This window comes from Paenibacillus sp. P22, assembly GCF_000469945.2.
In the GTDB taxonomy this organism is placed as follows: domain Bacteria; phylum Bacillota; class Bacilli; order Paenibacillales; family Paenibacillaceae; genus Paenibacillus_O; species Paenibacillus_O humicus.
On the sequence record NZ_CBRA020000155.1, the window covers coordinates 1 to 41,892 of the forward strand.

The following is a 41,892-nucleotide window of genomic DNA, read 5'->3' on the forward strand; positions in this document are numbered from 1 at the left end:
GTCTCGATTGCAGCATCATCCATGCTCTTGTCGAGGCATTTTGGCATACCAGTCTTTCATTCCATCGGGCTTGYYKTMATACACATCCGGGAGTTTCCTATTGCTGGCGCGATTTTTTCTGAAATGCCTGCCATACATGTTCCCCAAGCCTAGCCGGCATTTCTGCCGGGCAGCAGACAAACAAAATGAAAGACATGCCTTTCGGCATGTCTTTCAGGCAAATCTTTTATCTACCCGGCTGAATTCCCAACCGTCCCACACTTCTTGCCGGAGATCAAATCCGCTCGAACAACAGATACTCCGGCATACTGGCGCCTCTCCGCGATGGGATCCACCGCCGCCACCCGCGCGCCGCGCTGGACAGCGAGGCCGATGGCCGCCAGCCCGATCGGGCCGCAGCCGGTGACGGCCGCCCAGTCGCCCGGTCCCATCGATGTTCTCGCCAGAGCCGAATAAGGCGTTCCCCAGTTGTCGAAGAGGAGCGCTCCTTGCTCGTAGCTGAGCGACGGGTCCAGCAGCAGGCAGTTGCGCTCCGGCACGGCGATGCGCTCGGAGAAGCCGAAACCCATATGCTCCACTGTATTCGGACAGCGGATGAAGGCTCCCTCCAGGCATGCCGGGCATTCCCCGCAGCCTTTCACATTGTTGACCGCGACGCGGTCTCCCGGCTGCAGCGAGCGGACGCCAGGGCCGACTGCCGTCACGAGACCGGCAACCTCATGGCCGGCGACGTATTCGGAATGCCTCTCGACATTCCAGAACCATTTATCCGAGCCGCAGATGCCGCATGCCCGCACCTCGACGATGACCTCGCCGGCTCCAGCGGCCGGTTCAGGCACATCCACGACCCGCAGATCCTGCGGGCCGAATGCTTGTACTTGTTTCATCGTGCCGAATCCTCCGATCCCTGCTCTGGCTGCAAAACCTCTCCTTCTACCCTACCACAACTAGGCGGCTTGGGGAAAATGGCGCCGGCGAAAGTCCGTCCGGACCGGCTTCGATTACTCAGAAACCGTTAGTCCCCTATTCTCTCCTCTTCCGAGATGATAAAATGAATCCAACTTTTTCCATATATAGGGAGGCGATTCGATTGAATGTGTTTATTTTCGCTGCTCTCATCGTGCTCATCCTCGGTGTCATAAGCATCGATTCCCAGTTAAGACTGCTGAACAGCAAGTGGGATCGCTGGCAGAAGGAGCAAAGGCGCAGCAAGGAGGATACGTAGAGAGCCCGAATTGAAAATAGACCGCCTGGGGGCGGTCTGGACATGGATAAAGCGCGTTGCAGGAAGGTCAAAACCGAATCATCGTGCCCGCTGCTGACACCCGGCCCCATCCGGACGGAAGCAGAACCGGCCGGAAGGCCTCCATGCCTTCCGCGTTTCCGGCTTCCGCTATTCGGCGTTCGGCCTCTCCAGCCTGCTGGAGGGATCGGATCCGTCGATTCAAATCGGCATGGGGAGGCAGCTTCAGCAGCTCCGGATCCCGGGTGAATTCCGCGGTAACCTCCAACGTAAACGAGCTGGTGAAGGAGCCGCAGGTTCCGTTCTTGTACTCCATTTCCATGAGCATGACCGGGTGGGTCCCCGTCCGATGCGGCATGATTTCCAGCTCTACCAAAATGCTTTTATATTCTTTGTGGTAAATATCTCCGGCATGGATAATTTTTTCGCCGAAAATATCCTCCGCGGCAAAGCCTGTAATGCCGTCAAACCGGATGTAATCCGAGGGCTGGAGCGTCAGCTTCACTTTGCGTGCGGCAATCGCAAGCCGGCTTTGGAGCTCCTCCCGGAACAGGTCGGAAGCCTGCATGTCATGGGCGACGGGATCTTTCACCTTCTCCGAGGCCGGCTGACCGCTTGCGGCTCCTTGAGCTTCTAGGATCAGTTGAACTTTCTCTGCTCCGTCCGCCGACAAGTATGGACGGCTCCATGCGTATGTAAAGGTTACGGTTGGAATCATAAAAAATGATGTCCTCCTCGAGTATGTACGAATCCCTGCAAGATAAAAACGCTGCTTATAGAGAGTTGGTATGCGAACATATGTTCGAAAGGAGAAAAAAAAGTCCCGAAATGGGGACTTTTAGTCTAGGACATCGCCGTTTCAATGATAAAAGGGCCGTATTACCCGGGAATACCCCTCTATAGCCGCATGACAGAAACCTAAAAGAATCGTTGCTCTGAAGAGGCCCTAAAAGGAGTTCAAGCGGTTGAAGCCCTTATAAATTCAAATGCTGCGGGCTGGCGTCATCCAGGGCCTCGCTCGCCCTCTGCCGTTCGACTGTCCCATCCTCCAGCCGCAGCCAGGACTCGAACTCCCGGCTTCCCTCCGTCAGCCGAATGACGCGGGCTCCGCGCTGGAAGCCCTCCCGGCCATAGGTGGCATAACCCGACGCCCGTCCGTAGGAGAGGCGGATGCCGAGCCATTCGCCCGAGTAGTCATTGATGTGGTCATGGCCGCAAAAGGTTCCGATCACGTCGCCGGCCTCCGCCATCGCGGCGAAAAAGCCGCCGTTCACCTCGGCGCAGCATACCCGCTCATGCTTGTTGCCCGAGCAGGAGCCGGACTCCCAGGCCGCGTTGTACTCCGGCAGAGGAATGTGGAAGAAGGCCAGCGACGGCAAAGGCTCGCCCCCGGCGAGCTTCCTATGCTCCGCCGAGCGGGACAGGTACCATTCCGTCTGGTCCCGGCCGATCCAGCCGTAGCCGGGAATCCGATCGACGCGGGAGTAATCGCCGCTGTCCAGGAAGTACAGCGACGCGGCTGGCTTGCCGTCAACGCCTAATACGGCATGGTCGTAATTGCCCCAGCCGCCGATGCCCGGCTCATGACCCGTGACGCTGCCGCCGGCAGCCATCAGCTCCCGCAGCACCGCCTCGCGGCTGACGCCGCAGCCTTCCTCGGCGTCATGGTTGCCGAGCACCGCAGCCCAGGGAATGCCGCTCTCCGCCGCAGCGGAGACGACTTCGCGCACCGAGCTCAGCGGGTCTCGGCAATGCAGGCTGAAGATCAGATCGCCCGTGAAGACGATGAGATCCGGCCGCTCCGCCTTGAGCACCCTTTCCATCAAGGAACGGGTCAGCTGATCCTCAGCCTCTCCATTTTGCCAATGAGTATCCGTGAATTGAACGATCTTGAACGTGCCGTCCTTGCGGAACCGCAAGCTGCTCCCCATCTCCGCCAACCTCCTTCATCTCCTCATTCCCACAAGCTTCAATGCGCTCCGAGCGCATGATTCCTACCGTATGGCTTTCGGCGGCCATGGCGCCTTTTCCTCCCGCCGTCTTGACCGGCAGTACGATGAACGAGATGGCATGCCTTGCTTGCCTTGCACGATCGGCCCTGCTTGTCCGGCCTAGATCTGCAGTACGGGAAGATCCTGGAGCTCGACCTCCGCGGCGGCGGCGCCATGCAGCTCGAAAAGCACCAGCTCGTTGCGGCCGGACTTCAGCAGCGGAGCCGGGATATACAGCGTCCCCTGCGGACCGATCTCCCAGTAGCGGCCCAGATTGAAGCCGTTGATGCAGGCAACGCCTTTAGTCCAGCCTTTCACGTTCAGGAACGTATCCGCCGGCTCTCCCTCCACCTCGAACTCACCGCGGTAGAAGGCCGGCTCGTTCGCAGAGGCTTCAACGGCGGCATCCGCGCCGGACGGCCCGTAACTGATTCCGGACAGATCCTCCAGCGGCAGCGAACGGATCGTCCATCCGTACAGAAACTGCTGGCCGAAGCGGATGCCCTCGGTGACGCCTTTCGGATCCTTGAGCAGCGGACCGTAGTTGATGCGGCCCATATTTTCCACGAGCAGGCTTACGGTCACGCCTCCCTCGGGCACGGAGAAGCTCACCTCCCGCTCCGGATTCCAGCGCTCCAGCGTCCCCTTGTACTCGCCGTCCACGAACACCATCGCGCGGTCCCGCACCTCCTGCGCCGTCAGGCGGCTCTCTCCCCGCGGTCCGGACAGATGCGTCGTGTACAAAATGAAGCCGTAATTCTGCCCAAGCTGCTCCATCGTCTCGGGGCAGGCGCGTGTCACCGGGGCGGAAAGGCTGTCCAGGACGGAGAACAGCGGCGCCCGCTCCGTCAGGCTCACCTTGCCGTAGCCCTTGCTCGGGATAGGCTCCGGCAGCTCCAGCGGACCAAGCTCCGCGTACTTGCCGATCACCTCGCGCACCGCATGGAACTTATCCGTGATCTCCCCCGATTCGCTCACGAGGACATCGTAGTCGTAGCTCGTGATCGTCGGCTCGAACTTCTCGCCGTGGTTGGCCCCGCTGTAGAAGCCGAAGTTCGTGCCGCCGTGGAACATGTAGAAGTTGACCGAAGCGCCGGCGGCCAGCATTTCATCCAGCACCTGTGCCGTGTCGGCGGCGTCGCGGGTATGATGCTCCTCGCCCCAGTGGTCGAACCAGCCGTTCCAATACTCCATGCACATGAGCGGCTGATCCGGCTGCGCCTTCAGCAGATCTCCGAACGCCTCGTCCGGGCGCGAGCCGAAGTTGACCGTCTCCCATACCCCGTCGACCATGCCGCCCTGCAGCATGAAGTCGCAGGGACCGTCGGAGGTGAACAGCAGCACGTCCACCCCGCGGTTGATCAAGCCATCCCGCAGATGAGCCAAGTATTCCTTGTCGTTGCCGTAGCTTCCGTATTCATTTTCAATCTGCATCGCGATGACCGGCCCGCCGTTCGTCGTCAGCAGAGGCACCAGCCTGGGGATCAGCTCGTCGTAATAGGCGTCTACCTTGTCCAGAAAAGGCTTGTAGGCGCAGCGCAGCCGCATGTTCCCGTCCTTCAGCAGCCAGGCGGGCATGCCCCCGAACTCCCATTCCGCGCAAATATAAGGACTCGGCCTGACAATGACATGCAGTCCGAGCTCTCCCGCCGTCCGGATATAGCGCTCGATGTCCGCCAGACCGTCGAAGTTGAACCGGCCCTCTACGGCCTCATGCAGATTCCACGGCACATACGTTTCCACCGTGTTGAAGCCTGCCGCCTTCAGCTTCAGCAGCCGGTCCCTCCAATACTCCGGCACCACGCGGAAGTAATGGATCGCGCCGGAAAGGATGCGGATCTCCTGATTTCCCAGCATCAGCTTGGGACCTTGAATGGTCAGACGGGTCATACGGACAGCTCCTCCTTGGGATGGACTTCTGGCGATGCTTCGGCAGCCCGCGCCATGTCCGGTTCTTTTCCTTATCGTATCGGGCTGGGAGCGACTTCAACAATGCACAAAGTCCGCAATTTCTTAACCATTTGTCGCAAGAGACCCTTATACTGGTTGTAGATGCACGACCGTAGATCCATCCCCCGAGAGGAGCCTATGCAGCATGGAGCGCTTGTTCGCCTTCCAAAACCGATCCGACACCTTGCAGCTGTATGGCTGCCATTTCGGCCTCAAGCCGGCCGGCTGGTCCTATGACAAGCATCATCATCATCTCTATGAGCTGTTCTGCTGCATGGACGGCTCGGCGGTGCAGGAAATGCAGGGCGGCTCCGTTCCGCTCGCTCCGGGCGACTGGTTCCTGCTGCGTCCCGGCGTCAGCCATACTCTGGCCAATGCCGGCACGGGTCCGCTCGCCTTCTTCAACTTCCACTTCGACCTCGACGATCTGGAAGTGCGCGGCCGGCTGGGAGCCGCACCGTTCCGGCTCATTCCCGGAAGCCATGCCTCCGACAGCGGACTGCCCGGCTGCGTGGCCGGACTGGAGAGCCTGCTCGGGCAGCAGCTCATCGGCGATCGAGATTCGGCCCTCCCGGACAGCGGCCCCCGCAGCCAAGCCATCCCGCTCGGGCTGCATCAGCAGCTTGCCTTCCAGTCCGCGATCCTGGCGATACTGGGCGAGATCATCCGCCTGCTGGMAKMGRYKMSGSAGCCKGAAGCTCTACCGCGCCATCGTCGGCGAGGGAGCGGTCATCGAGCCTGGCGTCGTCATGGGATCCCCCGACAGTCCGGACATCGCCGTCGTCGGCAGCGACGAGAAGATCAGCAGAAGTCCAAAACTTCAGGAGGTGGAGCAGCCATGATCAACAAAGCGATGGGCGTCGTGAACCTTATCCACGAGACGGATGAGCTGGAAGGCCTCACGTCATACCGCTGCCCGGCTACCGTCCCGTTCGGGGCCAGATACAGGCTGATCGACTTCACGCTCTCCAGCATGGTCAACTCCGGCATCCACAAGGTAGCCGTGTTCGCCCATACGAAGTACCGCTCCCTCATGGACCATCTGGGATCCGGCCGTCCTTGGGATCTGCATACGAGGCAGAGCGGCCTCTTCATTCTTCCGCCGGCTTCGGACAGCATCCAGGAGCTCAGCCGGGGAGACCTGTTCCACTTCTACCAGCATCGCGACTATTTCCAGCGCTGCAAGCTGGAGTACGTCGTCGTGACCCGCAGCCAGATGGTGTGCAACATCGATCTCGACGCGGTGCTCGATTACCATGAGCAGATGAACGCCGACGTTACCGTCGTCTGCAAGCAGCAGGCCGACATGCTCGGCGGCAAGACGCGCAAGGTCGAGCTTGCCTCCGACGGCCGCGTCGTTCAGATGCAGGACCATTTCGGCAATATGGACAGCTCGCTTCATTCCATGGAGATCTATGTCATGAAGAAGGATCTTCTCATGGATCTCGTGCAGACCTCGCTGGCGCAGGGGCAGGACCATCTGGTCCGCCACGCGATCCTCTCGCGCCTGGACAGCCTGCGAATATACGGCTATCTCTATGAGGGCTTCCTCGGCGTCGTCAATACGGTGGAATCCTACTACCGCACGAGCATGGAGCTGCTTCGCCCCGAGGTGTGGAGGGAGCTGTTCTTCCAGCCGGGGTCGGTCTACACCAAGACCAAGGATGAGCCTCCTACCCGTTATCTCGAAGGAGCGATGACGGGCAATTCCCTGATCGCCAATGGCTGCAGGATCGAAGGGACCGTCATCAACAGCGTGCTGTTCCGCGGCGTCCACGTCGGCAAAGGCGCCGTCATCCGCAACAGCATCGTCATGCAGAACGGAACGATCGGAGCGGGCACCCGGCTTGACCGGGTCATATTGGATAAGGAAAGCAGCGTTGAAGCCGACCGCGACATCCGCGGCGCGGAAAGCATGCCTTTCGTATCCGGCAAGAGAAAGACCATTTAATGGTCTTTTCTCTTATCGGGACCTTTTTCTCTCTAGAGGGAGGTCGCCTCCTTCCAGCCGAGGTCCATCTTATCTAGCAATTGCAGCTTTTTTCTCTAAAAGCGAATAGAATGACTCTTCCAAACCGATACTAGATGATAGAAAGACAGGCGGGCGGCCGGCAGGCAGGAACAGCTGCCGCCGCTTGCGCTGTCCAGGAGGGAACCTGCCGTGAATGTATTGTTCGTGACATCGGAGGCTGTGCCCCTGGCTAAGACGGGCGGCCTTGCCGACGTGGTCGGCGCATTGCCCAAAGCTTTGCTGGAAAACGGGGTGGGAGCCAGCGTAATCCTGCCCAAATATGAAAGCATCCCTTGGAAGCATCTGCAGCATTTCGAGACGATCGACACGTTCTCGGTCCAGATGGGATGGCGGATGCAATACTGCGGACTTCTCCGGGGAGAGGTCGGCGGAGTCGTCTATTATCTCATCGACAACGAGCATTACTTCCGCCGGGGCGGACTGTACGGCTACGGCGACGATCCGGAGCGCTTCGTGTTCTTCAGCATCGCCGTGCTCGAAGCGGTCCGCAGGATGGACACCCGCTTCGATGTGCTGCACTGCCACGATTGGCAGGCGGGGCTCGTGCCTTTCCTGCTCAAGCGCCGTTACTTCCAGGATGAGGTTCTGGGCGGCATCCGTACCGTATTCACGATCCATAACCTGCGGTATCAGGGCATATTCGGCCAGCAGGAAATGATGGATATGATCGGGATGGGGCCGGAGATTTTCAGCGAAGGCGGCCTGGAATTCCACGGTGCGGCGAGCTGCATGAAGGGCGGACTTCTCTACGCGGACAAGCTTACGACCGTAAGCCCGAGTTATGCCGAGGAGATCAAGACCGCTTATTACGGGGAAGGGCTGGACGGCCTTCTGCGCTGGAGAGCGGCCGATCTGGCGGGCATCGTCAACGGCATCGACACGGCCGACTTCGATCCGGCTGCGGATGAGGCGCTCCACGCCAAGCTGGGCGGCTCCGCTCCGTACAAGCTGGCCAACAAGCTCGCCCTGCAGCGGGAGATGGGCCTGCCCGAGAGGGCGGACGTTCCGGTCATCGGCATCGTGTCCCGGCTGGTGGAGCAAAAGGGCTTCGACCTGATCGACGCCGTCTTCGGCGAGCTGCTCGAAGAAGACGTGCAGTTCGCGATCCTCGGTTCCGGGGAATGGAAATACGAGGAGATGTTCCGTCAGGCCTCGCATTCCCGGTATGACAAATGCAGCATCCGCACCGGCTTCGATGACGGGCTCGCGCGCCGCATCTACGCCGGCTCCGACCTGTATCTCATGCCGTCCCAGTTCGAGCCTTGCGGCCTCAGCCAGCTGCTGGCGCTGCGCTACGGAACGGTGCCGATCGTGAGAGAGACGGGAGGGCTGAAGGACACCGTCCAGCCTTTCAACGAATACACTGGGGAAGGCAACGGTTTCAGCTTCGCGCATTACAACGCCCATGACATGCTGTATACCATCCGCAGGGCGTTGCATTATTACCGCAACGAACAAGCTTGGAAGGTGATCGTCAGCAACGGCGAGAAGGACGATTACAGCTGGAGCCGTTCCGCCAAGTCCTACATCGGCCTCTACGAACAACTAGCACCTGAGCGGAAGGAGAAGGAATCATGGCCCGTCACCTTGTAATCGGCAACGGAAAAATGCTTCTCAACCTTGACCATAACAGCTACATCCGGGACATCTATTATCCGTACGTCGGACAGCTCAACCATGTCGGCGGCCAATACTGCCGCCTCGGCATCTGGACCGAGGGTCAATTCAGCTGGCTGGAGGATTCGGCCTGGGAGTCCAAGCTGGACTATATCGAGGATTCTCTCGTCACCAACGTCAACGCCCGCCATGGCGGGCTCCAGACGGAGTTGCAGATGAACGACGGCATCCATCAGCGCGAATGCATCTACCTCAAGCGAGTCGTCATCCGCAACCTGTCGGACAGAGAGAGGGAATACCGGCTGTTCTTCCACCAGGATCTCATGATCGACGGATCCGAGGTTGGAGATACGGCCGCCTACTATCCCGACAACCATACGCTGTTCCACTACAAGCGCTCGTCGTATTTCATGTTCAACGGATTTTCCGACGAAGGCGGCATGACCCAGTATTCGACCGGAATCAAGCGGTTCCATTCGGCGGAAGGAACATGGAGGGACGCCGAGGACGGCACCCTCATGGGCAATGCGATCGCACAGGGCTCCGTCGACAGCACGATCAGCTTCCGCACTGTCGTTCCGGCGGGCGGCGAGAAGACGGTCTATTACTGGATGTCGATCGGCAAGAGCCTGGAAGAGGTCAAGGAGCTGAACCAGTACGTCCAGGAGAACCATCCCGAGAAGCTGCTCAGCCGCATCGTCATCTACTGGAACCACTGGCTGGGCAGGGCGGAGAGGGATCTGGGCGACCTGCCTCCGGAAGTGGCGCGGATGTTCCGCCTCAGCCTGCTCATGGTGAGGACGCAGACCGACGAGCGGGGCGCCATCATCGCGGCCAACGATACCGATATCCTTCAGTACAACCGGGACCATTACAGCTACATGTGGCCGCGGGATGGAGCGCTGGTCGCCGATGCGATGTCGCTGGCAGGCTATCAGAGCGTGATCGCGCCGTTTTTCCACTTCTGCTCGCAGGCGCTTACTCCGGAAGGATATCTGTACCATAAATTCAATCCGGACGGAACCGTAGGCTCCAGCTGGCATCCTTACATGGTTCAGGGAACCAAGCGGCTCCCGATCCAGGAAGACGAGACGGCGCTTGTCCTGTTCGCGCTCTGGAGAGACTACAAGCGCCATCAGGTCATCGAGCTGCCCCAGTCGCTGTACAGCAGCCTCATCCGCAAGTCGGCCGCCTTCCTGAGCAGCTACATGGAGCATTCGATGTCGCTGCCGAAGCCGAGCTACGACCTGTGGGAGGAACGCTACGGCATCTGGACGTATACGACCGCTTCCGTATATGGAGGCCTCATGGCGGCAAGCTTCTTCACGGAGCTGTTCGGCGATTACGAGCGCAGCGACCATTACCGCCGCACCGCCGAGGAGATCAAGCAGGGCATGCTGACCCATCTATGGGATGAGGACAGCGGCCGGTTCGCCCGCGGACTCGTGCAGAAGGACGGGCGCTGGGTGAAGGACATGACGCTGGAGAGCAGCTTGTTCGCCGTTCTGGAGTTCGGCGTGCTGCCGGCGACCGATCACCGTGTCATCGGCACGATGCAGGCGATCCGGGAAGGGCTGGCGGTGCGTACCGAAGTCGGCGGCATCGCCCGTTATACGAACGACTATTACTTCCAGCAATCCGGGGAGATCGACCGGGTTCCTGGGAACCCATGGATTATCTGCACGCTGTGGGTGGCCAACTTCGAGATCGAGTCGGCGACGAGCCTGGCCGAACTGGAAGCTCCCAGGCGCACGCTGGAGTGGGTCGTCCGCCAGTCGCTGGAGAGCGGCGTCCTGCCGGAGCAGCTCAATCCCTATGACGGCTCGCCGCTGTCCGTCGCTCCGCTCACCTGGTCGCATGCGACCTTCGTGCAGAGCGTGAGCAAGTACGCGGCCAAGTACAAGGAGCTTGCGGGAAGCGCGGGCCCTGTATAAACTGGATAGGATGGTTTCAGTCCCGGTTCCTTTTTGGAGCCGGGACTTGTTTTCGCCCTGAACAGAGGAAGGATGATGAACATGAAAAGCATGGAGACGGATCGATTGATTTTGCGGACGGCGGAGCCGGGGGATGCGGCTGCCGTAGCTTCGTATGCGCGCCGCAACCGCGAGTTTCTGGAGCCGTGGGAGCCGCTGCGCGACGAATCCTTCTATTCGTTGACCGCACAGCGGAAAATGCTGGAGGCGGACCGGGCCGAAATGGAAGCGGGCCGAATGTGCAAGCTGTGGATTTTTTTGAAGGAAGATCCCGACACCGTCATCGGCTCGGTCGCTCTCAGCAATATCATCCGCGGCGTGTTTCAGAGCAGCACATTGGGCTACCGGCTGGACAGCGGACTGCTTGGCAGAGGGTATATGCCGGAAGCCGTCAAGGCGATTGTCGACTACGGCTTCGGCGTCCTGAAGCTGCATCGGATCGAGGCCAATATCATTCCGCGCAACGAAGCCTCTCTCTCGGTCGTGCGCAAGCTGGGGTTCCAGGAGGAAGGGCTGGCCCGCAAATATTTGAAGATCAACGGAAAATGGGAGGACCATTATCATATGGTGCTGCTCAACGAAGCTCTCGAAGCGGAAGAGGAGCAGGCGGCCGGCCGCTCGGGCCGATAGGAAGCAGCCGCGGGGAAGAGCGGTTGCGGAATTGGACCGCGGTTGTTGCGGGCCTCTATGCGGCAACCCCCCGGTTCACGGGCGGCTTCCGATTCCGTCCGCCTCGTCCGGTGAGCGGATGAAGCGTCGGAGTCCGGCACCGATGCTCACCTCGGGGTAAGTATGTGAACGGAAAGTGCGTACTTATGCGACGGCGCAACGCCGGCTATACTCAAAAGCGTACAAAACCGAACGCTCGAGGAGGGCCGATCCTATGAAAACACTTGTCGTCGTCACGCATCCCGGCATCGATACATCCGTCGTCAATCGGCGCTGGCTGGAAGAGCTCCGCAAATACCCCGACCGCTACACGGTCCATGAACTGCATAAAGCCTATCCGGATGGAAATATCCAGGCAGAGAAGGAGCAGGAGCTGATTGAAGCGCATGGCCATCTTGTCCTGCAGTTCCCGATCTACTGGTTCAGTTCTCCTCCGCTCCTTAAAAAGTGGCTGGACGATGTGTTCACTTACGGATGGGCGTACGGGTCGAAGGGAGACAAGCTAAGAAATCGAAAAACAGCCTTGGCTGTAACCGCAGGAGGAACGAGGCTGGATTTCAGCGAAGAAGGAAAGCTCCGCTGCGGGCTTGACCGGATTCTGTCCCCATTCGAAACGACGTTCCGTTACTGCGGTTCCGATTATCAGGACTTCTATGCCTTCTACGGCGCCGAATACGAGACGGTGGAGAATGCGGACTACCTGAAGCGGCTGGACCGGAGCGCGCAGGGCTATATTGAATTTCTCAGCCGGCTTTAACCGGCAGCAACCAAAAAAGCAGTCCTCCTGCCCATGGAGGGACTGCTTTTTTGGCCTGGATGCCGCTATGTCGGAAGATGGGCCGTCTCCGCCTGCTCGGCCGGCTTGACGTTCTTCTCTCCCCAGTCGCACATCATATCCATCACGGGAATGAGCGACTGCCCTTTCTCGGTCAAGGAATACTCCACCTTGGGAGGAATCTGCGGAAATTCCTCGCGACGGACGAGACCGTCCGTCTCCAGCTCCTTCAGCATGACGGATAAGGTTTTAAAGGATATGGTGCCGATTCCCCGCTGCAGCTCGTTGAAGCGCATGACCTTATATTGGGAGAGCCAGTACAACAGAGTCATTTTATATTTGCCGCAGATGACGGACAAGGTGTAGTCGAAGCCGGTATCCTTCATCTGGATGCCGGACGGAGCGCAGCTTGTTTTATCCATGCACGATTACCTCCTTATGGAACATCGCTCAAGGCCGCCTCTCCGGTCAGGGCCTCGTTTTTCTTTGGACAGGCTGCTGCCGGGAAGGATGGCGTCATGGACTCATCCTATCATTTCAAAACGGACAGCTCAATGCCTTGCCGGTTCCTTCCTCCGGGAGCGCATTCCTCCTGAACGTCCTGCGCCTCCACTTGCATGGAGATGCGCTCTTGACCTTGACGCCGCGTCAAGGCGCATGATGGTTGCGGAGGCGATGACATGACCAGAGATGCACAGTACTACAGCAGGGGAGAAGCAGCCAATTACGACGCGCTGATCGGCGCTCAGCGAAGCCTGCTTCCGGTTTTGCGGAAGCTGGCCGATCCGAGCGGCAAGCGGATCGCGGATTTAGGCGCAGGAACCGGCCGGCTGACGCTGCAGGTTCTGCCTGTGGCGGCTTCCGTCGCGGCGGTGGACACATCGGAGCAAATGCTGGACAGGCTCCGGGAAAAGCGGGCTTGCAGCCTGAGGGCAAGCTGAAGCTGGCCGTGGCCGATCATGCCGGCACGGGGCTGGACAGCTGTGCTTACGATCTCATTCTGGGCGGCTGGTCGATCTGCTACGGCGTAGCCCCGTCACAGCAGGGGTGGGAGCAGAGGCTGGCGGCGATAGAGTCGGAGATGAACCGGATCGGGATTCCCGGAGGCGACGTCGTGCTGTTCGAAAATTATGGAACGGCTGCCGAAGAGCCTGCTCCGCCGGAGCATTTGCTGCCGTATTTCCGAAGCCTTGAAGAGCGGTATGGATTCAAGAGGACCGTCGTCAGAGTCGATTACCGCTTTGCGGACGTTCGGGAGGCAGCGGCGAGGACAGGCGCCTTTTTCGGGCCGGAGACGGCGGAGAAGGTCAGGCGGAACGGCTGGAGCATCGTGCCGGAATTCGCCGGCGTGTGGCATCGCAAGCTGGAGTGAAGATTGGATCGGCTTATGGTGAGCGCAGCATGTTCCAAGGAGAACGGTGCCGATGCCCGCCGGCGCCTTGCGCCGGGCTTGTCCGCAAGCGCATGAAGCTTGCTCCGAGCGTATTTCCACAGCCGTCCTGAAAACGCCCCGCCGCTCTGAAAAGGCACCCGGAAAAGCCACGCAGCGCCAAGCCGAACCCGCAAGCGTTCCGCCAAGCTTATCCATGTAACGAGGCTGTACGGAAAGCGCAGCAAGCAGCTCCCGGAACCTTCCGGGAGCTGCTTTTTCGGCTCCATCTCTATGCTAAATGAAGAAAGCTCGGGAGATGATGACGAGCAGGATGAATAGAACGAGAATGACCCCTATGCTCGATCCCCAATAAGGTCCGCAGCCGGCGGCTGCTCCTGCAACAGGATAACCCATCAAGCATACCTCCTGTAACATGGATTCATTTGAAGCTGACAGCCCTGCGCCTAGCGCAGCAGCTTAAGCTTCACAATGACAATGTATGCGGGAAGCGGGCTTATGGACATAGTCAATTGTCCCGGGTCGTCGTAACGGCCTCGCCGCTCGAAGAAGGATTTTCGCTGCCGGACGGGCCTGCGGAGGCTCCATCGTTTTCGTTGTGGGCCGTCTCGATCGCCTGCGACAGAGCCGGATTGGGAACGGAGGTGGAGCCGAGACTGTAGGCATACTGGCGGAAGTGCTTGAGCCTGGATTCCATCAGCGTATCCATGGCGTTGCCAGTAAGGACGACGGAAGCGCTGCTGCAGGTAATGATGTTGACCGTGCCTACCATGATGCTTGGATTCGGGTTGACGGTCCGCGTTCGGATGTCGGCAGCGTCGGCGCTTTCCTCTTGCGGAAGGCTGAATGGCGTGCTGAACAAGTCGTAGCTGGCGAAATCCACCTCTCCTCCGGCTCGGTTGTCCAGCTGGCGCTGGACGGCAAGGCCGGAAGATTTGGCGCTGATCGACGCCGAATCTCCGAACTGGATGACGGAGGAAAGCCCGGTATTGATCAGTTGAAACGACCCGACGTACGAAGTTCGAATCGATGCGTCGTTTTCGATCATGGGCTTATCGTGATGGAGCCGTTCGGGCTGACGAAGCTGGAGCCGTTCCCAAATGGAATCGTTGAACCCGAGGCGGATTCGGCCTGCCCCGAACCTCCGGTTCCTGTCAGAGGAACGACGGTCTGGCCTCCCTCGTTCTGGATGGCGCCGGCTTGCGTCGAGCCTTCGGCTGGAGCCGGAAGCGGGGCGAAGGGGCCGATGATGACGGATTCCGGAGGGGTGTCGAAAATGGAATAGAGCGTGATGCTGTCGGTATCGCCGATTTGAAGCAATGAAGCTGCGGCGACCCCGACAAGCTCCAAGCTTCCCACGCAAAGCATATGATTCGTAATGTTCACATTCATGGACATTGCCATCATCCTTTCGGGTGCTTAGCCAAGTTTTGCACGTAAGCGGTCAAGGCCAGCTCCGCATCCCTTATCGTCCGCTCGGAAGCCTTGCGGAGAAGCTGGCGGACTTCCAATCTTTCGGCTGGAGGGAGCGATTGCTGCTTGGATTGCTCGTCGGCCATGTAGTGGCGGATTCTATCCGGGATTTGCCGGCGCACATCTTCGATGACCATTTTTTGGTGATAAGGATCCATTTGCAGCTTCAAGGCCTTGGCTTCCCGGCTCATCGCATCCTGCGCCAGCGTATTCAAGTAAGCATCCACCGATGCCCTCACATCGCCGAAGCCGGGCAGGCTGCCGGTTGCGGCTGAAGGGACCGCAACCGGAGAAGGCGCGGTTTGTCCCGGAGGGACAGGCGGAATCCCGTCGGCTGCAGGCGGGACTGCGGAGAAGCCGGGAACTTGGGAGCCGGGGAACGGATTGGCGCCGCCAAATGAACCGAAACCCGGCGGCATGGCGGCTGCAGGGCCATTGAAGCCCGGACCCGAAAAACCGGGAGGAAATCCCGCTCCCGAAGGCGCTCCAAGCATAGACGCACTTGGGAATCCCGGCGGAGAGACAGGAACCGGGCCATGTCCGGGAACGGCGCCGACCTCCGGAAGGACGGTGGAGCCTTGCATCGTAACCGTATTATTGCCATTGGCTCCAACAGAAGGCTGGACGACAGTGGCTGCGAAGGACTGCGAGGGCGTGGGGGCAGAGGGCGGGACGATCGCAGCAGCACCGGGACTTGGAGGTCCCGGCGCATTCGTACCTTTGAGGGATGACTCCGGAATGGGAAGCGGGTAGACGGAGGCGCCGCCATTGACGACCTTTTGCGGAACCGACAGCTGCCCGAACTCCTGCATTTGCGACTCTGAAGGCGTCGTCATGCCGATATTCAGCGTTCCGTCCAGCTGTTCGACCTTCAGCTGATCGAAGTTGTATTCCAGCTTCTCGATCGTGTAGGCCGGCTTGCTCTCCGCCTGCTGAAGTCGTTCATCCATGCTTTTCATATATAGGAACATTTGCGAAATCTGCTGCTGCTGGATTCTTGAGCGAAGCAGTATCGATGCCAGGCAGGCCTGCAGGCAGACTGGATTTTGCAGATCGCCTGCGCATGAGACGAAAGGGTCCGCAGCCATCCCTGCCGTCCATCCTTCTCCAGGACCGCCAGCTCCGGCTGCGGAGTCCGCTACGATGGGAAAGGGAGGCGACGTAAAAGGCCACCCCTCATAGTTTTGCCATTTGCTTACCCAGTTGGGATCAATCGATTGGAGGTACCCGACCAGGGAGGCTTCATTGAATCCGGGGGGCAATCCGGCGAGGGCCTCAGGCGATAAGGGACTATTCCCGCCCGGTCCTGCAGCAGCTGCGGCACCGGCTGCATTCGGAGAAGCTCCTCCTCCATCTGCTGCACCTGCTGCAGCCGGCATTCCGCCGGAAGCGGACATTGGCCATGGGGCCGCCTGAGGGCCGGGCCAGCCTCCGGATTGCGGCGGAGGCTGGAGCTGTCCGACCGGATACGGCGAGGTGAAGCCGCCGGACGGATATCCGGCAGGCGGAAAGCTGCCGGGAGCAGGCATGCCCGCCTGAAAGGCTCCCCCAGGCTGTCCTCCTAGCGGAAAGCTTGCACCGGAGGAGGCTTCATAAGGGAAATTTCCGCTCGACATCGCCTTCAGGGCAGGTACGGATCCGAGCGAAGGAATCGGCCCGCCGAGCCCGGGCATCAGGCCGGTCATGCCCGGTATGCCTCCTGCAAGGCCCGGCAGCGATCCGCCCATGCCTTGGGCGGCGAGGCCGGCGAAGCCCGGCATGGCGCCCGGAAGCTTGAGTCCGGGCCAGCTGCCGCCAGCGCCTGGCCATCCTAATCCTTTGCCGATCTGAGGGAGCAAGCCCATGCCGCCGTAGGAGGAGCCGAATGGAAAGGGCCGGTTCTCCGGATGCTGCTGCAGGCTGGCTGGCGATTGGGAAGAACGATCGCCGTTTTCCATCGTCTGAATCCTCCTCTCGCGTCAGCTAGGTTTGGGCAGAGGAACGAAATTCAGCGCGTCAGCCCCTTCGTTGGATGTCAATTGCTCGGCAGGCTGGCTGAATCCTCCTGAATTGTACAGCTGGGATATAGGACGAATGGAGCCGGCGCTGCCGATCTGAAGAACGGAGCTGTTGGCGACGCTGTCTACGCGAAGCTGATGGATCGTAATGGACTGATGGACGGTCAGATTCATATAATGTTCGTTCCGGATCCGATTTCGTTATTGGAGTTATCCTGAAGATCGGGGTCCAGGGTATTGGTGGCGCTGAGTCCGTTGTTGGCGTTCGTCAAGCCCCCGGTCAGGAACGATCCTGAACCTGCATAGGTTTTGGAGGAGCTGGACGGCGATATTTGGACGGTATCTCCGAACTGGACAACGGCGCTGGAACCGACGCTGACGATGTTGACGAAACCGACGGCAGCAGGCATTCTCAATCACCTCATTCTCGCTTGAATCGCGGCAGGGCCGGAGAACCGGGCTGCCGTCCATACCCCACTATATGCGGCATTCGCCCAAATGTTCCGGGATGCGCGGGCCTCGGCTCGAAAGCTGTCACTTGATCGAGCCGGCCTGCATAGGCTGGAGCATAGCGGAGGGAGGTTCTGCCCGTGGGCAGCAAATGGGATCAGATGCAGGAATGGCTCGCTCGCCAGCAGCTGCCCAAAGGCTTCGAAGCGATGAAGGAGCCGGAGTGGGTGGCGCGCATCGTCAAGCAGATGATGGAAGGCGCGCTCAGCGGCAATCCGACTGCCGGCTTGTCGGGCATGCAGGATACCGCGGACAAAGCCAAGAAGGGCGAGAATTTCAAAGCGGGCATTTCTTCGCTCGGGGCGGAGTGGTCGGAAAACAAGGATTACTTGCTGCTCAAGCTTCCTCTGCAGGGGGATGCCGACGCCGAGACGCTCCGGGTCAGAGTGAAGGAGGAGCGGCTGCGCATCGAGGGCTTGCCGGGACGACGTCCGCAAAGCCTGCAGCTGCCTGCTCCCGTCCAGCCCCGTTCCACGCGGGCAATCGTCAAGGGAGGCGTTCTCCGGGTTCGTCTGAAGAAGAAGTCTCCGTCGAAATACATCGATGTCTTCATCGAGGAAGGTCCGGATTAAGGATCCGGACCTTGGGCTTGTTGCGTTTGGCAAACGCTTCCCTTATGATTCTAGTGGACGGATTTTACATAAGGGAGTGTCGCCGGTGACCGCCGTTGATGTCAGCAATGTTTCTCCGGGCTTGTTCGTGCTCGGAGCCGTATTCATCCTGCTTATCTTTTCGCTTCTCAGCCTTGGCGTATTGAGGATGTTCCAGCAGCGCTTCCGTGCCGGCTGGTTCTATTTCGCAGGAGGCGCTGTCAGCGCAGTCGTCATGTACATCCTGTTGGATCTATGGTATATCTAGCTGGAAGCAGTCGGGCCTTGAAGGCCCTTTTTTTTGTTTCCGTCCGGCTTCAGTTCCTTAGCGGCCCGAGGCCTGTCCCGGCAGGCGGCAGCGCCCGACAGCCGGCTGGTTGACAGGGAATGGAAGGCGCAGGTATAGTGGAATGAGTGAGAAGAAACCGGAGGTACCTTATACCGATGAAGTAAGCCCGCGTGATCCCATGAAGCCAACAGAGCGAATGCTGCCAGTTGACGGGATACGTGCGCCGGTTTAAGGGTCTTTCTTTCAGGATATGCCGTCTTCCGATCATCGGGATTCGAGGCATGGTCCTGTATCCTTATCCCCATATGCACCACTATCCGGACCGCTGCGCAGCTGCGGTTTTTTTATTATTTCCGGGGATGGGGATGAGAGCATGACCTTATGGATCCAAGCAAAAGGAATAAGCAAGGAATGGAACGGCAAGACGTTATTCCAGGGCGTCGATCTGGAGCTGCGCGCGGGGGAGCGCGCCGCCTTGTTCGGCAGGAACGGCTCTGGCAAGACAACTTTGCTGACGGGCCTGCGCGGCGGGATCGAATTCGATTCCGGATCGGTATACCGAGGCTGTCCGGTCGCCGACTGGGGCTTGATGGAGCAGCATGATGAGCAGGATGTCGGCGAGCTTTCCTTGATCGACTTCGTCCGGATGGGCGACCCTTCCCGGTATGAGATCTGGAGGAGAATGACGGAGGGAGCGGCCGTCATGGCGGCTACGGACGGAGCGGCAGGCCTGGATGATTACGCCGAGGCTGCCGAGGCGTATGCAGCTAGGGACGGTTACGGCTGGGAGCTCGAGGTGGATCAGGCGTTGAGCCGGCTCGGGCTAGGCGGTCTGGAGGGCGGGCAAACATACGGCAGCCTGAGCGGCGGGCAGAAAACCCGGGCCAAGCTGGCGAGGCTGATGGCGGGCCGCCCGCAGCTGCTCATGCTTGACGAGCCGACGAATCATCTGGACGAGGAATCGCTCGTCTTTCTGGAGCAGTGGCTGGCTGCGTTTCCCGGCGCGGTATTGTTCGTCTCTCACGACCGTGCTTTCATCGATCATGTGGCGACGCAGGTGCTGGAGCTGCGCGAGGACGGTCTGGGCGTATACCCGGGCGGTTATACCGCTTATCGGGAAGCCAAGGAAACGGAGCGCAGGACGATGGAGGCCAAAGTCCGCAAAGAGAAGCAGGAGCGGCAAAAGCTGATGGAATCCATCCGCAGGTATCAGCAGTGGTTCGATGCCGCCCATAAGGCTGCGGGGCAAAATGATTTTTTGAGATCCAAATCCAAGAAAAACGTCTCCCGGCTCCATGCCAAGGAATCTGCGCTCGAACGGCTGGAGCAAGGAGCTGCGCATGCTCCCGTCGACAAGCCGCGCCTCAAGATGATGCTCGAGGACGATGGATTCGAGGCGGCACGGTTCATGAGGCTGGAGGAGGTCGGGTTCGCCTATGGATCCGCCAAGCCTCTATTGAGCCGGTTCAGCCTCACGATCAGCCGCGGCGACCGTATCGCGATTCTGGGACCGAGCGGCAGCGGGAAGTCGACGCTGCTGAAGCTGCTATCGGGAGAGCTGAAGCCATGCGAAGGCCGAAGATCATCCCATCCGAAGATGAAAATCGGTTATTTCTCCCAGGAGCTCGACCGTCTTCCGAACGAGGCTGCTTTGCTGGACATGATGCTCGGCTTGCCGGACATGACCCAGTCGGAAGCCAGGACGCTGCTTGGCGCGTTTCTATTTTCCCGCGAGGACGTGCACAAGAGGATCGGGGACCTCAGCATGGGAGAGCGATGCCGCGCCGCCTTTCTCCGGCTGATGCTGGGCGGCTCGAATCTGCTGCTGCTGGATGAGCCGACGAATTACCTCGACATCGAGTCCAGGGAAGTCGTGGAGGCTTCGCTGCGCAGCTACGACGGGGCGATGGTGCTGGCGACGCATGACCGGGCGCTGCTGAAGTCTTCCGTGAACCGGCTCCTGGTTTTCGAGGAAGGGGGAAAGGGCAACCCCCTTCAGTATCCGGGAAGCTACGAGGACTATCTGGAGAGCAAGGCGGAGCGGCAGCGGGACAACGGCGGCAGGAGCGACGGGCAAAGGCTTGCCGGCCTAGAGCTGGCCGTCCTGATGAGCGCGCCGGAGCCTGAGGAAGAGGAGGAGCGCCAGGCTTTCCGCAGGCGGCTGATGGAGCTGCGCCGGCGAGCCGGGCTGTGACGGCTGTGACCGGGCAATTGCAAGCGGATGTTCTCATGGGCATGGATCGTCGTCCAGCCGGGCGATGAGGAATATCCATCGACGACATGAATGAGCGAGACGCATGCGGGAAACCGGAAGCAGCCTGGCAAGTCTTGCTAACGGCGGCCGGTTGAGGTAAAGTCGAAGCTAGTTTGTTCCAAGTGGATGGAGCCGAAAAGGGGTAATGGTCGTGTGGCAGAAAATATGGTTTGTCTCCAACATGGGGTTCGTGGCGATGCTGGTCTGGTATATGTTTCTTCAGAGGGCTTACGCGGATGCCTTGCATCGCGGGGCTGATACGGCGCAGGCGGCCAAATACCGGCGCCGCAGGCTGATGGCGGGAATAGCGGCGCTTGTGCTGTTCGTCGTCATGGCCGGAGCCTTCATTACGAACATGAGAGTCAACGGAACGCGCTGAGGCATGTGTCCAATTCATGGCAATTCCGGCCTTGAGCGCAACTTTCTCCCGAAATGGCCGTCAAATGTCTACTGTACAGGGGCTTTGCCCCGTGAGCGGAAGCAGTTGGACAGACAGCAGTTGGACAGTTAAAGGAGACTAGCAATGAAATCGCTCAAATGGCTTTTGGTTTTGACCCTCTTCACCATGCCTCTGCTGGGAGGAATGGGGCGCGCGACGGCTCAAGGAGCATCGCAGACGCTCGTGATGACAAAAAACAGCAAAACGATGTTTTTGAACGGAACCGCCTTTACTGCGGCTCAGCCGTTCGTCATGAAAAACGGAGTATCCTACGCGCCGTTCAGCTCGCTGGCGGCGCGTTACGGCTTCCAGGTATCCTATGATGCCGCGGCCAAGCAATCGATCGCCCGCAGCGCCGCGGGAGAGATCCGCTTCAAGATGAATACCAAGGAAGTAACCGCCTACGGAACCAAAATGACAGGCCAGGCGAATACGTACTCCGAGAACGGGTCGCTCATGATTCCGATCCGCACCTGGGGTCTGGCGACGGGAAGCCGCGTGAGCGCTTCCGGCGCTCAGGTCACCCTGCAATGGGACACGAAGCCGAGCGCGGCGTTCGCCGTATCTCCGGCCAAAATCTATGCGGGCGACTATGTCACCTATTTGGACCGCTACAGCTCTCCTTCTGGCCAGCCGATCATCAACGAGGAATGGACGGGACGCGAGGAAGTGTTCGCCGAGCCAGGCACGTACACCATTTCCCGCATCGTTCAGGATGCCGCCGGGCAATGGAGCGATCCCTACACGGTGACGATCAAGGTGCTTGCCCCGAACCAGCCTCCCGTCGCGGACTTCACCACGGACAAGACGGTATACCGGATCGGCGAGAACGTCCGCTATAACGATCTCAGCACGGACGACAACAACGCGATCGCCAAACGCAACTGGATCGGCCAAGCGGATGTCTTCTTCGAGGCGGGAGACAAGACGATCACCTTGGAAGTCATCGATGACCAGGGCTTGTCCTCCACGATCAGCAAGACGATCACGGTATCGACGGAGGTCCTGTATACGAAGGACCAGTACGACAAGCTGTTCAAGCCGGTAGGCGGCGTATTCGGGGTCGATGCCAAGTCGGTGCTCGATATTCCGACCGTATCGTATGACTTCCACTCGGAGCCTTCCCGCTTGATCCGCAGCAACAGCCCGGAGCGCTGGACGAGCGAAGGCATCGCTTACGACGATCAGTTCTCCGGCGACATCCGCCTGCTGTTCCACAACGTGAACAATATCGGATATCCCGTCAAGATGTATCTGATCGCGACGAATGAAGGCAACTACACCGCGAAGTTCGGCTTGAAGAATTTCGGAGCCGGCGGGCCGGACCAGTACGAGGTCAATACCGGCAAAATGTCTACGGTCCGGTATTTGAACTCCGTCATCTCGCCGAGCCCGATTACGTATACGAGCATCAAGCCGGGACAGTCCGTGCAGGTGCTGAAGGAAATCTCGGCTTCCGCCATCAAGTCGAATCTGATCTACTCGGCCTACGCCGACGTGACCTCCGATCAGACGCTGCGGTTCCGTGTCGTCGTTGTCGCGGAGAAGACGGACCCGCTCAAGGTGCTCGAGAGACTGCCGCTCATGGATGCGGACGGCAAGCATACCCGGGGCTCCTTCAACAACGCTACGCGCGCGATCGACGTTCCCGGCGTGCTCGGCTACACTCCGCAGCGCATCGTGCTGGGAGACAACAAGCTGGATCCGTATCTGGACGGGTACGACAATACGACCGGCTCCCTCCAGCTCAACATCGGCAACTTCGGCGTTCTGTACAAGATGAACATCAAGCTGTCGCCGCGGACGCTGGTCGCCTTGAACCCTCGCGGAGGCTTGTACACGGGAGCGTTCGTCGTCAACGGGCAGCTGATTCCCGTGCCGGCATCCGGAGTGCTCAAGGATCAAGGCGAAGCGATGGTGCTGTACCGTTCCGGAGACAGCACGGAGACGATCAGTCTCGTCTATCTGATCGCATCCGGCAGCAACCTGCCGATCACGATGATCTTCCAGCCGCTGCCGGCGATCAAGAATTAGGCAAGAAACCGGAAATGGACTCTTTGCCGCATCTCGACTCGAGATGCGGTTTTTTTGCGGAAATTTCCAGCGGGCGGATGTACAATGGAGCCATGGAACAGGAGGAGGGACAGGAATGGAAACGACGGAAAAGGGGTACGTGTTCAGCGACAGCAAGGATCGGCTTGATCCGGCGTGCATTGAACGCTTTTTAGGCGAGAGCTATTGGGCCAACGGGAGAGACAGGGCCGCGATCGCGAAGTCGATTGAGAATTCCCTCTGTTACGGCATTTACCGGGAAGGCGCTCAAGTCGGATTTGCCCGCGTAGTGACGGATGACGCGACGATGTACTGGCTGTGCGACGTTTATATCGATTCCGGACATCGCGGCCATGGACTCGGCCGAAGGCTGGTCGAGCTGATCACGTCCTCCGACAGGCTCCGCAAGCTGAACGGAAGCCTGGCGACGAAAGACGCGCACTCCCTGTACGAGAAATACGGATTCGAACGGTCCGGGCCGATGTTCATGAGAAGGCCTGGAACGAAAGGATAAGGAAGGAGAATGACGATGACGAAGCCGATGGAAGTGTTGTTTATCCGGCATGGCCAGGGAGTCCACAATACGGATATACCGGAACGTTTGAATGTCGAGCATCCTCCCTTGACCGCCAAGGGCATGGAACAGGTCGCCGCTATCCGCGATTTTGTCTCGATCGGTCCGAAGGATATCGTTATCGCCAGTCCGACGGTCCGGACGCTGCAGACCGCACGGCTGCTCGCCGGCGGCAGGCCGGATATTCGGCTGCTGGTGTCGCCCCGCGTCGGCCCAAGAATGTTTCCGATGCCGGAAAATCCTTCCGCCAGCGAGGTCAGATGCGACCGGATTTATCCGCGGCCGTCGATCCAAGCCGAGTTTCCCGAATTCGGCTGTCTGGAGAGCGATCCCGAGGAACTGTGGGACGGAAGGCTCAATACGATGGACCGCCAGGCATTCCGGACCGAGGCGCTGCAGCTTCTCCGCGATGCTCATGCGGCGATAGGCGAGGAGGGCGGAGGGAGGGCCGTAATCGTTTCCCATGACGGGACGATCACCTCGTACAGGGAAGCTCTCGGCGAAGATCGGCTGACCCGGGACGATTTTCTCGGGGAAGCGGGCATTCACATCATGAAGTGGATGGAGTGAATTATCATGAAGCTGGAAGGCATCAACCACATCTGCTTTTCCGTGTCCGACCTGGACAGGTCCATCGCGTTTTACGGCAAGGCATTCGGAGCGAAGCTCCTGGTGAGGGGGCGCAGCCTGGCGTATTTCGACCTTGGCGGGCTGTGGATCGCTCTGAATGAGGAGAAGGAAATCCCCCGGGAGGAAATCCGGCTGTCCTATTCGCATCTCGCCTTTTCGATGGAGACCGTCGAGCTGGACGATGCGGTCAGGCGCCTGGAGGCGATCGGAGCCGAAGTGCTGTCCGGCAGGGAAAGGGATGAACGGGACCGCAGGTCGGTCTACTTCCGCGACCCGGACGGCCATATGTTCGAGTTCCACAGCGGGACGCTGCGGGACCGGCTGGATTATTACCGGGAGACGAAGCCCCATATGGTCTTCGGCGAGCCGGAATAATCGGCGGAGCGAAAGGCTGATTTTTCATTTGAGCTGACCGGCTCTGTCCAATCGGATCCATATCGCCGAGCTCCGCAGATACGCTCAGCCTCAAAAAGCCCCGCAGCCGCAATTTAGCGGCAGCGAGGCTCGTTTCGAGAGCCTTGCAACCCCTGCGCGAAGACGCAAGGGCACCAGGGGCTGTTCCAAAAGCCAACGGCTTTTGGGACAGCCCCTCTTTGGCGTCAATCGGATTCCGGCCGAAGCTGATCCTTGCGGCGCCGTCTATGGCGATCCCATAGAGAGAACAGGATGATGGCCCCCGACAGGATCACATTGATCCACAGCGCCATCATGACGACGGTATAGGAGGCGGAGCCCCGCTGCACGGCCGTCAAGCTGAGCAGGCAGAGCAGCAGCAGGACGAAGGACATGGACAGGACGATGCGGCCGAGCAGGCGCAGGTCGTCCATCAGCTGTCCCGGGCGGCGCGGATCGCCGCCATCCTCTCCTGCCAGCCGGCCATCGTCTGCTCGGCCAAATGGCAGGCCGCCTCGCTGGCGCCGACGGGGCGCAGCTGCGGCTCCTCCTGCGAGCAGAGATCGATCGCATGCGGGCAGCGGGGATGGAAGCGGCAGCCGGCAGGCGGCCGGGCCGCATTCGGCATTTCGAGGCTCCGCAGAGGCAGCTCCAGCATCGCCTTGGCGATGTCGGGATCCGGCGTCGGCACCGCGGACAGCAGCGCCTGCAGGTAGGGATGCCCCGGCCGGCTCAGCACGTCGTCCACGCCGCCGAGCTCCATGACGCGGCCGAGGTACATGACCGCCATGCGGCCCCGTTCGGCGATGTAGCGGGCCGTCGCGAGGTCATGGGTGATGTAGACGATGGCGATGTCCAGCTTGCGGTTCAGTTCCGCCATCAGGTTGAGGATCGAGATGCGCAGGCTGACGTCGATCATGGAGACGGGCTCGTCGGCGACGATGACCTTCGGATTCAGCGAGATGGCTCTGGCCATGAGGATGCGCTGGCGCTGACCGCCCGACAGCTGATGCGGATACTTGTCGAGAAAGCGGTCCGGCGGCGTCAGGCCGACCGTCTCCAGCAGCTCGATGACGCGGGCTCTGGCCGCCTTTCGCCTTTTGACGATTTTGCGCTGCAGAATCGGAGCGGAGAGAGACTGATAGATCGTCCGCATCGGATTGAGCGCCGCATAGGAGTCCTGCTGCACCATCTGCACGCCGCCGCGGAAGTCCTGGTAGCGCTCGCCCTTGAGCCCGGCAATGTCCGCTCCCTGGAACAGTACCCGTCCCGAGGTCGGCTTCGCCAGCCCCGTCAGGACGCTGCCGAGCGACGTCTTGCCGCAGCCGCTCTCGCCGACGAGGGCGATGATCTCGCCCGGATAAATATCGAGATCGACGTCGACGACGGCGCCGACCTTCTCCGCAGGGGCCATCATGCCGCGGCGCCGCTCATAGTAGAGGCTCACTCCTTGGAGACTCATCAAAGCCTGCTGCTCCCCGGTGCGGGACAGCTCCCGGCTGCGCCGAAGCGGTTCCTGCTGCAGCTCCAGTTCTCTGACGCTCATGAAGTACGCACCTCCGCGATCGATACGGTATTGGAATCCGGATGCAGATGGCAGGAGGCCTCATGGCCTCCCGGCCAGACGACGCGGGACGGCGAAGCCGTCCTGCACGCGTCGAAGGCATGCTCGCAGCGGGGAGCGAACGGGCAGCCCGGGGGGCATGCGCAGCAGATCCGGCGGCGAGCCCGGAATCGCCTTGCGCTCCGACAGATCGTCGTACAGGCTGGGCACCGCTTTCATCAGCTTGGCCGTATAAGGATGCTTGGGGCGCTTGAACATGTCGTAGACGCTGCCCGCCTCCACGATATTGCCGGCATACATGACCCCGACCCGGTCGGCGGCTTTGGCGACGACGCCGATATCATGGGTGAGCAGCAGCATCGTGATGTCCATTTCCTTGTGGATCTTGACCAATATGTCGAAGATATACGCCTGCGTAATGACGTCGAGCGCGGTCGTCGGCTCGTCGAGAATGACGAGCTGCGGATCGAGCAGCAGGCTGAAGGCGATCATGACCCGCTGCTTCATGCCTCCCGACATCTCGTGGGGGAACGCCTGCAGCACGCGGTCCGGCTCCAGCCGCACATAATCCATCAAGTCGCGGGCCTTGTCGACAATTTGCTTCTCCGAAGCGCCGCTTCGATGAGCCCGGTACGTCTCGATGATCTGATCCTTGATCCGCACGACCGGGTTCAGCGCGTTCTGCGCGGCCTGGAACACCATGGATGCTCTCTCCCACTTGTACGCCTGGAGCTGCTTGCGGCTCAGCGCCAGTATGTCCTCGCCGTCGAAGCGGATCGTTCCGGCGGCGATGCGGCCGGGGCTGGTTACCGCTCGCATGACGGCGGACGCGAGCGTCGACTTGCCGCTGCCGCTCTCGCCGACGAGAGCCGTGATCTGGCCGCGCGGAATGGAAAAGTCGGCTTGGTTGACAGCCTTCAGCGTACCGGCGCGCATCGGAAACTCGATCGTCAATCCTTTTATTTCGACCAGATTGTCCATAGCTGCTCCTCCTTTCTCAGGGTGTTCAGTTCGATCTCAGCCGCGGATTCAGCGCTTCCTCCAGACCGTTGCTGAAGAAGATGCAGGACATCTGGAACAGTCCGAGGCAGAGAATCGGCGAGATCAGATAGATGTATCCTTTGGGGTTGAAGATGCCGCCCGTGTTCTGCACGGCGAGCTGGATCATCATGCCCCAGTTCGTCGGCGAGTAGGGGGCGAGGCCGAGCATCATGAGGCCGACGCTGGCTACGATCGCCCCCTGCGCCGCCATGATGAAGTTGATCGCGAGGTAGGGAGTCAGGTTCGGCAGGATTTCGCGGGACAGGATGTAAGGCATGCGCAGTCCCATGATCCGGCAGGCGACGATGAATTCCCGGTTTTTCAGCGACAGCAGCTGGGAGCGGACCGCCCGGGCGAGCGGAGCCCAGGACCAGACCGCGAGAATGAAGGAGAAGGCGACGGGATTTTTGATCTGCACGAGCGCGGCCACGATCATCAGGACGGGAAAGCTCGGAATGGTGAGGAACAGGTTCGTGACGAACATGAGCGCCGTGTCCGTACGGCCTCCGGCGAAGCCGGATACCGCTCCCACGACGAAGCCGATGACGAGCGTGAACAGAGCGGCGAACAGCCCGATCGTCAGCACGTCGCGCGACCCGTAGACGAGCTGCAGGAGGGTGTCCCTGCCGCCGTAGTCCGTGCCCAGCCAATGAGACCAGGAAGGGCTTGCGTACCGGTTGTCGAACTTGACCGTCATGTCGAGGCTGGCCAGCATCGGCCCGAAAATCGCCATGAAGATGAAGACGGCGAGGATGATGACGCCGCTGAACGACTTCTTGTTGCGATAGATCGTTCTCCAGAAATCGGCGAATCCTTGGCTCATGATTTATCCCTCCTCCAGCTTGACGCGCGGATCCAGCCTGGCATAGATCAGGTCCGAGGCGAGATTGGCGACGATGACCGCGACGCTCGTCACGAGCAGCAGTCCCTGCATGAGCGTATAATCCCGCTGCTGGGTCGCCTGGCCGATATAATAGCCCATGCCGGGATAGCTGAACACGTTCTCGATCAGCGGCGAGCCGCCCAGCATGAAGCCGAAGTTGACCGCCAGCGTCGTAATGAGCGGCAGCATCGCGTTGCGCTTCACGTACTGGCTCATGAGCGTGCGCTCGGATACGCCGCGGATGCCGGCGGCGACGATGTAGTCCTCGCCGAGCACGTTGACGGCGCTGCCCTTCATCGTCAGCGCCCATGTTCCGAGCGTCGTGATGACATAGGTCAGAATCGGGAGCGCCCCGTGATAGAGCACGTTCGACAGGAAAGGCAGATTGAAGCCGGGCTCCACGACGGGATCGTAAGCTCCGTTCACGGGGAACCAGCCGAACTGGAAGGAGAACACGACGAGCAGCAGAATCGCGACGATGAAGTTCGGGACGGACGAAGTGATGATGGCGTAGATGGAGACGATCGGATCCAGCAGGCTCTTCCTGCGGAACGCCATCATCGCGCCGAGATTGATGCCGATCAGAAAGCTGATGACGAGCGAGATGCTGAGCACGAACAGCGTCCAGGGCAGCGCGTTCGCTATGATCTCATTGACCGATACGTTCTGGTAGATCATCGACATGCCGAGGTTGCCGTGCAGCAGTCCGCCGAGATATCGGCCGAGCTGAGTCAGCAGCGGTTCGTTCGGATTGTAGTTGATCATGGCGGTGATCTGGCGGTACGCCTCTTCCAGGCTCATCCCGCGCTGGGTCGCGTAATCGCGCGCCCACGAGTCGATGGCGCTGCCTGGAGTCATGCGCAGCAGCACAAAGGTGAGCAGCATCGCGAGCAGGACGGTGACGGCCGACATTCCGATTCGTTTGGCAATTCCTCTGGGGCTCATGACTTGCACCTCCGTCGTTAGTCGTCAGCGGGGCCAGTATTCTCTTGGCATGAAGGTAGAGTTGAAGCCGTGGTTCAAATGGGTGACGGCCAGCCGGTCCGCGTCGGTTTCCGGCAGCGGCATATCCCGTCCGCTCTGGACGATCTGGTCCATCATCGGATAATTGCCGGCCATCGTGCGCGTGTTGATCCAGGCGCCGGTCACGTTCTGGAAGAAGTTGACCCCCCAGCAGTTCTCGTTGGCGATCCAGGCGAGGTTGTCGATGATCGCCTTGCGCTCGCTCTCCTCCTGGACGTAGGGGAAGCGCCGCATCTCCTTGTCGACGTCCACCGTCTTTCCGTCGATGCCCGCCACCTTGAGGTCGAGGCGTCCCGTATCGATTTCGGAGCCGTCCGCGCCTGTTTTCTTGACGTTCGGGAAGCCGACCTTCTTCTTGGTGCCGTCCCAGTAGACGACCTTGAGCGAGCTCCAAGGATTTTGGAAGCCCCAGGAGACGTCTACCCAGTCCATGGACATGTCGTAGAGGCCCTTATCTGCGTTGGCGAAATAAATCGTGCTGTCGACGGCCTTAAGCTTGGTCGGGATGCCGAACCTGGTGAGCTGCTCGGCGGCGATCTGCGCGGAGTTGACTCCCGGCACCCAGTTGTTCGGCGCGCCGATGATGAACGACGGCACATGGCCGCCCGGATCCCTCCAGAGGCCGTCCGGGCCTTTGCTCCAGCCGATTTCCTGCAGCAGGGAAGCCGCCTTCTCCGGATTGTGGGTGTAGTCGGTCATTTTGCCCAGCGCCTCGGCGCTGAGCTCGCTCTCCAGAGAGGAGGGCATGATGCCGGTCATCGAGATTTTCGGATATTCCTTGCCGTAGTAGTTGCCGATCTCCCTCAGCTTGCTCTTTTCAAACACATAGGTGAGGGCCTGCCTGAACTTCACCTGCTCGAACGGCTTGCGGCGGATGTTGTACATGAGGCCGACGCTGGCGGGATCGTACATGCGGTAATGGAGCAGGTCCGGATTCAGCTTGAGCAGCGACTCCAGAATGTCCTTGGGAGGCGTGCCGTCGTACCAGTCCAGCTTGCCGGATTTGACCAGGGCATATTGGGCGCTCAGCTCGGGAACATTCTTGATCCAGATCTTGTCGTAGTTGACCGCGTCCGGCTGCCAGTAATCCGGATTGCGGCTCAGCAGCATGTCGGTGGTCGTCACCTTTTCGAACTTGAAAGGGCCGGTTCCGACCGGAACAGCCGGTCCCGAACGGGTGAATTCATTCCAGTTGAGCGCGATCTGCTTGTTGAGCTCGTCGGGAATATCCAGATGGAAGGGACCGTCTTTGGAGCGGTCCGGCAGCGGCTTGGCCTGCTTCAGCAGCCCGTCGGCCTTGTCGACGTATTTTTGATACAGATGGTAAGGAATCTGTCCCTGCAGGTCTTGGGCGAGCAGCAGCTTCTTGAGCTCCGGATACGGAGCGGGATCAAGCCAGCGGAATACGACCGTATAGTCGTCCGGAGTTTCGATGGAGGACAGGTACTTCGTTACGTCCGCTCCGTTGTTGAGCCGGTAGTAGGCCCACACGTCCTTGCTCGTGAACGGAGCGCCGTCATGCCATTTCACCCCTTTATGGAGATGCACGGTCGTCGTGCCCGGTCCGTCCTCGGTCGATTCGGCGAGCACGTTGTAGACGTCGTTCGTCGATCGGATGAAGACGTACAGGCCTTCGAACATGTAGCGGTTGTTCGTGTCGCCGATTCCGCCCGACCCGAACGGATTGCCCTGGTACAGCGGAGGCTTCGGCCAGCCGCCCAGCACCCGGAATATTTTCTCCTTGTTGAATTTCAGCTGATCGTCCGGCACGGGCTTCTGCGCCCCCTGCAGCTCGCCGGCTTCGATGCGCGCGGCAAGCCCTGGCGAGGAGGCACCGCAGCCTGACATCGCCGCCACGGAAACGGCCAAAGCAAGCGTGGCCCATGTTTTGCCGCTTCTCAAAAGGTTCACCTGATTCTCCTCCCATCTGGATCCACTTTCCTCCGGCTGCCCGTTGGAAGTGCTTTCATTGTATTCTTGGCCGAGGCTGGCGTGTTGATAAAAACGCTTTCATTATTCTGCCGGAATAGGGCGGAAATTGCTTGAAAGGAACGGTCGGAAACGGTTGCGGCAAAAAGGGGAATAGAAGGTGAGTTGGCGGAAAGGGAGGATGAAAAGAGGGAGAGTGGACAGAAATTGAGACGTTGAAGTTGGGAGAGTGGAGAAACAGGAAGACGGACAACCAAAGAGAGCGGGAGAACAAAAGGGAGAATTGGGGAAATGGGGGATGCAAAGAAAAGGGAGTCTGGAGAACGGGTTTCTATCATTCGTGGCTTGGCAGGATGGGAAGGGATGCCGCCGGAGTTGCAAGTGGAGCGGAACAGACGGCAAACAGGCCGCCCGGCCAAAAGGACCGGACAGCCTGCCTGGAATATCGAAACGATCAAAACGGAGTCTGGAAGCCAAATGCGGAAAAGATGCGGGATGAATTCAAGCCTTACTGGCCTTCCTTGCGCCATTCCAAAGGAGTCATGCCGACGTTCTTGACGAACAGGTCATGGAAGCGGCTGGAGCTGCTGAAGCCTACCTCCGAGGCGATGAACTCCACCGGCTTCGCGGACAGGCGGAGCAGCCGCTTGGCTTCCTGCAGCCGCAGCGAGATCATGTACTGCTTGGGCGAGAGGCCGGTCCGCTCCGAGAATTTCTTGCGGAATATGCTTTCGGACAGATAATGGCTCGCCGCCAGATCCGAAACCTTGAGCGACGTGTGGTATTGCTGATGGATCTGCTTGATCGCATCCTTGATGAGCTGCTCCTCGCCGGTATCGCCGGACGGCTCCGCCGCGGCGCTGTCAACCGCGCAGACGTGGAAGGCCAACAGCAGCGTCTCCAGGGAATTGCGCAGCAGATCCGGCAAAAATTCCTCTGAACTCGGCTCGCGGCCTTCCTGCGCGAGCTGCTTCATCGCGCCGGCTGCCCGCTCGAGGTGGACACCGGTCAGCCTGGCTTTGAGGATGGGGCCGGTGCGCTGGGAGAAGGCTTGCTGGAACAGGTACTGCGGGTAAGCCGGCATCTCCAGCTCATGCAGATGCAGCGAATAGCCTTCCCAATGCTTGATGCATACGTAGCTGTGCGGGGCTGCCGAGGGGATGAGGATCATATTCCCGGCGGACACCCTTGCATTCTGCTCGCCGGAGGCATAGTACCCTTCGCCCTTGATCAGAAGCGTGATTTCTGCCTCCGGATGACTATGGGTCTTGAACTGGCCTATCCGATCCTCTTGATTCGGCGTACGGGAGCTGAAGGATGTGACATGATCGATAAATCCGGTTCCCATAAGAAATCCCATACCTTTTCTTTGAAAATGGAGGCGCTATCATCCGCTGACTGCGCATCTGCAAGGATAGGGAGACGAATGGCTTCCTCGCCGCCGCAAGCGAAAGGGCGGCGGCAGCTTTGCGCCGTCTTCATCCGGTCTCAGCTCTGCTCTTGAAATGAAACTCTCAGACAGGCTCCGCCTGCTGGTCCTCGGGAGCTCCCCCGGCATAGTCCGGAACTTCAACGCTCACTTCCGAACGCAGCTCGGCGGAACGGATGACGCCGTCGATGATCGCCTGCTGGATCAGAATCTGCTCGCCCGGAATCGGAGCGCCGCGGCCTTCGCGGATCGCATCGACAAAGTCCCGCACCTTCTCCCGGAACAGGTCGAGCTGATGATCGACGAGCGGAATTCTCGTGCTCGTCTGGCCGCCCATGAAATCGTGGAACATCTCGATGTTGCCGACTCGTCCGTCCCAGACGCCGGACCAGTTGCCCGAGCCGAACGGGGTGATCTTGAGTCCGGCGTCGGTGCCGAGGAAGTTGGTCGTGCCGAGAGAGTCGAGATGCATCGCCCAGCTGATCTTGAAGTGGAGCGTCAGATCGCCTTCGAAGCGGATCATCGCCGCTCCGAAATCCTCAACGTCGAATTTGTCGGCCTCGGCGTGATAGAGAGGATTGCGGCCGAAATGGTTGAATGTGCTGGCGGAGACGGTGAGCGGCTTCGGATAGTCAAGCGCGTTGAGCGCCATATCCAGGGAATAGCAGCCGATGTCGGCCATGGCGCCTGCGCCTGCCAGCTCCTTGCGGATGAACGTGCCTCCCGGCATGCCGCGCCTGCGGCCGCCGCCGGTCTCGACGTAATAGACCTTGCCGAGCTTGCCGGAGCGCACGATCTCCTGGATCAGCTTCATATTGGGGTCGTAGCGCGGCTGGAAGCCGATCGTGAGCATGCGGCCGCTGCTGCGCGAAGCCTTCACCATGTCCAGTCCCTCTTCCAGCGTGACGGACATCGGCTTCTCCAGCAGCACATGCTTGCCCGCGTTCAGGGAGTCGACGGTCGGCTGGCGATGGGCGGAGTTCGGCGTGCAGACGCTGATGCCGTCGAGATCCATCGCGAGCATTTCCCGATAGTCGTCGAAAGGAGCGGTGCCGATGAGGTCATGCTTGCGGATGAACTCCAGTGCCTTGCCGGGGATGGCGTCGGCGACGGCTGCGATTTCCACTCCCGGGATGGTTTTGTAGGCGGCGGCATGGGAGCCGGCGATGCCGCCGCTGCCGATGATGCCGATTCGTATGGTCGATGTGGACAAGGGTTTCTCTCCTTCCGAGTGGCGCGCCGCTAAGCAGGGCAGCGCGGACAGCCGGCTTTATACGGGCTGGCTGCGCATTTGTTCCCGGTAGCGGCTCGGGGTAAGGCCGAATTTCTTGCGGAAAACGTAATGAAGGTAGCTGCCGCTCTGGAAGCCGGTTTCGGCCGCGATCTGCTCGATGGAGCCTTGATTGCGGGCGAGCGCTTCGCATACCTGTTCGAGGCGGCAGCGTTCCAGATAATCGCTGAACGAGACGCCGCCTTGCTCCTTCATGATCCGCTGCAGCTGGCGGCTGCTGACATGGATGCGGTCGGCCGCATCCTGGAGCGACAGGGGACTGGAATAGTTGTCCCGGATGAAGCGGGTGATGAGCTGGTAGCGGTAGAGCGACATGTCCCGCTCGGGATGGGCGACCTGCGGCAGCGGCTGCAAAGGGGCGCGGGCGGCACGGAGCAGAATTTGAATGACCGCCTGCTTCACCGTCGTACCCCAGCCGGGCTCGGCCTCCTGGACGGCTTTGTAAGCCGTCAGGAACCAGGGCATCGCCTGGCAGCGGTCCGGGATAGGATGCGGTCCGAGCGCATCCAGGGCTGCGATGCAGTTCTCCGCCTCCTGGCGTTCCCATTCGTCCTCCCCGGAGGCGGCCGGCTCATCCTCGATCGGAACGATGTCGATATGCAGGCTGAGCTCCTCCGTACCGTCCGGACGGCCCGCCAGCTGCTGGTGGAGCACGCCGGGGCCGGTCAGATAGAACATGCCTTCGCGGAATTCATGATCGCTGTCCTCGAGGGACAGCGTGCCGGAGCCGCGGGCGATGAAGTGGAATTCATATTCCGAATGCTTGTGGTAGCGAATGAGGCGATCCTCCGGGAAGGAGGCGAGATGAAAATGCAGCACCCGAAGCCGGTATGCTCCCCAGCGGAACCGGAGCTCCAGCCGGTCCATGGCATCCCGCTTCTCCATCATCGGGGCATAGGGAAACGGCTTGGAACCCGGCGTTCTCATTGCGCTGCGCCGGCCAGGTCGATCCGCTTGCCTTCGGCTGCGGAGCGGTTCGCCGCTTCCATCAGCCTCGTCAGATCGGAAGCGAGAGCGATGTTCTCCTCGCCCTCGGTGCCGTTCTCGATATGTCCAACCCATTGGCTGAACGCATTCGGCAGCTTGGTCCCGAGCGGAATCTCCTTCCATTGCTCCTCGAGCTTCGTGCTGCGCACGCTGATGACGTCGTCCGGATTGCCGTACAGCAGCGTACCTTCCGTGCCGAAAAGCTCGATCTGGAAAGGAGAATGCTTGCTGGCGAAGCCGGCCTCGACGACGCCGATCGCTCCATCCGCGTAAGAGAGGACGGCAACGGCATTGTCTTCGACTTCGCGTCCGGTCACATGTCCGTACGTTGCGGTCAGGCTTTCCGGCATGCCGCCAAGGAACAGGCGGGTCAAATACATCGGATGGCAGCCGAGATCGATGAGCGCTCCGCCTGCCGTCTGCTCCGCCGAGTAGAAATGCTCCGGCAGCCAATTGGCCAAGGCGCCGTCGTGCGCAAGGCGGACGCGGACAAGCGTGAGCTTGCCGAGCAGTCCCTGCTCCAGCACTTCGCGGATGGCCGTCGTATAGCCGTCATTGAGGCGGGGGAGAGATACCGTCAGCTTGACTCCGGCTTCTTGAACCGCTTTCAAAATCTCATCCAGCTCGGCTGCCGTAGGCGCGATGACCTTCTCCGTGAAGATATGCTTGCCGGCTTTGGCCGCCTTGACCATCACTTCGGCATGCATCGTCGTCGGCGCGTCCACGATGACGGCATCCACATCCTCGCGCGCGAGAACTTCGTCCAGGCTGCTTACGAACGGAACGCCGAGCTTGTCGGCGGCTTCCTGGCCGCGTGAAGGCACTTCATCCCATACAACCGTAATTTGCGTGCCGGGATGCTCGTTTGCGTAGCCCGTGTATTCCCAAGCATGGACATGCCAGAAGCTGAGTTTTGCGATTCGAATCATAGCGGAAAGGTCCCCTTTCATAATGGAAGCAGACTGTAAGAATGCGACATGGCTTTAAGGTAACATAGGACAATGACTACGAACAGTGTACAAATATGACATCCGATATGTAAAATGGCGACATTGGTTCCGGTTTGATTTCGGAGTTGTTAGGCCTCAAAATAGAAGGAAGGCGAAATTCTCGGCCTGGAAATGGGATCCGGGACATGCTGGCATCTGGGGAAGGGGGCGGAAGCATGAGGATGAGAAGAGCCGTGCAGGCTCCCATCCATCTCTACCGCAAGTTCATATCGCCGCTGAAGCCGCCGACCTGCCGCTTCTATCCGACCTGCTCCGCCTATGCGCTGGAGGCGGTGGAGAAGCATGGCGCGGCCAAGGGCTCCTATCTGGCGGCAAGACGCATCCTGCGCTGCCATCCGTTCCACCCGGGAGGCTACGATCCCGTGCCATGAGCTTCCTTGACATGCACAGGGTCGTTTCGGTATGATTACGACAAATACAGCTTACCCGATGAAGGGAAGAGTAGTTTCCGCAGCTGCCGCATCAGAGAGCCGGGCAAGACGGTGCAAGCCGGCCGGGGGCGGGAAACGAAGATGGTCCCGGAGGATTCCGCTCCGAACGGCAGCAGCCTGGCGCTGAAGCCGCAAGGTACGGACGCGCGCAGCCGGCGTTAGCGGCTTGCCGTTCTTCCAGGAACGGCTTCACTAGAGCTTCCCGTCCGCCTCGAGCCAGAGGCAGGGAAGGAATTTGGGTGGTACCACGAAGCGCTCTCGCTCTCGTCCCATAGCGGACGGGAGCTTTTTTGCATGTCCATATCGATCCGGAGGGATTCCCATGCCAGAGAACAACAACAGCTATTACATTACGACACCGATCTATTACCCGAGCGGCAAGCTCCATATCGGGCATGCCTACTGCACGCTCGCTGCCGACGCGATGGCGCGCTACAAGAGGGCGCAGGGCTACGACGTCAAGTTCCTGACGGGAACCGACGAGCACGGCCAGAAGATCGAGCGCACGGCCAAGGAGCTCGGCATGACGCCGATCGAGTTCCTGGACGGAACGGTCGGCGAGATTCAGAAGCTGTGGAAGAAGCTCGAGATCAGCCACGACGACTTCATCCGCACGACCGAGGAGCGCCATAAGAAATCGGTTGAGAAGATCTTCAAGCAGCTGCTCGACCAAGGCGACATTTATAAAGGAACGTACGAGGGCTGGTATTGCACGCCTTGCGAGTCTTTCTTCACGGAGCGCCAGCTTGTGGACGGCAAATGCCCCGATTGCGGACGTCCCGTGGAGCTGGTCAAGGAGGAGAGCTATTTCCTCGGGATGAGCAAGTATGCCGACCGGCTGCTGCAATATTATGAGGACAATCCGGATTTCATCCAGCCGGAATCCCGCAAGAACGAGATGATCAACAACTTCATCAAGCCCGGCCTCGAGGACCTGGCCGTGTCGCGGACGACGTTCGACTGGGGCATCAAGGTTCCCGGAGATCCCGAGCATGTCATTTATGTATGGATCGACGCGCTCTCCAACTATATCACCGCGCTTGGCTACGACTCGGAAGACGATTCCCAGTACCGCCATTTCTGGCCGGCCGACGTTCATCTGGTCGGCAAGGAGATCGTCCGCTTCCATACGATCTACTGGCCGATCATGCTGATGGCTCTCGACCTGCCGCTGCCCAAGAAGGTGTTCGGCCATGGCTGGTGGCTCGTCAAGGAAGGCAAGATGTCCAAGTCCAAGGGCAACGTCATCGATCCCGTCGTCCTTCTGGAGCGTTATGGACTTGACGCTCTCCGGTATTTCCTGCTTCGCGAGGTGCCGTTCGGGTCGGACGGAACGTTCACTCCCGAGGCTTTCGTGGAAAGGCTGAACTTCGATCTCGCCAACGACCTCGGCAACCTGCTGAGCCGCACGGTGGCGATGATCGACAAATACTTCGGAGGGGAAGTTCCGGCCTATGCCGGCGTCGTGACCGAATTCGACGGCCCGCTGCAGGCGCTCGCGGCCGAGGTCGTCTCGTCGGTAGAGGCTTCCATGGATCGCATGGAGTTCTCGGTCGCGCTGTCTTCCCTCTGGCAGCTGATCAGCCGCACGAACAAGTACATCGACGAAACCCAGCCATGGGTGCTCGCCAAGGATGAAGCCCGCCGCGGCGAGCTCGCCTCCGTCATGTACCATCTGGCGGAATCGCTGCGCATCGTCTCCATCCTGCTGACGCCGTTCATGACCCGCGCTCCGCAGGAGATCCGCCGCCAGCTCGGCGCGGAGAACGACGCTCTTGCCGCATGGGAATCGGTCCGCTCGTTCGGCAGCCTGCCGGCCGGAACCCGCGTCTCGAAGGGCAGCGCCCTGTTCCCTCGTCTGGATGCGCCGGAGGAAATCGCTTATATCGCTTCCGCCATTCTCGGCGGAGGAGACAAGAAAGAGGAGCCGGCAGCCGAAGCCAAGCCGGAATCCGCTTCTTCCGCGCCTGCCGCTGCCGTGACGGCTCCGGAGCCGAAGGAAGAGATCGGCATCGACGATTTCGCCAAGGTCGAGCTGCGCGTCGGGCAGGTGATTGCAGCCGAGCCGGTGCCGAAGGCCGACAAGCTGCTCAAGCTGAAGCTGGATCTCGGCTATGAGCAGCGGCAGGTCGTCTCCGGCATCGCCAAGTTCTACAAGCCGGAGGAGCTGGTCGGCCGCAAAGTCATCTGCGTGACGAACCTGAAGCCGGTCAAGCTGCGCGGCGAGCTGTCCCAGGGAATGATCCTCGCCGCATCCGTCGGCGACGAGCTGACGCTGGCGACGGTGCCGGATTCCATGCCGAACGGCGCCATCGTCAAATGATCCGAACCAAAAAGCAGGATGCGGGCGACAGCCCCGCATCCTGCACCTATTAAGGGAGGCTGGTCCAAACCATGTCCAGCGTGAACATCGGCTTGGCATTCGCCGCAGGCATCGCGTCCTTCGTGTCGCCATGCTGCCTGCCGCTCTACCCTTCGTATTTATCGTACATAACGGGCATATCGGTCACCGAGCTCAAAAGCGACAATCCCGGCCGCGAGGTGAGGCGCCGGACCATGAGCCATACGCTGTTCTTCATTCTCGGGTTTTCGCTTGTCTACTACACGCTCGGTTACGGAACGAACCGCTTCGCCGAGGTGTTCGCCGATTACCAGGACCTGATCCGGCAGCTGTCCGCCATCCTCATCATGCTCATGGGACTGTTCCTGATCGGGCTGTTCCAGCCGAAGGCATTGATGAGGGACTTCAAAATGCCGGTGAAGCTGCGGTCGGGCTATCTCGGATCGTTCATCTTCGGAATCGGCTTCTCCGCCGGCTGGTCGCCGTGCGTCGGTCCGATCCTGGCGGCGATTCTGGCTCTTGCGGCATCCGATCCGGGAACATGGTTCGGGCTTACGACCGCTTATGCGCTCGGCTTCGCGATTCCGTTTTTCGTGCTCGCTTTTTTTTATCGGCTCGACGAGGTGGATCGTCCGCTACTCGTCTGTCCTGATGAAGATCGGCGGCGCCTTGATGCTGGTGATGGGCGTGCTGCTGTTCACGAACAAGATGTCCGTCATCACGATCTATCTGAATGGAATCACGCCGGAATGGCTGCGGTTCTGATCCTTGATCAAGTGAAATAATCGATCGTCGCCTCAGGGAAATGCTCGAAGATGCGCTCGGATATAAACATCCGCAGCGCATTTGCCTGTTCATCGGGGTAGACGTATTTGCCTTGGCCCCAGCGGCCCCATTTGTACTTGCGCTTTTCGATATCCATCTCTAGCTTCGTTTTCGGATAGCGTTTCTCGATCGTCGCCTTGGCGGTCTTGGTGAAGCGATGCTGGATGAGCTCGAAAGTCAGATCGGGAATTCCGGCAGGCAGCGTCTTGGCCAGGTTTTCCAGCAGCTCGGCATACCCTTCCTGCCAGCCTTCGTGCCAGATGATCGGCGCGATGATGAACCCGACGGGATATCCGGCAGCCGCGACTTTGCCGGCCGCTTCAATCCGCTGCTCGAAGCGGGATGTCGCGGGCTCGAAGTTTTTGATGACATACCTGGCGTTGACGCTGAAGCGGATGCGGGTATGGCCGTTGTGGCGCGCATCGAGCAAGGAATCGACATGGTGGAATTTGGTGACGAACCGCAGTCTGCCGTACTCCTGGTCCGCCATGAACTCGATCAGCTCGCGCAGGGAGCCGGTTATCGGCTCGAGGCCGACGGGATCGCTCGTGCACGCGGCTTCAAAACGGGTGATTTGAGGCACGCGCTCATCGATGTATCCTTTCGCCGCCTCCATGATTTCGTCGGTGTTCACATAGACGCGGATATAAGGCTTCGCGCCGAGAGTCGTCTGCAGATAGCAGTAGTGGCAATGGGCCATGCAGCCCGTCGCGATCGGGATGGCATATTCGGCGGAAGGCTTGGACTGGTCGAACTTGAGCGTTTTGCGGATGCCGACGACGAGCGTCCGCTTGGCGATTTTATATTGCTCCAGCTCGGAATCGCCGGGCAGATTGGTGATGCGGTTGTGGGATGTCGTCATGCGGATAGGCAGTCCCTGTTTGACCGCCCATTCATGGATCCGCTTCCCCTTGGGATAGTTCAGCGAGTCCGGCTCGAAATAGACCAGCTCGGGCACGAAAACGTCGGGCCGGCCGGTGCGTGGACGTTCCATGACAGTGCTCATAACGGCAAACCTCCTCGGGAAGGATGGATGATGGCTCGGGGTTAGTTTGGCATGGAAGCAAGCTTTTCAATAAGGGAAATCCCGGCTGCGCAAGTTGCAGGAGGCCGGAGCGCGTTGTATGATACTAAAGTAGCGTGGCGCCGAGAGAGTGGAGGCGCCCAGCAGGTTAGGAGGGTTTTCATGCCTACACCGAGCATGGAAGATTATTTGGAACGGATCTACAAGCTGATTGAGGAAAAAGGATATGCCCGCGTATCGGATATCGCGGAAGGGCTGGAGGTCCATCCATCCTCGGTGACCAAAATGATTCAGAAGCTGGACAAGGACCAGTATCTGATTTATGAGAAATATCGCGGCCTCATCTTGACGGCCAAGGGCAAGAAGATGGGCAAGCGGCTGATGGAGCGCCATCATCTGCTGGAGCAGTTCCTGGAAGTCATCGGAGTCCAGGAAGCCAACATCTATCAGGATGTCGAGGGAATCGAGCATCATCTCAGCTGGGATTCCATTACGTGCATCGAGACGCTCGTGGAGTACTTCCGCCGTGACGAGACGAGGCTGGAGACGCTCCGAAGCATCCGCAGCGAGCTGGAATCCGAATAGAGCCGCCGGAATCAAATAACGGCAGGCGGGAATGGAACCATTCCGCGCCTGCCGTTATTTTTTGTTCCTGCTCCTTGTTCAATGATACTTGGGCATGCCGTCCTCGTCCTTGCCGCCGTCGATGACCCGGAAAGGAGAGGGCTTGCGGCCGCGCGCCTTGGCGGAGGCGGATTTGAAGCGGGAAGGCTCTCCGCGGCCCTTACCGGCATGGCGGGGGCTTGGCTTGACGGCGCGTTTCCTGCGGGCGGGACTGAACCAATAGAAGGCGAAGATGCCGCCGAGAATGACGGCTGGAAGGAGGAGGCTGAACGGATTGCGGGCAAGGCTGCTCCCCAGTCCGATCACAACCAGCACGGCAACGACCGCCGTCCCTATGTTGACCTTGTTGCGACGCATGCAAATCCGCCCTTTCTATTGACGATGCTCCCCTTCGGGATGCTCTCGAGACGGTCAGACAGCCGGTTGTACGTTGACTTCCCGCTCGAGCTCGCGCATCCGGTTGAAGGAGGCGATGGATACTTCGACCTGGTCGTCCGTCGGCTCCTTCGTCGTCAGCAGCTGCAGCCACAGCCCGGGATAGCCGAGATAGCGCAGCACCGGAACGTCGCGCAGGGCGTTTGTCCAGCGCAGCACCTCATAGGATGCGCCCGAGCACGACGGAAGGAGAAGGATGCGAATGTAGATCCTC

General features: G+C 60.0%; 42 protein-coding genes and 2 pseudogenes. 20 read left to right on the top strand and 24 right to left on the bottom strand.

Annotation, left to right across the window (positions count from 1 at the left end):
* Window positions 1-230: 230 nt before the first annotated feature.
* Window positions 231-887 (bottom strand): zinc-binding dehydrogenase, encoded by a 657-nt coding sequence (locus tag BN871_RS19600; protein ID WP_048748445.1) that lies wholly within the window; start codon window positions 885-887, stop codon window positions 231-233.
* A 203-nt stretch (window positions 888-1,090) separates the two neighbouring features.
* Here BN871_RS19600 and BN871_RS29755 point away from each other — a divergent pair, with 203 nt between their 5' ends.
* Window positions 1,091-1,225: a hypothetical protein gene (locus BN871_RS29755; protein WP_021881241.1), complete on the top strand. Its 135-nt coding sequence runs from the start codon at window positions 1,091-1,093 to the stop codon at window positions 1,223-1,225.
* Window positions 1,226-1,292: 67 nt separating this feature from the next.
* Here BN871_RS29755 and BN871_RS19605 read toward each other — a convergent pair whose 3' ends face one another.
* The 3 genes from BN871_RS19605 to BN871_RS19615 form a co-directional block, all read right to left on the bottom strand.
* Window positions 1,293-1,961, bottom strand: coding sequence for a hypothetical protein (locus BN871_RS19605; RefSeq protein WP_048748446.1), 669 nt, complete (start codon window positions 1,959-1,961; stop codon window positions 1,293-1,295).
* 256 nt (window positions 1,962-2,217) lie between these two features.
* Window positions 2,218-3,174, bottom strand: coding sequence for a metallophosphoesterase family protein (locus BN871_RS19610; RefSeq protein WP_048748447.1), 957 nt, complete (start codon window positions 3,172-3,174; stop codon window positions 2,218-2,220).
* Between the two features lie 180 nt (window positions 3,175-3,354).
* The gene (locus BN871_RS19615; protein ID WP_048748448.1) at window positions 3,355-5,124 is read right to left on the bottom strand and encodes a beta-galactosidase family protein; all 1,770 of its coding nucleotides are present in this window, start codon (window positions 5,122-5,124) and stop codon (window positions 3,355-3,357) included.
* Between the two features lie 205 nt (window positions 5,125-5,329).
* Here BN871_RS19615 and glgD point away from each other — a divergent pair.
* The 5 genes and pseudogenes from glgD to BN871_RS19640 all read left to right on the top strand — a co-directional run bounded on the left by glgD (window position 5,330) and on the right by BN871_RS19640 (window position 12,232).
* Window positions 5,330-7,135: pseudogene (glgD, locus tag BN871_RS27065) on the top strand (glucose-1-phosphate adenylyltransferase subunit GlgD).
* A 210-nt stretch (window positions 7,136-7,345) separates the two neighbouring features.
* Window positions 7,346-8,809 (top strand): glycogen synthase GlgA, encoded by a 1,464-nt coding sequence (gene glgA, locus BN871_RS19625; protein WP_048748449.1) that lies wholly within the window; start codon window positions 7,346-7,348, stop codon window positions 8,807-8,809.
* Window positions 8,791-10,767 carry a glycoside hydrolase family 15 protein gene (locus BN871_RS19630; RefSeq protein ID WP_048748450.1) on the top strand — a complete coding sequence of 659 codons (1,977 nt, stop codon included), beginning with the start codon at window positions 8,791-8,793 and terminating at the stop codon, window positions 10,765-10,767. The genes glgA and BN871_RS19630 overlap by 19 nt, the downstream gene beginning before the upstream one ends.
* Window positions 10,768-10,848: 81 nt before the next feature.
* Window positions 10,849-11,436 carry a GNAT family N-acetyltransferase gene (locus BN871_RS19635; RefSeq protein WP_232313209.1) on the top strand — a complete coding sequence of 196 codons (588 nt, stop codon included), beginning with the start codon at window positions 10,849-10,851 and terminating at the stop codon, window positions 11,434-11,436.
* Between the two features lie 253 nt (window positions 11,437-11,689).
* Window positions 11,690-12,232 (top strand): NAD(P)H-dependent oxidoreductase, encoded by a 543-nt coding sequence (locus BN871_RS19640; RefSeq protein ID WP_048748451.1) that lies wholly within the window; start codon window positions 11,690-11,692, stop codon window positions 12,230-12,232.
* A gap of 65 nt (window positions 12,233-12,297) precedes the next feature.
* On the opposite strand, the gene BN871_RS19645 is transcribed toward BN871_RS19640, so the two are convergent.
* A complete protein-coding gene (locus BN871_RS19645) occupies window positions 12,298-12,672 on the bottom strand; it encodes a helix-turn-helix domain-containing protein (protein ID WP_021879230.1) in 375 nt (124 codons plus the stop codon).
* A 258-nt stretch (window positions 12,673-12,930) separates the two neighbouring features.
* On the opposite strand from BN871_RS19645, the gene BN871_RS19650 reads away from it, so the two are divergent.
* A complete protein-coding gene (locus BN871_RS19650; RefSeq protein ID WP_048748452.1) occupies window positions 12,931-13,191 on the top strand; it encodes a class I SAM-dependent methyltransferase in 261 nt (86 codons plus the stop codon).
* Window positions 13,170-13,622, top strand: a complete 453-nt coding sequence (locus BN871_RS19655) for a hypothetical protein (protein WP_048748453.1) — start codon at window positions 13,170-13,172, stop codon at window positions 13,620-13,622. Before BN871_RS19650 ends, BN871_RS19655 begins: the two co-directional genes overlap by 22 nt.
* 294 nt (window positions 13,623-13,916) lie before the next feature.
* On the opposite strand, the gene BN871_RS27070 is transcribed toward BN871_RS19655, so the two are convergent.
* The 6 genes from BN871_RS27070 to BN871_RS19680 all read right to left on the bottom strand — a co-directional run bounded on the left by BN871_RS27070 (window position 13,917) and on the right by BN871_RS19680 (window position 17,520).
* On the bottom strand, window positions 13,917-14,036 hold the full coding sequence (locus BN871_RS27070) for a YjcZ family sporulation protein (protein ID WP_021879232.1): 120 nt from the start codon (window positions 14,034-14,036) through the stop codon (window positions 13,917-13,919).
* A gap of 112 nt (window positions 14,037-14,148) precedes the next feature.
* A complete protein-coding gene (locus BN871_RS19660) occupies window positions 14,149-14,688 on the bottom strand; it encodes a spore germination protein GerPE (protein WP_021879233.1) in 540 nt (179 codons plus the stop codon).
* Window positions 14,685-15,038 carry a hypothetical protein gene (locus tag BN871_RS30000; RefSeq protein ID WP_069202423.1) on the bottom strand — a complete coding sequence of 118 codons (354 nt, stop codon included), beginning with the start codon at window positions 15,036-15,038 and terminating at the stop codon, window positions 14,685-14,687. Before BN871_RS30000 ends, BN871_RS19660 begins: the two co-directional genes overlap by 4 nt.
* A 5-nt stretch (window positions 15,039-15,043) precedes the next feature.
* Entirely contained in the window at window positions 15,044-17,050 is a 2,007-nt protein-coding gene (gerPC, locus tag BN871_RS19670) for a spore germination protein GerPC (RefSeq protein ID WP_048748454.1), read from the bottom strand.
* A gap of 21 nt (window positions 17,051-17,071) precedes the next feature.
* Window positions 17,072-17,284, bottom strand: coding sequence for a spore germination protein GerPB (locus BN871_RS19675; RefSeq protein ID WP_048748455.1), 213 nt, complete (start codon window positions 17,282-17,284; stop codon window positions 17,072-17,074).
* On the bottom strand, window positions 17,281-17,520 hold the full coding sequence (locus BN871_RS19680) for a spore germination protein (protein WP_021878205.1): 240 nt from the start codon (window positions 17,518-17,520) through the stop codon (window positions 17,281-17,283). Before BN871_RS19680 ends, BN871_RS19675 begins: the two co-directional genes overlap by 4 nt.
* A gap of 180 nt (window positions 17,521-17,700) precedes the next feature.
* On the opposite strand from BN871_RS19680, the gene BN871_RS19685 reads away from it, so the two are divergent.
* The 8 genes from BN871_RS19685 to fosB all read left to right on the top strand — a co-directional run bounded on the left by BN871_RS19685 (window position 17,701) and on the right by fosB (window position 24,823).
* Window positions 17,701-18,192 carry an Hsp20/alpha crystallin family protein gene (locus BN871_RS19685; RefSeq protein ID WP_021878206.1) on the top strand — a complete coding sequence of 164 codons (492 nt, stop codon included), beginning with the start codon at window positions 17,701-17,703 and terminating at the stop codon, window positions 18,190-18,192.
* 85 nt (window positions 18,193-18,277) lie between these two features.
* On the top strand, window positions 18,278-18,478 hold the full coding sequence (locus BN871_RS19690; RefSeq protein WP_021878207.1) for a hypothetical protein: 201 nt from the start codon (window positions 18,278-18,280) through the stop codon (window positions 18,476-18,478).
* Window positions 18,479-18,872: 394 nt separating this feature from the next.
* The gene (gene abc-f, locus BN871_RS19695) at window positions 18,873-20,693 is read left to right on the top strand and encodes a ribosomal protection-like ABC-F family protein (RefSeq protein ID WP_048748456.1); all 1,821 of its coding nucleotides are present in this window, start codon (window positions 18,873-18,875) and stop codon (window positions 20,691-20,693) included.
* Window positions 20,694-20,904: 211 nt separating this feature from the next.
* On the top strand, window positions 20,905-21,132 hold the full coding sequence (locus BN871_RS19700; protein ID WP_076356618.1) for a hypothetical protein: 228 nt from the start codon (window positions 20,905-20,907) through the stop codon (window positions 21,130-21,132).
* Between the two features lie 144 nt (window positions 21,133-21,276).
* On the top strand, window positions 21,277-23,226 hold the full coding sequence (locus BN871_RS19705) for a stalk domain-containing protein (protein WP_048748457.1): 1,950 nt from the start codon (window positions 21,277-21,279) through the stop codon (window positions 23,224-23,226).
* A 115-nt stretch (window positions 23,227-23,341) separates the two neighbouring features.
* On the top strand, window positions 23,342-23,758 hold the full coding sequence (locus BN871_RS19710; RefSeq protein WP_048748458.1) for a GNAT family N-acetyltransferase: 417 nt from the start codon (window positions 23,342-23,344) through the stop codon (window positions 23,756-23,758).
* Window positions 23,759-23,773: 15 nt separating this feature from the next.
* Entirely contained in the window at window positions 23,774-24,388 is a 615-nt protein-coding gene (locus tag BN871_RS19715; RefSeq protein WP_198158073.1) for a histidine phosphatase family protein, read from the top strand.
* 6 nt (window positions 24,389-24,394) lie between these two features.
* Window positions 24,395-24,823 carry a metallothiol transferase FosB gene (gene fosB, locus BN871_RS19720; RefSeq protein WP_048748459.1) on the top strand — a complete coding sequence of 143 codons (429 nt, stop codon included), beginning with the start codon at window positions 24,395-24,397 and terminating at the stop codon, window positions 24,821-24,823.
* Window positions 24,824-25,047: 224 nt separating this feature from the next.
* On the opposite strand, the gene BN871_RS19725 is transcribed toward fosB, so the two are convergent.
* From BN871_RS19725 to BN871_RS19770, 10 genes are all read right to left on the bottom strand, one after another.
* Complete coding sequence (locus tag BN871_RS19725; RefSeq protein ID WP_021878215.1) at window positions 25,048-25,275, bottom strand: hypothetical protein; 228 nt, start codon at window positions 25,273-25,275, stop codon at window positions 25,048-25,050.
* The gene (locus BN871_RS19730) at window positions 25,275-26,387 is read right to left on the bottom strand and encodes an ABC transporter ATP-binding protein (RefSeq protein WP_083436547.1); all 1,113 of its coding nucleotides are present in this window, start codon (window positions 26,385-26,387) and stop codon (window positions 25,275-25,277) included. Before BN871_RS19730 ends, BN871_RS19725 begins: the two co-directional genes overlap by 1 nt.
* Window positions 26,388-26,447: 60 nt before the next feature.
* Complete coding sequence (locus BN871_RS19735) at window positions 26,448-27,386, bottom strand: ABC transporter ATP-binding protein (RefSeq protein WP_053087018.1); 939 nt, start codon at window positions 27,384-27,386, stop codon at window positions 26,448-26,450.
* Window positions 27,387-27,411: 25 nt separating this feature from the next.
* Window positions 27,412-28,269 carry an ABC transporter permease gene (locus BN871_RS19740; RefSeq protein ID WP_048748460.1) on the bottom strand — a complete coding sequence of 286 codons (858 nt, stop codon included), beginning with the start codon at window positions 28,267-28,269 and terminating at the stop codon, window positions 27,412-27,414.
* A gap of 3 nt (window positions 28,270-28,272) precedes the next feature.
* Window positions 28,273-29,274, bottom strand: a complete 1,002-nt coding sequence (locus tag BN871_RS19745) for an ABC transporter permease (protein ID WP_048748461.1) — start codon at window positions 29,272-29,274, stop codon at window positions 28,273-28,275.
* Window positions 29,275-29,298: 24 nt separating this feature from the next.
* A complete protein-coding gene (locus BN871_RS19750; RefSeq protein WP_021878219.1) occupies window positions 29,299-31,263 on the bottom strand; it encodes an ABC transporter substrate-binding protein in 1,965 nt (654 codons plus the stop codon).
* 526 nt (window positions 31,264-31,789) lie between these two features.
* Window positions 31,790-32,629 carry an AraC family transcriptional regulator gene (locus BN871_RS19755; protein WP_048748462.1) on the bottom strand — a complete coding sequence of 280 codons (840 nt, stop codon included), beginning with the start codon at window positions 32,627-32,629 and terminating at the stop codon, window positions 31,790-31,792.
* 166 nt (window positions 32,630-32,795) lie between these two features.
* On the bottom strand, window positions 32,796-33,923 hold the full coding sequence (locus tag BN871_RS19760) for a Gfo/Idh/MocA family protein (protein WP_048748463.1): 1,128 nt from the start codon (window positions 33,921-33,923) through the stop codon (window positions 32,796-32,798).
* A gap of 57 nt (window positions 33,924-33,980) precedes the next feature.
* A complete protein-coding gene (locus tag BN871_RS19765) occupies window positions 33,981-34,928 on the bottom strand; it encodes an AraC family transcriptional regulator (protein ID WP_021878223.1) in 948 nt (315 codons plus the stop codon).
* A complete protein-coding gene (locus BN871_RS19770) occupies window positions 34,925-35,917 on the bottom strand; it encodes a Gfo/Idh/MocA family protein (protein ID WP_048748464.1) in 993 nt (330 codons plus the stop codon). The genes BN871_RS19765 and BN871_RS19770 overlap by 4 nt, the downstream gene beginning before the upstream one ends.
* 242 nt (window positions 35,918-36,159) lie before the next feature.
* Here BN871_RS19770 and yidD point away from each other — a divergent pair, with 242 nt between their 5' ends.
* The 3 genes and pseudogenes from yidD (at window position 36,160) to BN871_RS19785 (ending at window position 39,535) form a co-directional block, all read left to right on the top strand.
* The gene (gene yidD / locus BN871_RS19775; RefSeq protein ID WP_048748473.1) at window positions 36,160-36,369 is read left to right on the top strand and encodes a membrane protein insertion efficiency factor YidD; all 210 of its coding nucleotides are present in this window, start codon (window positions 36,160-36,162) and stop codon (window positions 36,367-36,369) included.
* 382 nt (window positions 36,370-36,751) lie between these two features.
* Window positions 36,752-38,752, top strand: a complete 2,001-nt coding sequence (metG, locus tag BN871_RS19780) for a methionine--tRNA ligase (RefSeq protein WP_048748465.1) — start codon at window positions 36,752-36,754, stop codon at window positions 38,750-38,752.
* 71 nt (window positions 38,753-38,823) lie between these two features.
* A pseudogene (locus BN871_RS19785) lies at window positions 38,824-39,535 on the top strand (cytochrome c biogenesis CcdA family protein).
* Window positions 39,536-39,542: 7 nt separating this feature from the next.
* Here the strand turns inward: BN871_RS19785 and splB are convergent.
* Window positions 39,543-40,601 (bottom strand): spore photoproduct lyase, encoded by a 1,059-nt coding sequence (gene splB / locus BN871_RS19790; RefSeq protein WP_021878228.1) that lies wholly within the window; start codon window positions 40,599-40,601, stop codon window positions 39,543-39,545.
* A gap of 180 nt (window positions 40,602-40,781) precedes the next feature.
* On the opposite strand from splB, the gene mntR reads away from it, so the two are divergent.
* Complete coding sequence (gene mntR, locus BN871_RS19795) at window positions 40,782-41,204, top strand: transcriptional regulator MntR (RefSeq protein WP_048748466.1); 423 nt, start codon at window positions 40,782-40,784, stop codon at window positions 41,202-41,204.
* A gap of 78 nt (window positions 41,205-41,282) precedes the next feature.
* On the opposite strand, the gene BN871_RS19800 is transcribed toward mntR, so the two are convergent.
* Together BN871_RS19800 and BN871_RS19805 are read right to left on the bottom strand one after the other, a co-directional pair.
* Window positions 41,283-41,600 (bottom strand): hypothetical protein, encoded by a 318-nt coding sequence (locus tag BN871_RS19800; protein ID WP_021878230.1) that lies wholly within the window; start codon window positions 41,598-41,600, stop codon window positions 41,283-41,285.
* Window positions 41,601-41,654: 54 nt separating this feature from the next.
* The coding region (locus tag BN871_RS19805; RefSeq protein ID WP_048748467.1) for a DUF1385 domain-containing protein at window positions 41,655-41,892 on the bottom strand (238 nt) is incomplete at its 5' end.

Bases quoted from the DNA above. Each gene is read 5' to 3' on its own strand.
- BN871_RS19600 (WP_048748445.1), bottom strand. From the start codon at position 887: ATGAAACAAGTACAAGCATTCGGCCCGCAGGATCTGCGGGTCGTGGAT.
- BN871_RS19605 (WP_048748446.1), bottom strand. From the start codon at position 1,961: ATGATTCCAACCGTAACCTTTACATACGCATGGAGCCGTCCATACTTG.
- BN871_RS19610 (WP_048748447.1), bottom strand. From the start codon at position 3,174: ATGGGGAGCAGCTTGCGGTTCCGCAAGGACGGCACGTTCAAGATCGTT.
- BN871_RS19615 (WP_048748448.1), bottom strand. From the start codon at position 5,124: ATGACCCGTCTGACCATTCAAGGTCCCAAGCTGATGCTGGGAAATCAG.
- BN871_RS19630 (WP_048748450.1), top strand. From the start codon at position 8,791: ATGGCCCGTCACCTTGTAATCGGCAACGGAAAAATGCTTCTCAACCTT.
- BN871_RS19635 (WP_232313209.1), top strand. From the start codon at position 10,849: ATGAAAAGCATGGAGACGGATCGATTGATTTTGCGGACGGCGGAGCCG.
- BN871_RS19640 (WP_048748451.1), top strand. From the start codon at position 11,690: ATGAAAACACTTGTCGTCGTCACGCATCCCGGCATCGATACATCCGTC.
- BN871_RS19645 (WP_021879230.1), bottom strand. From the start codon at position 12,672: ATGGATAAAACAAGCTGCGCTCCGTCCGGCATCCAGATGAAGGATACC.
- BN871_RS19650 (WP_048748452.1), top strand. From the start codon at position 12,931: ATGACCAGAGATGCACAGTACTACAGCAGGGGAGAAGCAGCCAATTAC.
- BN871_RS27070 (WP_021879232.1), bottom strand. From the start codon at position 14,036: ATGGGTTATCCTGTTGCAGGAGCAGCCGCCGGCTGCGGACCTTATTGG.
- BN871_RS19660 (WP_021879233.1), bottom strand. From the start codon at position 14,688: ATGATCGAAAACGACGCATCGATTCGAACTTCGTACGTCGGGTCGTTT.
- BN871_RS30000 (WP_069202423.1), bottom strand. From the start codon at position 15,038: ATGTCCATGAATGTGAACATTACGAATCATATGCTTTGCGTGGGAAGC.
- gerPC (WP_048748454.1), bottom strand. From the start codon at position 17,050: ATGGAAAACGGCGATCGTTCTTCCCAATCGCCAGCCAGCCTGCAGCAG.
- BN871_RS19675 (WP_048748455.1), bottom strand. From the start codon at position 17,284: ATGAATCTGACCGTCCATCAGTCCATTACGATCCATCAGCTTCGCGTA.
- BN871_RS19680 (WP_021878205.1), bottom strand. From the start codon at position 17,520: ATGCCTGCTGCCGTCGGTTTCGTCAACATCGTCAGCGTCGGTTCCAGC.
- abc-f (WP_048748456.1), top strand. From the start codon at position 18,873: ATGACCTTATGGATCCAAGCAAAAGGAATAAGCAAGGAATGGAACGGC.
- BN871_RS19705 (WP_048748457.1), top strand. From the start codon at position 21,277: ATGAAATCGCTCAAATGGCTTTTGGTTTTGACCCTCTTCACCATGCCT.
- BN871_RS19710 (WP_048748458.1), top strand. From the start codon at position 23,342: ATGGAAACGACGGAAAAGGGGTACGTGTTCAGCGACAGCAAGGATCGG.
- BN871_RS19715 (WP_198158073.1), top strand. From the start codon at position 23,774: ATGACGAAGCCGATGGAAGTGTTGTTTATCCGGCATGGCCAGGGAGTC.
- fosB (WP_048748459.1), top strand. From the start codon at position 24,395: ATGAAGCTGGAAGGCATCAACCACATCTGCTTTTCCGTGTCCGACCTG.
- BN871_RS19725 (WP_021878215.1), bottom strand. From the start codon at position 25,275: ATGGACGACCTGCGCCTGCTCGGCCGCATCGTCCTGTCCATGTCCTTC.
- BN871_RS19730 (WP_083436547.1), bottom strand. From the start codon at position 26,387: ATGAGCGTCAGAGAACTGGAGCTGCAGCAGGAACCGCTTCGGCGCAGC.
- BN871_RS19735 (WP_053087018.1), bottom strand. From the start codon at position 27,386: ATGGACAATCTGGTCGAAATAAAAGGATTGACGATCGAGTTTCCGATG.
- BN871_RS19740 (WP_048748460.1), bottom strand. From the start codon at position 28,269: ATGAGCCAAGGATTCGCCGATTTCTGGAGAACGATCTATCGCAACAAG.
- BN871_RS19745 (WP_048748461.1), bottom strand. From the start codon at position 29,274: ATGAGCCCCAGAGGAATTGCCAAACGAATCGGAATGTCGGCCGTCACC.
- BN871_RS19755 (WP_048748462.1), bottom strand. From the start codon at position 32,629: ATGGGAACCGGATTTATCGATCATGTCACATCCTTCAGCTCCCGTACG.
- BN871_RS19765 (WP_021878223.1), bottom strand. From the start codon at position 34,928: ATGAGAACGCCGGGTTCCAAGCCGTTTCCCTATGCCCCGATGATGGAG.
- BN871_RS19770 (WP_048748464.1), bottom strand. From the start codon at position 35,917: ATGATTCGAATCGCAAAACTCAGCTTCTGGCATGTCCATGCTTGGGAA.
- yidD (WP_048748473.1), top strand. From the start codon at position 36,160: ATGAGAAGAGCCGTGCAGGCTCCCATCCATCTCTACCGCAAGTTCATA.
- metG (WP_048748465.1), top strand. From the start codon at position 36,752: ATGCCAGAGAACAACAACAGCTATTACATTACGACACCGATCTATTAC.
- splB (WP_021878228.1), bottom strand. From the start codon at position 40,601: ATGAGCACTGTCATGGAACGTCCACGCACCGGCCGGCCCGACGTTTTC.
- mntR (WP_048748466.1), top strand. From the start codon at position 40,782: ATGCCTACACCGAGCATGGAAGATTATTTGGAACGGATCTACAAGCTG.
- BN871_RS19800 (WP_021878230.1), bottom strand. From the start codon at position 41,600: ATGCGTCGCAACAAGGTCAACATAGGGACGGCGGTCGTTGCCGTGCTG.